This window comes from Cupriavidus sp. 09_S30 (assembly GCF_056930435.1).
In genome coordinates this window covers 3061295-3116653 of record NZ_JBXOWI010000002.1, presented here as the reverse complement: position 1 = coordinate 3116653, position 55359 = coordinate 3061295, and the positions used below count along the sequence as shown (strand labels likewise).

Genomic DNA, 55359 nt, shown 5'->3' with positions numbered 1-55359 from the left:
CCACGCACAATCCAGCCTGACCCTCTACGGTTTCGTCGACGCCGGCATCTTCAAGACCGGCCCCGATAGCGCCACCCAGCTCGGCACCATCCAGCGCAGCTATATCGGCCTGCGCGGCGAAGAAGGGCTGGGCCGCGGCTGGGCGGCCACGTTCCACCTGATGTCACGCTTCGACATGGGCGACGGCAGACTGGAGGCGAGCGGCGCCACGCCGTTCTTCCAGGGCGAGTCCACGGTCGGGCTGAAGAGCCCCTATGGCGACCTGCGCCTGGGCCGCGCACTGACGCCGATGTGGCAGTACGACTGGAACTACGACAACTGGGCCAACTTCAACCGCGTGGCCTCGGTGGCGTGGTACGTCTACCACCCTTCCTATCGCACCGATCCCTATCACAACGGTCCCGCGGGCGAGTACTCGCGGCTGAATAACGGCATCTTCTATGACTCGCCGAACTGGGGCGGCGTGCACTTTCACGCCTCGCTCGGCGTGGACAAGTCGCGCACGCCCGATGCCCAGGGGCAGGTGGACCAGGCCAGGCCCGTGGCCGCCTCGCTGAACTACGATGCGGGCCCGTGGTCGGCGATGATCACTGCGGAGCGCAACGCCGCCACCGACAACACTTGGTTCGCCGGCCTCGCTTACGCGCGTGGCGCGCTCAAGCTGATGGCCTCATATAGCCAGACCCGCCTGAGCCAGGCCAGCCAGCGCTTCCTGGGCGATGCCAGCGCGCGCCGCACGGCGGCCACGCTGGGCGCGGATTGGCGCATCGGCGCCACCACGCTGAAGCTGTCGGGGGCGCGCGATTTCCAGGGCTACGGCCAAGCGGGCACCACCGACTACATCTCGGCGGGCCTGGACCATGCACTGTCCAAGCGCACCACCGTGTACGGCGCCGTGATGTACCGCCACAGCCGGCACGCCGCCAGCGCCACCTTCTATGGCGCCGGCATGAGCCACAGCTTCTGAGGCCGCGCGCTGCCCGCTGCCCGCCTCAGTCCTCCGTCGAGAACAGCGTGCAGGCGCCTTCCTCCGCGCTGCTGACCTGGCGGCGGAAGGTGGCGAACAGGTCGCGGCCCACGCCGTGGCGGTTGACGTCCAGATCGGGGCGCAGGGTCTCGCGCGCGGCCCACTCGGCCGCGGGCACCTTCACCGTCAGCGTGCCGGCGGGCGCATCCACGCGCACCATGTCGCCATCGCGCACCTTGCCGATGGCGCCCCCGGCCAGCGCTTCCGGACAGACGTGGATGGCTGCCGGCACCTTGCCCGAGGCACCCGACATGCGGCCGTCCGTCACCATGGCCACGCGGAAGCCGCGCTCCTGCAGGATGGTCAGCGTGGGCGTGAGCTTGTGCAGCTCGGGCATGCCGCAGGCCGCCGGGCCCTGCCACGGCAGCACGGCGACGAAGTCGCGCTCCAGCTCGCCGCGCTTGAATGCCGCCAGCAGATCGTCCTGGCGCGCGAACACGATGGCCGGCGCCTCCACCACCTGGTGCTCGGGTTTGACCGCCGAGGTCTTGATGACGGCGCGGCCCAGCTCGCCCACCAGTACCTTGATGCCGCCGTCCGGCGCAAAGGGCTGGTCGGCGCCGCGCACGATGCTGTCGTCCAGCGGCGCTGCGGGCCCGTCGATCCAGCTCAGCGCGCCATCGCGCAGCACCGGCTCGCGCGTGTAGTCGGCTAGGCCCTGACCCACCACGGTGGTGACGTCGTCGTGCAGCAGCCCGAGCGAGAGCAGGGCGCGGATCACCACCGGCAGGCCGCCAGCGGCCTGGAACTGGTTTACGTCGGCCTTGCCGTTGGGATAGATGCGCGCCAGCAGCGGCACGGCTGCCGACAGCTCGTGGAAGTCATCCCAGCTCAGCAGGATGCCGGCCACGCGCGCCATCGCCAACAGGTGCATCGTGTGGTTGGTCGAGCCGCCGGTGGCCAGCAGTCCGACCATGCCGTTGACGAAAGCGCGCTCGTCGAGCACCTCGGCGATGGGCGTGTAGCGCGGGCCGCCGTGCACCAGGCGCAGCGCCTGGCGCGCGGATTCGCGCGTCAGCGCCTCGCGCAGCGGCGTGCCGGGGTTGATGAAGGCGGTGCCCGGCAGATGCAGGCCCATCATCTCCATCAACATCTGGTTGGAATTGGCCGTGCCATAGAAGGTGCAGGTACCTGGCCCGTGGTAGGAGTGCATCTCGGCCTCGAGCAGCTCCGCGCGGCCGATCTTGCCCTCGGCGTAGCGCTGGCGCGTCTGCGCTTTCTCGTCATTGCTCATGCCGGTGGTCATCGGTCCGCCGGGCACGAACACGGTGGGCAGGTGGCCGAAGGAGAGCGCGCCCATCACCAGCCCGGGCACGATCTTGTCGCACACGCCCAGGCACAGCACGCCGTCGAACATCTGGTGCGACAGTGACACCGCGGTGGCCAGCGCGATCACATCGCGCGAGAACAGCGACAGGTCCATGCCCTCCTGGCCCTGCGTTACGCCATCGCACATGGCAGGCGTGCCGCCGGCGAACTGCGCGGTGCCGCCGGCCTCCAGCGCGGCTTCCTTGATCCATTGCGGAAAGGCCGCCAGTGGCTGGTGCGCCGACAGCATGTCGTTGTAGGCCGAGACGATGGCCAGGTTGGGCCGCTCCTCCGCCTTGAGGCGGAATTTGGCGGCATCCGGCATGGCCGCCATGGCATGGGCGAGATTGGTGCACGAAAGGTGCGAGCGCTCCACCTTGTGGCCCGCCATGGCGCGCGTGCGCGCGAGATAGGCCTGGCGGGTGGCGGCGCTGCGGGCCACGATGCGTGACGTGACCCGATCGAGGACGGGGTGGCGCGGCATGGGCTTCTCCTGCGGGGAAGGTTTCAGACTAGCGCAGTTTGGTGCGGGTTGCAGCCCTGGCGGCCCGGTGCGTCATTGGGGTGCGTCATTGCCGCGCTGTGCGCGGGTATTTGAATTCCGCGAATCCCTGATTCGAATCTTTCGGATGGCCGGCGGCGGGAGGCTAAAAATATACTCGACATGGCCCCGGGCCCTGGCCTCTCCGCCGGCAGGCTCGGCCAGCACCGACACGGCGATGGCGGACAACAACGACCTATCCGGAGACACCATGCACACCATCCCAGCCCGCCTGCGCACGCTCGTCTTGTGCGGCGCGGCCATGGCCGCGCTCTGCGCCGCCGCGCCGGCCCGATCCCAGCCCGAGGGCTATCCGTCCCGCCCTGTCACCATCGTCGTGGCCTTTGCGCCGGGTGGCATGACCGACATCGTGGGCCGATTGCTCGCTGCGGAACTGTCGCAAGCCTTCAAGCAGAGCTTCGTGGTGGAGAACCGCCCGGGTGCAGCCGGCCAGGTCGGCACCGAGTACGTGGCACGCAAGCCGGCTGACGGTTATACGCTGTTGCTGAGCGCGACCGGGCACGTGATCGCGCCGGCGGTCCAGAAGCAGGTGCGCTACCAGCCGGTCAAGGACTTCGAGCCGATCTCACTGATCGCGCGAGCGCCCAACCTGCTGGTGGTCAATCCCACTGTGCCGGCCCGCACCGTGCCCGAGTTCGTCAAATGGGCCCGCAGCCAGCCGAGCGTGCCGTACGGATCGGCTGGCGTGGGCGGCTCTACGCACTTGGCCGGAGAGCTGTTCCGTCAGGTCGCCGAGGTGCCGCTTGTCCACGTGCCGTACAAGGGGGCGTCGCCCTCCACCAACGATGTAGTGGCCGGCCAGATCTCCGTCGCGTTCCAGGACTCGATGAGCGTGTCCGCCTTTATCGCCGCAGGCAAGCTGCGGCCGCTCGCCGTCACCAGCGCGCAGCGCAGCAAGCTGTTCCCCGAGCTGCCCACCATTGCCGAGGCCGGTTACCAGCACTATGACCTCTATACCTGGCTGGGCCTGTATGCGCCGGCCGGCACGCCGCCCGCCATCGTGGCCGCGTTGAACCGCGAGGCCAACCGCATCATGCGTTCACCGGAAATGGTGGAGAAGCTGCGCAAGCAGAGTGCCGAGGCCGAGGGCGGCCTCGATCCCGCCGCCTTCCGCAAGTATGTGGAGTCGGAAGTGGCCAAGTGGCAAGGTACCGTCGAGCTGACGGGGGTCAAGGTGTCGGAGTGACGGCAGGCTGGCATGTTTCCGGCCGAACGGCCGTACTGGATCGAACCGCACAGGAGGCATGATGAACCGACCAGACAGCGCGCAGCGCGGCACCATCGCCATTCTCGGCACCGGCCTGGCCGGCCTGGGCCATGCCGGCGGGCGGACCGAACAGGAGATCATCGCGCAGGCCGCCCATGCCGCAGTGCGCGCCAGCGGCCTGCGCATGGCCGACATCGACGGCATCATCACTTCCAGCCTGACCTCGCCGTGGTGGGTGATGCGCATGGCCGAGTACCTGGGCATCCGACCGCGCTTCTCGGACAGCACCATGTTCGGTGGCTCGTCCTTCATCGCCGACCTCAAGATCGCCGCGATGGCGATCAACGCGGGGGAATGCGACAACGTTCTCATCTGCTACGGCGCCACGCCGCGCAGCGCGCCCAGCAGTTCGCGCATCAACGCCATGCGCGCGGCGCTCGATCCCCAGCCCTACGAGCATCCGTACCAGCCGTTCAATCCTGCCAGCAGCTATGCGCTGGCCGCCGCGCGCCACATGCACCAGTACGGCACCACACGCACCCAGCTTGCCGAGGTGGCCGTGGCCGCGCGCCAGTGGGCCCAGCGCAATCCCGACGCCTTCGCGCGCGAGCCGCTGAGCATCGACGACGTGCTCAACGCGAAGATGGTTTCCGATCCCCTGACCGTGCGCGACTGTTGCCTGGTGACCGATGGCGCCGGCGCGTTCGTGGTCACCCGCGCCGAGCATGCACGCGGGCGGCATGCGCAGCCGGTCTATGTGCTCGGCTGCGGCCACGCGCACTGGCACCGCCAGATCTCCTGCATGGACGACCTGACGGTGACGCCAGCGGTGGATTCGGGCCGGCAGGCCTTCGCCGAGGCCGGCCTGAGGCCTGCCGACATCGACGTGGTGGAGCTGTACGATGCCTTCACCATCAACCCGATCCTGTTTCTCGAAGACCTGGGCTTCTGCGCCAAGGGCGAGGGCGGCGCCTTCGTCTCTGGCGGGCGCATCGCGCCGGGTGGCGATTTCCCGATGAATACCAACGGCGGCGGGCTGTCCTGCACGCATCCTGGCATGTACAGCATCTTCCTGGTGATCGAGGCCGTCACGCAGTTGCGCCGCGAGGGCGGCGCGCGCCAGGTCGACGGTGCCGAGGTGGCGCTCGTGCACGGCAACGGCGGCGTGCTGTCGAGCCAGGCCACGGCCATCCTTTCCATTTCACGCTGACAGGCGGCGCGCCCGCGCGCCGCTGCTGCTCAGGCTGCTGGCCGAGGGGCGCCGCGCGTTCGATGCCTGAGGCCCGGCGCCCCTGGCGTTCCGGCCCGGGTGTCAGGCCAGGCCGGCCTCCCGGCAGCGCTCGCGCACCGCCTTGCGGTTGAGCTTGCCCACCGCGGTCTTGGGGATCTCCGCGGCGAAGCGCACGCTGCGCGGCTTCTTGTAGGACGCGAGCTGCGCGGCCACATGCTCGACCAGCGCGGCCGCCAGCGCCTCGTCCTGTGCATGGCCGGCGTGCACCACGACCACGGCGGTGACCGCTTCCACCCACTTGTCGTCCGGCAGGCCGACGACCGCGCATTCGCGTACCGCAGGGTGGCTCAGCAGCGCGTTCTCGACCTCGCTCGGGTAGACGTTGTAGCCGCCGCTGACGATCATGTCGGAAGTGCGGTCCTTCAGATACAGGAAGCCGTCGGCGTCGAACACACCGACGTCGCGCGTGCGCACCCAGCCGTCGGGCAGGAAGGTCTGCGCGGTCAGTTCGGGCGCGTTGTGGTAGCCGGCGACGCTGGACGGCGCGCGCACTGCGATCTCGCCCGGTTCGCCCGGCGGCACCGCCTTGCCGGCCTCGTCCACGAGCCGCACCTCTACGTCCAGTGCGACCTGGCCGCAGGCGCCGAGCCGCTCGCCATGGTGATCCTCGGGCCGCAGCACGGCGAGGCACAGCGGCGCTTCGGTCTGGCCGTAGTACTGCCAGAAGCGGTGGCGGCCCCAGACGGCCATGGCGCGCTCGATCACGGCGCGTGGCATGGGCGAGGCACCATAGATCACGTAGCGCAAGGCATCCACCTGGGTGGTGGCCATTGCCGGGGATTCCAGCAGCATCTGCAGCATGGTCGGCACCAGGTTGATGGCGGTGGCGCGTTCGCGCTCCAGCGCCGCCAGGAAGGCGGCCGGTTCGAACCCCGGCAGCACCACGGTCTTGCCGCCGCGCAGCCAGAACGGCAGCACGAAGACGCCGCTGGCGTGGATCAGCGACGCGGCGTGCAGCATCACGTCGTCGGGCGTGGCCGGCAGCAGGTTGAGCAGCACGTTGCGGCAGATCGCGGCGTAGGAGCGCTGCGTGTGGCGGGCGGCCTTGAGCACGCCGGTGGTGCCCGACGTGAACAGCGTCAGGATGACGTCGTCCTCATGCACCTCGACCTCGGGGTCGGTGGCGGGTTGGCTGCGGGCACTGGCGGCGAGGTCGGCGCCGCCGGGCAGGCTGCTGTCCAGGCCGAGGCAGGCCAGGCCCGGGCGGGCCGTGCGCAGCGCATCGGCGCGCTCGGCCAGGTCCGCGCCGAACACCAGCATGCGGCAGCCGGTTTCCTCCAGCATGCGCAGGTGCTCTGCAAGCGACAAGCGCGCGTTCAGGGGCACGCGGTTAACGCCCGCCTTCACACAGGCGAAGTCCAGCGGCACGCTGTAAAGACCGTTGTTGACCAGCAGCGCCACCATCTCGCCCTTGGCAGCGCCGGCGGCGCGCAGGGCGTGCGCCAGACGGGCGCTCAGGGCGTCGACTTCGGCAAAGCTCAGGCGGTGCTCGCCATGGACGAGGGCGGTGCGCGCGCCGTGCTGGGCGGCGCCGCGGCGGATCAGTTCGAGGGTGGTGACGGACATGTGGGAGTCTCGCAGAAATGGGTACGCTTTGGTCCTGATGGCAAGCCCGGTGAGGCCTGTGCCGTGCGGCGGAGGCGCACGGCACCTTCCGCTGGGTCAGGGCTCAGTTAGCCGGGCCGGGGCTCAGTTGGCCTGCGCGGGGTGGTCCGGCCCGCCATGGCGGCCGGCGCCGTCGACAAAGCGCTGCGCGCCGCCGATGCCCTCGGCGAAGACGATGGGTGCGCCATGCGCGCCTTCGGCACGCAGTGCCGCGTCCAGCGGCAGGTCCCACTGTGCGTAGGCCGAGGCGCGGTCGGCCAGCATGCAGCGCTGCGGGAAGGCGGCGATCTCCCGCGCCAGCGCCTCGGCGGCGGAGCGGGCCTCGCCTGGCTCCACCAGCCGGTTGGCCAGGCCCATGGTCAGCGCCTCTTCGGCGGGCACCGGGCGTCCGGTCAGGATCATGTCGAGCGCGCGACCCATGCCGACGGCGCGCGGCAGCCGCACGGTGCCGCCGTCGATCAGCGGTACACCCCAGCGCCGGCAGAACACGCCGAAGACGGCGTCGCGCTCGGCCACGCGCAGGTCCGCCAGCAGCGCGAGTTCCAGTCCTCCCGCCACCGCGTAGCCGCTGACCGCGGCGATCAGCGGCTTGGACAGCGCCATGCGGGTGGGCCCCATCGGCCCGCTGCCGCCGCCTGCCGGATCCAGTTCGTGGCGCCGCGCGGGATCGCCCACGGCGGTCAGGTCGGCGCCCGCGCAGAAGTGGCCGCCTGCGCCCCACAGCACCGCCACGCGCAACGCGTGGTCGGCCTCGAAGGCTTCGAACGCCTCTCGCAGCGCGGCGGCCATGGCGCCGTCGACGGCATTCCGCTTGTCGGCGCGGTCGAGGATGATGGTGCAGACCGGACCGTCGGTCTCGGTCCTGACATAGTGATCGGGCATTGTCTCCGTCCTGGTGGGGCCGCATGCCGGCGCGCGGCGCTGCGGTGAATTTATTACATGAAATGATACATTCTGTCGTTTCGAGAAATATTCATCGTATACCCGGTCCCGCCGCAAGGGTCCCGCTTGGCGATGGGTCTTGCGCCGTACGTGTCACAATCTCGGCTGCAATATGACTCTCCGACCGATGCACCGACCGATTGACCGAGCGACCATGGCTGCCAAGGGTGGTATCGAAATCGAAGCGCCGTCCGCGACCGACCTGGTGCTCGACCTGCTGTTCGCGCACCCCCGCCAGGCGCTGACGGTGCAGGCGCTCGCACGCGCCGCCGAGTTGATGGACATCGCCACGCCGGCCGTGCGCGTGGCGCTGACACGCCTGCAGCGCCAGGGGCGCGTAGCCAAGGTCGGCCGCGGCAGCTACGCGGTAAGGGCCGAGGGCAATCCCGCGCACCACGAGGTGCAATACTGGTTCGACAAGGAGAGCCGGCTGCGCGACTGGAAGGGCGACTGGCTGGTCGTGCACGACGCCGCCGTGCCGCGCAGCGCCAAGGCCTTGTGGCGGCGCCACCAGCGCGCACTCGAGCTGTACGGCTTCCGCGCCCTGGATGCCGCGCTGTGGGTGCGGCCGGACAACCTCGACGGCGGCGCGCCGGCGATGGAGTCGGCGCTGCGCCGCCTCGGCCTGGCGCAGGGCGCGCTGGTGTTCAGCGGCCGGCAGTTCGATGCGGCCAGCGCGGTGCGCATGGTGCGGCTTTGGAACGTGTCCGCCATCCTGGCGGGTTACCGCCAGGCCCAGGCGCTGCTGGCGCGCAGTTCGGCCAAGCTCGCGCGCATGAGCGCGGAGGCGGCCGCGCGCGAGACGATGCTGGTCGGCCGCGCGGTGATCCGCGCCATCGTGCGCGATCCCCTGCTGCCCGAAGCCATCCTGCCTGGTGAGCAGCGGCGCGCGCTGATCGACGCCACGCGCGCCTACCAGGATCGGGCGCTGGCGATCTGGCAAGATTTGCTGCAGGCGTAGGCAGCAGGCGCCGCGTTTGCCGGCCGACTCGCCAAGCCGGGGCGAGTCACGTAAACTGGCTGGAACTTATGCGGCGCAAACGCGCACTCAGTTCTGTGCCCGCGTGTGTCGCCGGGCCAGCCAGTGCTAAACAAGGAGCCCAGGGTGAGCATGCCCGATTTCGACATGGTGCTGTTCGGCGGCACCGGTGACCTGGCGCGGCGCAAGCTGCTTCCGGCACTCTTCGACGCCCATCGCGCGGGCCTGCTGCACCCGGCCGCGCGCATTCTCGCCACGGGCAGCCGTGCTTCGACCACCGAGGAATACCTGGCCACGCTGGAGGAAGGCGTGCGGCCGGGGCTGGAGCACGCGCCCCCTGAGGCCTGGGCTTCGTTCCTCGCACGGTTCGCCTACGTCCAGGCCGATGCGCGCGATCCGTCCCATTTCGACGAACTGGCGCGCCAGGTGCAGTTGCGTGCGCCGGGCGTGGTGGTCTGCTACCTGGCCACCGCACCCCAGCTCTTCGTGCCGATCTGCGAGCAGCTCGGGCGCACCGGCCTCAACCACCCGGGCGTGCGCATCGTGCTGGAGAAGCCGCTGGGCCGCGACCTGGAGTCATCGGAGGCGATCAATACGGCGGTGGCGCGCTACTTCGCCGAGGACCAGATCTACCGCATCGACCATTACCTGGGCAAGGAGTCGGTGCAGAACCTGATGGCGATCCGCTTCGGCAACGCCCTGTTCGAGCCGCTGTGGCGGCGCGAATGGGTGCAGGACGTGCAGATCACCATTGCCGAGGAACTGGGCGTGGAGACGCGCGGTGACTTCTACGACCGCATCGGCGCGCTGCGCGACATGGTGCAGAACCACCTGCTCCAGTTGCTGTGCATGGTGGCCATGGAACCGCCCGCCAGCCTTTCCGAGGACGCCATCCGCGATGAGAAGATCAAGATCCTGAAGGCGCTCAGGCCCATCACCCCGCAGGAGGTGGCGGAGAAGACCGTGCGCGGGCAGTACCGCGCGGGCGCCGTGGGCGGCAAGCCGGTGCCGGGCTATCTGGAGGAGCGCGGCATCGCGGCCGACAGCCGCACCGAGACCTTCGTCGCCATCAAGGCCGAGATCGCCAACTGGCGCTGGGCCGGCGTGCCCTTCTACCTGCGTACCGGCAAGCGCATGCAGGCGCGCGTGGCGGAGATCGTGATCCATTTCCGCGATGTGCCGCATGCGATCTTTCCGCGGCCGCTCGGCCTGTCGCCGCAGAACCGGCTGGTGATCCGCCTGCAGCCCGAGGAGAGCATCCGGCTGTACTTCCTGGTCAAGCAGCCGGGCGACACGGTGGCGCTCACGCAGACCTCGCTCGACCTGGACCTGGCCAACTCCTTCAAGGCACGCCGCGCGGGGGCCTACGAGCGCCTGCTGCTCGACGTGATCCGTGGCCGCCTCGGCCTGTTCGTGCGGCGCGATGAGCAGGTGCAGGCCTGGCGCTGGGTCGAGCCGATCCTGGAGACCTGGTGTGACAGCCTGGTGCCGCCCAAGTCCTACACGGCCGGCACCTGGGGCCCGGCGGCCTCGTCGGCGCTGCTGTCGCGCGACGACGCACTGTGGCATGAAGAGGTCTAGCGCGGCGTGCCGGCCGCGCGGGGCGGATGGGAACGGGACTGAATGGGACGCAGCGGGATTGAGCGGGACGACTGAACGGGAATAAGGGGAGACAGACCATGCGGTATTTCGAACATGCGTCGTTGGGCGACCAGGCCGAATCGCTGGCCATCTCGGTGGGCCATGCGCTCGACCTGGCCATCGGCGTCAAGGGATGGGCGGTACTGGCCGTATCCGGCGGGCGCTCGCCGGTGGCCATGTTCGAGCGGCTGCGCCACCGCCCCGTGCGCTGGGAGGCGGTCACGGTCACGCTGGTCGACGAGCGCGCGGTGCCCCCCGAGCATGCCGATAGCAATGGTGCGCTGGTGCGCCAGCACCTGCTGCGCGAGGGCGCGGGGCGCGCCCACTTCGTGCCGCTGGTGGCCGACGCGGCCGATGCTGCCGATCCGGCACGGGCGGTGGCCCGCCTCAATGCCGCGTACCACCAGCCGGATGTCGTGGTGCTGGGCATGGGCGAGGACGGCCACACGGCTTCGCTGTTCGCCGACGCCCCGGAATTGCAGTCCGCATTGAGCGAGCCGTCGCCCGGCTATCTCGTGACACACCCTGCGCAGGCACCGCATGCGCGCATCACGCTGAACCTGGCCGCGCTGCTGGCCGCGGAGCGCGTCTTTCTTTCGCTGGCCGGCGAGGCCAAGGCCGACGTGCTGGCACGGGCGCGCCGGCAACCCACACCGGCCCTGCCCGTGAGCCTGGTGCTGGCCCAGCATCGTCACGGACTCGACGTCTTCCGTGCCTGAGCAGCGGAGCGACATGTCCTCGACCGCCACCTATCCGCGCCTGCTTGCCGACGTCGGCGGCACCAATGTGCGATTCGTGCTGGAAAGCGCGCCGCAGCGCTTCGGTTCCGTCACTTCGTTCAAGGTCGCGGAATTCCCCTCGCTCGAGGCCGCCATCCGCCGGTTCCTCGCCGGCTTCGGCGCGGCGCCGCGCCATGCCGCCGTGGGGCTGGCCAATCCGATCACCGGCGACCGCGTCAAGCTGACCAACCATAGCTGGTCCTTCTCCATCGAGGGCATGCGGCAGTCGCTGCGCCTGGATACGCTGCTGGCCATCAATGACTTCACCGCACTCGCGCTGGCGCTGCCGTACCTGCCGGCGCAAGGACTGGCCGAGGTGCGTGCGGGCGAGGCGCAGGCCGGCGCGCCGTGCGCGCTGATCGGTCCCGGCACCGGCCTGGGCGTGTCAGGACTGGTGCCCGGACTTGCGGGCGCGCCCCCGGTGGCGCTGGCCGGCGAGGGCGGTCATATCGGCCTGACACCCGAAACGGACGATGAGTGGGTGGCCTGGCGCGCAGCGCATCGCGCCCACGGCCATGTCTCCGCCGAACGGCTGCTGTCCGGCAGCGGGCTGTCGCTGATCCATGCCGCGCTGGCCGCAGAAACGGGTACGCTTTTGCTTGCGCCGCTGTCGGCCGAGCAGGTCACAAACGGGGCGCTGCAGCTTGGCGATCCGCTGTGCCAGCGCAGTTTCCGCGTGTTCTGCGGGCTGCTGGGTTCGGTGGCGGCCGACGTGGCCCTGGTGCTTGGTGCGCGCGGCGGCGTATACATCGGCGGCGGCATCGTGCCGCGCTTTGTCGAGGCGCTGCGGGCCTCAGCCTTTTGCGAGCGCTTCGACAGCAAGGGCCGCATGCACGACTATCTGGCTGCCATGCCCATCCACGTGATCACAGCCGAGTATCCGTCGCTGTGGGGCCTGTCCGCCGCACTGAGGCATGCCGTGCCCGCTGGCGGCTGAGCCGCGGCGAGCGTACCCATTTCTTCTTCGCGTTCAAGACCATGCGAGTACTGTTGGTGGAAGACGATGCCATGATCGGCGATAGCGTCAAGCTGGCGCTGCGCCAGGAAGGCTTCACGGTCGACTGGGTGCAGGACGGCGAGACCGGCCTGTCCGCCGCGGGAGGGCAGGGCGAGGATGCCTGCTATGACATCGTGCTGCTCGACCTTGGCCTGCCGCGTCGCTCGGGGCTGGATGTGCTGCGCACGCTGCGCGCCCGCGGCGTGCGTACGCCGGTGCTGATCCTGACCGCGCGCGACGCGGTGGCCGACCGCGTCGCCGGGCTCAACGCCGGTGCCGACGACTACCTGGTCAAGCCCTTCGATCTGCAGGAACTTGCCGCGCGCATGCACGCGCTGGCCCGCCGCGCCGAGGGCCGCGCCGAGCCCCTGCTGCGCCACGGCGACATCGTGCTGAACCCGGCTACGCGCGAAGTCACTTTGGCCGGCGATTCGGTCCACCTGTCCGCGCGCGAGTTCGCCTTGCTGTCCGCGCTGCTGGCGCGGCCCGGCAAGGTCTGGTCGGTGGCGCAACTGCAGGAACGCCTGTACGGCTGGGACGACGAGGTCGGCAGCAATACGGTGGAGGTCTACATCCATGCTCTGCGCAAGAAGCTGGGCGCGGCACTGATCCGCAATATCCGCGGCGTCGGCTACGTGGTGCCGCGGCCGGAGGACGCTGGCGGCGCGCAGGGCAAGGGGGAGGCAGCTTCCTGATGCGCTCGATCCAGCGGACCTTGCTGTGGTGGCTGGCCGCCGGCCTGCTTGCCGGCATCGCCATCGCCACCGTGCTGATCTACGGACAGGCGCGCCAGGAAGCCAACGCGCTGTTCGACTACCAGATGAAGCAGGTGGCGGCCGCGCTGCCCAGCCAGTTCAGCGATCCGGTCGCGCCGCCGCTGCCGGCCGGTCCGACAGTAGACTTGCTGCACGGCGACGAGGACGTGGTGATCCACATCTGGGATGGTTCGGGGCGCAGCCTTTACCTCTCGCATGCGCACCCCGCGCTGCCGCCGCAGGTCGAACTCGGCTTCTCCGACGTCAGGACCGACCAGGGCGAGTGGCGCATCTACAGCGTGCAGCTGGGGCCGGCCGTGGTACAGATCGCGCAGCCGATGAGCGCGCGCCGCACGCTGGCTGCGCGCATGGCCTTGCGCACCGTGGCGCCGCTGCTGTTGCTGCTGCCACTGCTGGGCTGGCTGGTCTGGCTGGCGGTGGGGCGCGGCCTGCAGCCCTTGCGCGAGATTGCCGACGAGGTGCGCGCGCGCGATGCCGCCACCCTGGCGCCGCTGGCCGCGCGCGCCATGCCTGACGAGGTGGCACCGTTGAGCGAGGCACTGAACCAGCTGCTGGCGCGGCTGGCGCACGCCATCGATACCCAGCGGGCCTTCGTGGCCGACGCGGCGCACGCCCTGCGTACGCCGCTGGCGGCGCTGCAGTTGCAGGCCCAGCTGGTGGAGCGAGCCGAGGGCGCCCAGGCACGGCAGGAGGCGGTCGCGCGGCTGCGCCAGGGGCTGGAGCGGCTGACCCACCTGGTGAACCAGTTGCTGACGCTGGCGCGCCAGGAGCCCGGCGCCACGCCGCCGCCGCACGAGCAGGTGGATCTGCGCGCGCTGGCGGAGTCGGTGGTGGCCGACATGACACAGGCCGCGCTGGACCGCGACATCGACCTGGGCCTGGACGCGGGCGCCGGCAGTATCGCCGTCAGCGGCGATGCCGACGCGCTGCGCATCCTGCTGACCAACCTGGTCGATAACGCCCTGCGCTACATCGCGGCGGGTGGCAGAGTCGACGTGCAGCTCCGCCAGGGCAGCGCGGGCGGCGTGGAGCTGGCCGTCACGGACAACGGCCCGGGCATCCCGGCTGACGAACGCGCGCGCGTGTTCGACCGTTTCTACCGCCTGGCGGAGGCCCCCAGCGGCGGCAGCGGCCTCGGCCTGGCCATCGTGGCCGAGATCGCCCAGTCGCACGACGCCCAGGTCATGCTGGAAGACGCGGCGCCCGGCCTGCGCGTACGGGTGGTGTTTCCGGCGCTCTGAGGGCGGGGAAGGCGGCGCATTCTATCCACGCTGCACGAAAGGCGCCGGTGCGGGCTCATGCCGTTCAGTTGGGATTGGATTTCCGCAGGACCCAGCTCGCGACCGCGGGCCTTCATCGGACCTCGCGCGCGCCATGCCGCGCGCCAACCGGAGCCATACCATGCAGATCGATCTCAGCGGCAAGACCGCACTCGTCACCGCGTCCACGGCCGGCATCGGCCTGGCCATCGCCAAAGGCCTGGCCGCCACCGGCGCCGAAGTCGTGCTCAACGGCCGCCGTGAAGACAGCCTGAATGCCGCCATCGACGCCGTGCGCGCGGCGGTGCCTGGCGCGCAGGTGCGCGGCGCCGCCGCCGACGTGGGCACCGCAGCCGGTTGCGCCGCACTGGTCGCAGCCGTGCCGTCGGTGGACATCCTGGTCAACAACGCCGGCATCTACGGCCCCAAGGACTTCTTCGCGCTCGATGATGCGGACTGGTCCCGCTACTTCGAGCTGAACGTCATGTCGGGCGTGCGGCTGGCGCGCGCCTACGTGCCTGGCATGCAGGCGCGCGACTGGGGACGGGTGGTGTTCATCTCGTCGGAGTCGGGGCTCAACATTCCTGAGGACATGATCCACTACGGCTTCAGCAAGACCGCGCAGCTGTCGATCTCGCGTGGCCTGGCCAAGCGCCTGCGCGGCACCGGCGTGACTGTCAATGCTGTGCTGCCCGGTCCGACCTTGTCCGAGGGCGTGGCGGAGATGATCAAGGAGGCCGCCGCCAAGGAGGGCGTGAGCGTGGAGGCGGCCGCAACGGCCTTCGTCAAGGCGAAGCGGCCCAGTTCCATCCTGCAGCGTGTGGCGACGGTGGAGGAGGTGGCGAACATGGTGGTCTACGTCTGTTCGCGCCAGGCCTCGGCGACTACCGGTGCCGCACTGCGGGTCGACGGCGGCGTGGTGGACACCATCGCCTGAGGCCTGCGGGCGAAGCCCGGCGCCAGCGCAGCCGGGTTTGCCGCACGCAGAAATGGGTACGCTTCGGGGCCGGGAGGCGAAGCGCCGCGCCCGCGAACGCCGCCGTCATGCCGGCGGCGGGCTCCCGCTCCCAAGCGCAGCAGCGGGCCTTGGGGTGAGGGAGGGCCTTCGCCGGGGCGACTGCGCACGCTTCGCGCAAGCGCTTGCCTATGCCTTTACCCCCGCTTTCCCTCCCTGAGCGGGAGCGCGGACCAAAGCGCCATTGCACACGTCAAGGGACGCGGAGAAGGCCGCGCGTCACCCTGGATCCGCGTCCGCATAAGGCTGCGCGGAGCACGCAGAAATGGGTACGCTTCGCCCTTGGGATGTTCGCGCGTGGTCCGCCTGCGCCACTATCGCGCCGCTATTCCCCGGCACCGTCCTCGCCGTCGGCTTCTGCGCGGCTCCCGGCATGCGCGACCAGCCGGTCCAGCATGCCGCCCAGCAGGGCTTGCTCCTGCGCGTCGAGGCAGCCGAAGATATCTTCATTGAGCTGCGCGATCACACCGATCGCCTTGCGGTAGAGCGGCCGGCCGCGCGCGGTGAGCGTCAGTACGACGCCGCGCCCGTCCTCGGCGCTGGTTTCCTTGCTGACCAGGCCGCGCTCGACCAGCGCCTGGGCGCTGCGGCTGGCCTGGCCCTTGGTGAGATTGGCACGCTGCGCCAGCATATTGACTGAGACCGGCTCGAAGGCGCCGATCGCCGCCAGGCAGCGGCCTTCACCCAGCGGCAGTCCACATTGCGCCAGGTAGGCTTCGGTACTGTCCCGCTCGCTCAGCTTGTTGACCTGGTGCAGGCGGTAGGTAAGGAACTGGTCGAGTAGGGGCAGCGGCTTCATGGTGTCGATTCCGGTACGGGCGCCAGCGACTTTACACGTCGCTGGCGCGCCGCGCATCCTCGATGGCGCGCCGCACCGGCTCCGCGTCGTTCTCGCGGCGGTTCAGTGCCAGGCGCGGGGCGGCCAGGCCTGTGAACGCCGTGACATGGGATGATCCATCGCTGGGTCAATCGGCTTTGTGCTCAACGATAGCCCAATAATAGTTGCGCACGAAACCAGTGTATACCCAGGCGCGGAAGCCCGGCGTGGCAGCCTGGGGCCGTAGCCGCAGTGCGCCCTGCGCCCTGTGCCAGGCGGCAGCGCACGGCCCAGGGCCAGGCTCAGCCAGGCATGCCCAGGCGGCGCGACAGCGCGGCCGCCACCGCCGCCAGCCGCGTGCCGATCTCGCGCACGGCTTCAGGCGTGGCCTCGTGGTCGAGCAGGCTGACCGCGATGCCGGCCACCGGCGCACCGGAGAAGTCGCGGATGGGCGCGCCGATGCAGTGCATGCCTTCGCGGATCTGGCCGTCGTCGATGGAGTAGCCGCGCTCGCGCGTGGCCTGCATCTCCGCCAGGAAGGCCGCCATGCCGGGCACGCTGTGCGCGGTCAGTCCCTGAGGCCAGGTCTTGCCGAAGCGCTGGCGCAGCGCTTCGTCGGGCAGCGCGCTGAGCAGGATCTTGCCGGTCGCGGTAAACGGCGCGGGCAGCCGCATGCCGATGCGGAAGGTGAAGCCAAGCGGCGCGGCGCTGTTGCGGCACGCCAGATAGACCACATCGCGCCCTTCCAGCACGCTGAGCGTGACGGTGTGGCTGCTCAGCTCCGCATGCTCGGCGAAATAGCGCTGGAACTCGCCGACCAGGTCGAACTGCGCCAGGAAGCCATTGGCCCAGTGCATGGGGTGGGCGCCGACCCGGAAGGTGCCATCCGCCGCCCGCGCCAGCAGGCCGAGTTCGGCCATGGTTGCCAGCAGCCCGTGCGCACTGCTCTTGGGCAGGCCCAGCGCGCGCGCCAGGTCGGCCGCCGTGGGCGGCGCAGCGGCCGTGCTGACGAAATCCAGGATCCTCACGGCACGGCGCAGGGCGGGCACGGATTCGCCCTGGGGCGACATGTCTTCCTGTCCGCCGTCGTGCGCGCGGTTCGCATCCATCCTTGACAAAGCCCCTCCCGGCAAACTAAAAATCCAGTCTATGCGTTCAATATAGCGATCTTAGTTCAACCTATTGAACCAATCAAGCCATATTGAGCCAGTCACCCGACCGGCACGGTCACCAACCGGAGTGGAAAACTTGCTGACGCTGCAATCTCCCGCGCTTCTGCGCGATCAATGCCTTCTCGACGGACGCTGGCAGGAAGCCGCGGACGGTGCCGTGATCGAGGTGCGCAATCCCGCCGACGGCACGCTGGTCGGAAGCGTGCCCGCACTGGGTGCGCTGGCCATAGAGCAGGCCGTGGCCGCCGCCGACAAGGCATTCAAGGGCTGGTCGCGGCTGGCGCCGCAGGAACGCTCGGCGGTGCTGATGCGCTGGTTCCAGCTCATCCTGGCCAATGCCGACGACATCGCCGCGCTGATGACCGCCGAGCAGGGCAAGCCGCTCGCGGAAGCCAAGGGCGAGGTGCGCTACGCCGCATCCTTTATCGAATGGTTCGCCGAGGAGGCCAAGCGCACCTACGGCGACGTGATTCCCGCCCCGCAGACCGATAAGCGGCTCATGGTGATCAAGCAGCCGGTCGGCGTTTGCGCCGCGATCACGCCGTGGAACTTCCCTGCCGCGATGATCACGCGCAAGGTGGCGCCGGCGCTGGCCGCCGGCTGCACCATCATCGTCAAGCCGGCCGAACAGACGCCGCTGACCGCGCTGGCGCTGGGCGAACTGGCGGTGCAGGCCGGCGTGCCGGCGGGCGTGCTGCAGATCGTCACCGGCGATGCGCGCGTGGTCGGTGGCGTGCTGACGGCCAGCGACAAGGTGCGCAAGCTCTCCTTCACCGGCTCGACCGAGGTCGGCCGCATCCTGATGGCGCAGTGCGCGCCGACCATCAAACGGCTCTCGCTGGAACTGGGCGGCAATGCGCCCTTCATCGTGTTCGACGACGCGGACCTGGACGCCGCCGTCGAGGGCGCGCTGGCATCCAAATACCGTAACGCCGGCCAGACCTGCGTCTGCGCCAACCGCCTCTATGTGCAGTCCGGCATCTACGACGCCTTCGCCGAGCGCCTGACGCAGCGCGTGCAGGCGCTCGCGGTGGGTGCCGGCACGCTGCCTGGCGTGCTGATCGGGCCGTTGATCGATGACGCGGCCGTCGACAAGGTGGAGAGCCACGTGGCCGACGCGGTCGCCAAGGGCGCGAAGGTGGTGACGGGCGGCAAGCGCCACGCGCTGGGGGGCCTGTTCTACGAACCTACCGTGCTGACCGGCGTCACGCAGCAGATGCGCGTGGCGCGCGAGGAGACCTTCGGCCCGGTGGCGCCGCTGTTCCGCTTCGACACCGAGGAGGAAGTCATCGCCATGGCCAACGACACCGAGTTCGGCCTGGCCGCCTACTTCTTCACTGAGAACGCGGGCCGCGCCTGGCGCGTCGGTGAGGCGCTCGAGTATGGCATGGTGGGACACAACACGGGCCTGATCTCCAACGAGGTCGCGCCGTTCGGCGGCGTCAAGCAATCCGGCCTCGGCCGCGAGGGCTCGAAGTACGGCATCGACGAGTACATGGAGATGAAGTATCTGTGCTCGGCGATCCGCTGAACGCCGCCACGCGCTCGGGCCAGGCGCCCGGGCGCCATTGGGAGTTGGACTGAAGCGCTGAACGAGGTACCGGCCGGACGCATCGGCCGGATGCAAGGAATGGCCGTGGCCAGGCCGCGGCCCATAGCGAGGAGACTAGCGTGGCAATGCAGGCTTTCGAGTTCCGGACGGTACCGTCCATCCAAGTGGAGTGGGGCGGCGCGGCCCGGCTGGGCGAGCTGCTCGCGGCCCGCCATGCGCAGCGCCGCGCGCTGCTGGTCACCGACGCCGGGCTGGTCAAGTGCGGGCTGACCGCACCGATCGAGACCAGCCTGCGGGCCGCCGGCTTTGACGTCACCGTCTTCGACGACGTCGTCGCCGATCCGCCCGAGGCGACCTTGCTGGCCTGCGTGGCGCAAGGCAGGGAGGCCGGCGCCGACATCGTGGTCGGCCTGGGCGGGGGTTCGCCGCTCGACGTGGCCAAGCTCGCCGCTGTGTTGCTGGAGTCGCAGCAGCCGCTGTCCGCGCTGTACGGCATCGGCAATGTACGCGGCGGGCGGCTGCCGCTGGCGCTGGTGCCCACCACCGCGGGCACGGGCTCGGAGGTGACCAACATTTCCATCCTGACCACGGGCGAGACCAGCAAGATGGGCGTGGTCGCGCCGCAGCTCTATGCCGACGCCGTGCTGCTCGACGCGCAGCTCACGCTGGGCCTGCCGCGCCTGGCGACCGCGGCCACCGGCATCGACGCGATGGTCCACGCGATCGAGGCCTACACCGGGCGCCACAAGAAGAACCCGCTGTCCGACGCGCTGGCGCGCGAGGCGCTGCGCCTGCTGGGCGGCAACCTGCTGGCTGCTTGCAGGGACGGCAGCAACCGCGCCGCGCGCGAAGCCATGCTGCTGGGTGCGACGTTGGCCGGACAGGCCTTCGCCAACTCACCGGTGGCGGCCGTGCACGCACTCGCCTATCCGCTGGGCGGCCACTATCACGTGCCGCACGGCCTGTCGAACGCGCTGATGCTCGGTCCTGTGCTGCGCTTCAATGCCCGCGCCGCCGCGCCGCTGTACGCGGAGCTGGCCGACGTACTGGGCGTGCCGGCCGTGGGCGGAGGGGACGTGCAGGCGCGTTCGGCCGCCTTCGTCAGCGCGATCGAGCATCTGATGGATGAGAGCGGCGCGCCGCGCCGGCTGCGCGACGCGGGCGTCAGCGAAGACAGCCTGACGATGCTCGCGGCCGATGCCATGAAGCAGACGCGCCTGCTGGTCAACAACCCTGTGGACGTGACCGAGGCAGACGCGCTGGCGCTCTACCGCGAAGCGTTCTGATGCCGCAGGCCGCCGGGCCGCGTGGCCCGGCCGCGCCGGCTGCGCTGGCCCACTGCCGGAACGCTAGAAAGCCCAGCAGGAACAGCCCAGCGCGCCCCAGAACTCGCGCTGCTGGCCGTCGCCTACCGCGCCCATATAGGCGCGGTCATGGGCGTGGCCATGCACGCCGCAGCTGCGCGCACAGCCGCACATCGATGCATAGGCCCGCCGCTGCGGCGCGCCGGCCTGGTGGTAGCCGCCGAAGGTGCGCACCGGCGACCAGTCGGGCATCGCCGCCGGCAGCGCCGGCGCGTGGCTCGCATAGTCGCCGCTGCCGTGCACGATCTTGCCGCCCAGCACCGTCAGCACCGATTCGATGCCGGCGATGTCGTCCTCGGGCACGGTCATGTAGTCGGCAGTGAGCACCGCCAGGTCGGCGTACTGCCCGGCCTGGATCTGCCCCTTGACGCCCTGCTCGTTCGAGAACCAGGTGTTGTCGACCGTCCATAGCCGCAGCGCCTTTTCCCGATCGAGCAGGTTGCTCTGCGGATAGAGCCGCATGCCGCCCACGGTCTTGCCGGTCACCAGCCATGCCAGCGACACCCAGGGGTTGTAAGAGGCCACGCGCGTGGCATCAGTGCCGCCGCCCACCGGCAGGCCGGCCGCCAGCATGCGGCCGATCGGCGGCGATTGCTCGGCCGCCTGCGCGCCATAGCGCTCGACGAAGTACTCGCCCTGGTAGGCCATGCGGTGCTGTACCGCAATGCCGCCACCGAGCGCGGCGATGCGGTCGATGTTCTTCGGCGTGATGGTCTCGGCATGGTCGAAGAACCAGTGCAGGCCATTGAAGGGGATGTCGCGGTTGACCTTCTCGAACACGTTGAGCGCGCGCTCGATCGTTTCGTTGTAGGTGGCATGCAGCCGCCAGGGCCAGCGGTTCTGCGCCAGCACGCGCACCACGGCCTCGAGCTGGTCTTCCATCTGCGGCGGCATGTCGGGCCGCTCCACGCGGAAGTCCTCGAAGTCAGCGGCCGTGTAGACCAGCATTTCGCCGGCGCCATTCTGGCGGTAGTAGCCGTCGCCATCGCCCGGCTTGACCTGCTTGACCCAGCCGCTGAAGTCGGCCAGCTCGGCGCCGTTGTGCTGGGTGAAGAGGTTATAGGCGATACGCAGCGTCAGCTCGCCGTCCTTCGCCAGCTTCTCGACGATCTGGTAGTCCTCGGGATAGTTCTGGAAGCCGCCGCCGGCATCGATCACGCCGGTCAGGCCCAGCCGGTTCAACTCGCGCATGAAATGACGCGTGGAGTTGAGCTGGTACTCCGGCGGCAGCTTGGGTCCCTTGGCCAGCGTCGCATAGAGGATGGTTGCGTTCGGCTTGGCCAGCAGCAGGCCGGTGGGGTTGCCCTGCGCATCGCGCTGGATCTCGCCGCCCGGGAACTCGGGCGTGTCCTTGGTGTAGCCTGCCGCGCGCAGCGCGGCGCGGTTCAGCAGCGCACGGTCATACAGGTGTAGCAGGAAGACCGGCGTGTCCGGCGCCACCGCATTCAATTCGTCCAGCGTGGGCAGGCGCTTCTCGGCGAACTGGTGCTCGGTGAAGCCGCCGACCACGCGCACCCATTGCGGCGCCGGCGTCGCGTCCACCTGCCGCTTGAGCATGGCCATGGCATCGGCGAGCGAGCGCACGCCGTCCCAGCGCAACTCCATGTTGTAGTTCAGCCCGCCGCGGATCACATGCAGGTGGCTGTCGATCAGGCCGGGAATCACGCGGCGTCCCTTCAGGTCGATCACCACAGTGCGGTCGTCGGCGTGGGCCAGCACCGACGCGTTGTCGCCGACGGCGGTGAATTTGCCGCCGGACATGGCGACGGCCTCGGGGGCGGGGTTGGACGGGTCGAGCGAGGTGATGCGCCCGTTGTGCAGGATGAGGTCCGCTGGCATGGCGAGGGTTCCTTGTCGTCCGTGGTGGCGTTTGGTGGCCGATGGAGGCCTTTTGGGGGCAGTGGGGTCAGGCCTTGTCCCGCTTATCGGGCGCCGCGCCCGGGGCGGCCTGCGGATCGCGGTGCTCTGCGCCGGGCTGCTGCGCAATGCCAGTGATTTTCGGGACACACTCAGAGGAGAACCAGGACAGCGTCACCGGCGTGCCGGACAGCAGGCGCTTGACGGTCGGCACCGCCTGCTCGCCGATCAGCATGCCCAGCAGGCCGAGCAGCGCCACGGCCGGAGGCGCCGGCGAACGCACGCCGAGCAGTGCATAAATGATGCCGACAAGGATGCCGGTGGCCAGGGAGATCACATAGAGCTTCATGTCGCCGTCCTTTCACTGTCCCGTGAAGGGTGACCTGGCGCGAAGGCCGTGCCGGGCCATCCCAGCAGTGCAGTCTAGTTTTCGGGACCGTGAAAGAGAAATTGGATTTTTCGACGAAGCCGCTCGAAAGATTTGTTCGCGCGATTGCGCGCGCCCGCCTACCATGAACGGGCGCCGCGTATGGGGCCAGCGCGCTCTATGCGGCGCTTCATTGAACTGACATCCCGCCAGCGCCGCCCGTATCACGCGCAGCCCACCCGACCGATGAACAGCATGCCGGCCGGCCCGGCGGAAACCGCCCGCGCCCACACAGGGCGATGTTGTTGACCGCAACCCTCGACAGGTGGAACCGACCATGAGCAATCCCAAGCTTGAAGTCCTCACGCCCCAGAATTGCCAGCTGATCTTCATCGATCACCAGCCGCAGATGGCGTTCGGCGTCCAGTCCATCGACCGCCAGGTCTTGAAGAACAATGTCGTCGCCCTTGCCAAGGGCGCAAAGATCTTCGGCATCCCGACCACCATCACCACGGTCGAGTCGGAAAGCTTTTCCGGATACACCTATCCCGAGCTGCTCGACGTATTCCCGCAGCAGAAGCTGTTGGAACGCACGTCGATGAATTCCTGGGACGACCAGAAGGTGCGCGACGCGCTCAAGGCCAACGGGCGCAAGAAGGTGGTCGTGGCCGGGCTGTGGACCGAGGTGTGCAACAACACCTTTGCGCTGTGCGCCATGGACGAGGGCGGCTACGAGATCTACATGGTCGCCGATGCCTCGGGCGGCACCAGCAAGGAGGCGCACGACTACGCGATGCAGCGCATGATCCAGGCCGGCGTGGTGCCGGTGACCTGGCAGCAGGTGGTGCTGGAGTGGCAGCGCGACTGGGCGCGCAAGGACACCTACGACTCGGTGATGAAGCTGGTGAAGGAGCACTCGGGCGCCTACGGCATGGGCGTGGACTACGCCTACACCATGGTGCACAAGGCGCCGCAACGCGCCGAGGGCAGCCACGAGGTGCTGGCGCCGGTAGCGGCCAAGATCAAGGCCTGAGCGGGGGCATTCCCTGTACGCGTCGGCGGTGCGGGACCGGCCGCGGCGGTGCGGCCCGCCGCGCCGCCCGCGCGCTCAGACTTCGCGCGTCATGCCCTTCAGGTCGATCCACTGTTCGAACTGCGCTTCGCTGACGTGGCCGGAGGCGATCGCCGCCTCGCGCAGGGAAAGATTGCGCTTGACGGCCAGCTTGGCGATCTCTGCGGCCTTGTCGTAGCCGATATGCGGATTGAGCGCGGTCACCGGCATCAGCGAGCGCGCCAGCAGCTCGGCGATGCGTTCCTCGTCCGCCTGCACGCCTTCGACCATATGCTCGGCAAAGCTGGCGGTTGCATCGGCCAGCAGGGTGATGCTCTGCATCAGGCTGTAGATCAGCACCGGCTTGTAGGCGTTCAGTTCCAGCGTGCCGAGGCTGTTCGCCAGGGTGACGGTGGTGTGGTTGCCGATCACGCGGCAGCACACCATGGCCAGCGCTTCGGCCTGGGTCGGGTTGACCTTGCCCGGCATGATGGAAGAGCCGGGTTCGTTGGCCGGCAGCTGCAGTTCGGCGAAGCCGGCGCGCGGGCCCGAGCCCAGCAGCATGAAGTCGCGTGCGATCTTCAGGAAGGACGAGGCCGTCGTATTCAGCGCGGCCGACAGGTCGGCCAGCGCGTCATGGGCGGCCTGCAGCGCATAGCGGTTGGGCGCGGGCTCGAACGGCAGGCCCGTGTAGTCGGCCAGCGCGGTGGCGAAGGCCGAGGCAAAGCCGTGCGGCGCATTCAGTCCGGTGCCGACGGCCGTGCCGCCCTGCGGCACCGGCATCGCGCGCAGCATGGCCTGCTGCAGCCGCGATTGCGCATGGGCTGTCTGTGCCATATAGCCGGAGAACTCCTGGCCCAGCGTCAGCGGCACGGCATCCTGCAGGTGGGTACGCCCGACCTTGACGATGTCGGCGAAGGCCTCGACCTTGCGGCCGAAGGCCTGCTGCAGCCTTTCCAGCGCCGGCAGCAACTGGCGCTGGACGGCCCGCGCGGCGGCGATGTGCATGGCCGTCGGGAAGCTGTCGTTGGATGACTGGCTGGCGTTGACGTGGTCGTTCGGGTGCACCGGCCGCTTGCTGCCCACCTGGCCGCCGAGCAGCTGGATGGCGCGATTGGCGATGACCTCGTTGAGGTTCATATTGGTCTGCGTGCCCGATCCCGTCTGCCAGACCGAGAGCGGAAACTCTTGCGGCCAGCGGCCCGCGATGACTTCTTCCGCCGCGCGCTCGATGGCATGGGCCAGCTCGGGCGCCAGCACGCCGAGCTCGCGGTTGGCGCGTGCCGCGCACAGCTTGAGGATGGCGAAGGACTCGATCAGCGCGGGCGGCATCTTCTCGGTGCCAATGCGGAAGTTCTGGCGTGAGCGCTCGGTCTGCGCGCCCCACAGGTGCTCGGCCGGCACCGGCACTTCGCCGAGGCTGTCCTGTTCGATGCGGAAGGCGGCTTGAGGCTGCTGGTCGGACATGGAATGCTCCTTGGAAGATGATCTGGACTGCCGGAAGGCGGTCATCGGCAAGCACTACACTGACATAAGGATACGTCGCCGGGGTGACGGCAGGGTGCCGCCGCATCCACGCCCGGCGTGCCGTTTGCGCCATCCCCCGCCGCCTCCGCAGGACAGCCCGCGTCGCATGCCAGGCGTCCTGGTCTACAATGCCGGCGTCTACGGCGCGCCGTTGCGCCGGCAGTGAGCCAAGGAATCGAGATGGGTGAAGCGAAACGAAGGGGCACGCCGCAAGAGCGCGCCGAGCAGGCGCGGGCACGTGTGGATTCGCTGCGGCCGGCGCAGCTGGTCTGCGGTGCATGCAAGACCGCATTCACGACATTCGATGCCATTCCCGCGCCGGACCTGCACGGCATCGACGCCGTCTTCGGCGGGCAATGCCCGTCCTGCGGCAATGATGTGCTGGTGTTCAAGGGCGAGCCGCAGGCCGTGGCCGATGCGATGCTCGCCTGGGAGAAGATGATGGGGGCCGACGCCAAGCTTGGCTACCAGTCGGGAGACGGGCGCCACATCGCCTTCGACGACAAGGGCGAGGAACTGCACTAGCCGGTTCCCACCCAGGGCGCCGGCATGGATGCCTTGCCGGCGCGCCAAGAGGCCGCGCCGGCGCATCACTAGCGCATCACCAGCGCATCACCAGCGCATCATAGGTCGGACAGACCCTCCGGCCCGATCTCATAGCGACCGCGCCCGGCTGCCTTTGCGCGGTAGAGCAGCACGTCCGCCTCGCGCAACAGTTCATGGTCCGCCATCGGCGCGCCGCGGTAGAGCGCCACGCCGATGCTGACGTCGACATCGGCGACGATCCCGTTGATGTGGAATTGCCGTCCCACCGAGTCGAGGATCGACTGGGCGACGCGCCTGGCGGCGCCCGCGTCACCGAGGCCTTCCAGGATCACCGCGAATTCGTCGCCACCCAGCCGCGCCACCGCGTCGTTCTCGCGCACGCAGCGCTGCACGCGGCGCGCAAAGGCTTGCAGCAGCAGGTCGCCGGTGCCGTGGCCGTGGAAATCGTTGACGGCCTTGAAGCGGTCCATGTCCAGGTAGAACAGCGCCATCAGCCGCAGTTTCTCGCGGCTGCGCGCCATGGCCTCGCCCAGGCGCTTCTCGAATCCACTGCGGTTCAGCAGCTGCGTCAGGTGGTCCAGGCGCGAGATGCGCGATAGGCGCAGCGTTTCGAGCTTGCGCTGGGTCACGTCCAGCACATGGATGTGCACGCCCACCACGTGCGCGCCGACGGCATCCCACTCCGGCCGCAGGTTCACCTCCAGGCAGCGGTATGCCGGCTCGCTCTCCTCGAACTCGAACGTTGCCGGGGTGCCGCCCAGTGTCTGCTGCAGGTGGGGCTGGAGTACGCCGTAACGCTGCTCCCCGATCACCTCGCGCATGCTCATGCCCCGCAGCTTCGCCAGCGGAATGCCATAGGCGTGTTCATAGGCGACGTTGTTGAAGAGATAGCGCTCGTCGGTGCCGACGAAGGCCAGCAGCGAGGGCAGGGTGTCGGTCACGGCGCGCAGGCGCCGCTCGCTGGCGTCGAGCAGCTCGCGGCGGCGCTCGAGCTCGCGCATCAGCTGCGCGAACGCCCGGCCCAGGTCGCTGATCTCGTCGCCGCCATGGTGTGGCAGGCGCGCGTAGGCGGCGGGATCGTGCTCGCTGTCGCGCACGACCTGGTGCAGGCGGGTCAGTGGCGCGAGCATGCGGCGCACCGCCAGCCAGATCAGCAGGGCACCGATGGCGACGGCGGCCAGCAGCAGGTACAGCACCCGCAACTCCATCGCCCGCAGCGGCGCGAAGGCCTCGCGCGCCGGCAGCACCGCCACCAGTTCCCAGCCGGTGCTCGCCATCAGGTAGCGGGCAATCACCGGCCGTTGCGGCTGCAGGAACTCGAAGAATCCGGTATGGCCCGAGGTACCGCAGGTATCTCCCAGTGCAGAGGCCGGCTGCAGCACCTGCGCCATGTCCGGGTGCTGGACATAGACCGGCTTGCCACCGCCGGAGACCAGGCAATAGAAGCCGGTAGTACCGAGACGGCTGTGCGACAGTTCGACCAGGAAGTTGGAGTGGGACAGGTCCAGCCAGCCGCCCACCAGTCCACGGAACTCGCCACGCGGCGACAGGATGGGTACGCTCACCAGCACGCCATCGGTGCCGGTCACGCGCGCCCGCAGCGGGGTCGAGACGACCGGTTGCAGGGTGCGCGCCACTTCCAGGAAGTAGTCGCGGTCGGCGACACCGACCACGTCGCCGCTGCGGGTCAGGATCTTGCCCTGTGCGTCGGCCACCATCACGCCGTCGAAGCTCTCCGGCACCGGCACGTTGCGCTGGGCGCGCTCGCGCAGGCGCATCGGTCCTTCGTCGAGGTGGCCGGCGAGTTGCCCGGCAACGTGCTCCAGCAGCGTGATGCGATCGTTCATCGCGGTGTCGAGCTGCTTGACGGTGAGCTCGACGATGGAGTCCTGCTGCTCCTGCAAGGCGTGGCGCACGTCGCGCTGGGCGAAGTACACCGAGGCCAGTGCGATCCCCGCACCGAATACGGTGGCGATTGCCACTGTGCTCAGGGCGATGCGCGTTTTCAGCGAAAGCGAGAGGAGGGTCATGCAGGCCAGCGTCGACGGGGCGGCGGCACCGTCACAGACGATGCCGGGCAAGCGGGAAGCATGCAGCGGTTGCCGCGGCGACTACCCTAGCACATCCGTGCAGAGTGGAGCGTAAGGCAGGCCGCCAGACGCCACGAAGGGACGCGGAAAGGGACGCAGAAGCAGACGCAGAAACGGGTACGCCATGGTGCCCGCTGTCCGACCAGGTGAGGCGTGCAGGGCCGGGCGGCTCGCACGCCTCGCCGGTCGGCTGATCAGCCCTGTGCGATCTCGGAGGACTCGCCGCGCGAGTGAAGCCGGCGATACAGCTGGTCGAGCTGGGTGCGGCTATTGCGCAATTCTTCGCGGCCGCGTTCTGTGATGAGATAGACGCGCCCGATGCCGTCGCGCAGCACGCTCTCGATATAACCATCCATCTGCAGCGTGCGCAGGAGCGGCCGGACGGAGCCGATGTCAACCTGGAAGCCATAGTCCATCAGCATGTCGGCGAGCATGGCCACGGTGGCGGGCACCTCGAACGCGAACTGGAGGACGTAGACTCGGGCGAGCAAGCCAAGGAACTGTCGTTTCATGAGCCTGCAAACGCGGCATATATGCGAACGGTTGACTTTGCATTATAGTTGTGCACCGAGCGCCGCAAAAAAAGAAGCCGCCAGGTGAGTGGCGGCTTGTCGGGAATGCGTCGGAGGGGTCAATTAACTCTGGCGCAGATCAGATTTTAAAATAATCTAATCCGCGTTGTCATCATCCCGTAGCACGGTCCCCCCTTCGGTAGGGTGTCGAGCTTGAGTTTGGTGATGAAAGTGATCCTTGCGGCGTGTTTTCGGTGCGCTGCCGTGTGGATCGTCGCGATCCGCGCCCTTGTGCGCGCCATACAAGGTTGGCCGCGTGCAGCGGGACCGACCCTCCGGCCGGCGGATCCTTACGCCCAGCCGGTCCTCCATGCAGGTGTCCGAAATCGGCGAGCAGAATGCCTGCGGCGGCGCTGTAATGGAAATACCGGCGCTGTTCCGCGCCACCCCTCTCGCCTTTCGCGCTTCCCGCCATGAGCTTCGCCGACCTTGCTCGCCTGCTGCTGCTTTCCGCCATCTGGGGCGCCAGCTTCCTCTTCATGCGCATCTGCGCACCCGTGCTGGGACCGCTCACCGCGGCCTTCCTGCGCGTGCTGATCGGCGCCATCACGCTCGCCGTCTGCCTGGCGCTGCTGCGGGTGCGCTGGGACATGCGCGGCAAATGGCCCGCCGTGATGGCGCTCGGCGTCATCAATTCCGGCATCCCCTTCGTCATGTACGGCATCGCCGCCTTGTGGCTGCCGGCTGGCTATTCGGCGGTATTCAATGCCATGACGCCGCTGATGGGCGTGCTGATCGGCGCCTTGTTCTTCGACGAACGGCTGACGCGCGCCAAGGCGCTGGGCGTGGTGCTCGGCGTGGCGGGCGTGGGCGTGCTCACGCGCAGCGGGCCGGTGGCATTCACGGCACAGGTGCTGATGGGGGCCGCCGCCTGTCTGGTGGCCACGGCGTGCTATGGCCTGGCGGGCTTCCTGGCGCGCCGATGGATCACCGCGCGCGGCGGGCTCGACAGCCGGCTGGTGGCCGCGGGCAGCCTCGTGGGGGCGTCCCTGTTCCTGCTGCCATTCAGCGCCGCGGCGCTGTGGCACCAAGACACGTTGCCGGCCGCCGGGTCCTCGGTCTGGGGGGCGATGATCGCGGTAGGCATGCTCTGCACCGCGATCGCCTACATCCTCTATTACCGCTTGATCGCCGATCTCGGCCCCGTACGCTCGCTCACGGTCACCTTCCTGATTCCGCCGTTCGGCGTGGTCTGGGGGGCGATCTTCCTGGGGGAGCAGCTGTCCTTGGCCCACCTCGCGGGCGGTGCGCTGATCGGGCTCGCGGTATGGCTGGTACTGCGTCCGGCCGCTCCGGTGGCAGCGCCGGCCACGGTGCGTGGGTGAGGGAACGGCGCGGGCCGCGCTAGCGGAAGCGGTAGGTCACCGCGCCCATCGCCGTCCATTGCTGGCGCCGCTCGGTGATGGGGCTGGCGCCCGCAGCGCCGCGCAGCTGGGCGAAGGTGACCGAACCCAGCGCCGCCCAGCGGCGCGAGATCTCATAGCTGATGAACGCATTGGCGTGCCATTCGCGCAGTCCGGAGCCGATGCTGTACACGGGCAGGCCCGAGTTCTGGCTCTGCTGGGCGTCCACGCCGAAGAACGTGCGCATGTATTGCCCATTGCCCCAGGTCACGCCGGGCCCCAGGGTGAACAGCCACTTGCCGGCCGGCAGGCTGAACAGCACGTCGCCGTTGGCGATCAAGCCCTGCTTCTGCCCGCCAATGTCCTGTGCGAGGTCTGCCGACAGCGTGACGAAGGAAATCTGCGCCTGGGCGAAGGCGCGGGCGCGTACCGTCATCTGCACGTCGCCCAGGCCCTTGAGGCGGGCATCGTCGCTTGCGTGGCGCCAGGTGGGATCGAGCTGGAAGTCCGCGCCCACCTGCCAGACGTCGTCATTGAGCAGGTAGGCGCCCAGGAAATCAAAGCCGCGAGAAAAAAAGCGGCCGTCGTAGTCGATGTCCTGATAGACGATGGGGTAGACCAGAGAGTGGCGCGCACCCGGGTAGGCTGGTGCCACATAGACACCGGGGCCGGCCGAGATCTTCCAGCGGCTGGCCGGCGCCTCATCCTGCTGCGGCTGGGTTTGCGCCGTGGCCAGGCCGGACAGGCAAAGGCCGGACAACAGCAGGCCGGCGGCAAGCGCGCGGGGGCGCGGTGCGGAAGCTGGGAACATGCAAGGGCTGGAAGGTCATGCCGCCACGGCGGCGCGGGGGCGCCCATTCTACCCGCGCGATCGCCTGCGCGGTTCAGCGCGCGGCGGCAGCCGCAACGTTGTAGCGTTCGCGCATCAGCACGATCACGCGGCGGGCCTGCGGCAGGTCGCGGACCGCTTCGTCCTCGGCGCGCGCAGGGAAGTCGACCTCGGCGCTCCAGTTGCAGCCGGTATGGTCGGGCCGGTGCACGCACACGGCGCGCAATTCGCAGTCGCCACAGCCAGGTTCCTCGCGCAGGCAGCGCGCCAGCATCTGCTTGAGTTCGGGAAGCGGTTTGCTGCGGCGGTCCATGGCATGGCCTCGGGCAGGTTGCGGTGGTTTCAGTCGAGCGCCGCGCGTGCGCGGCAGTCCGGACACGTGCCGTAGAGCACCAGCATGTGCTCGCGCAGGGCGAAATCCTTGGCCAATGCCACTTCGCGCTGGCGCCGCTCGATGCCCTCGTCGGTGAATTCCTCGACCCGGCCGCAGCTCACACAGATCAGGTGGTCATGGTGGCCACCCTCATTCAGCTCGAATACCGCGCGGTCGGACTCGAAGGTCCGGCGCACCAGGATATTGGCCTGCACGAGCTGGTTGAGCACGCGGTAGATGGTCGACAGGCCCGCATCCAGATCCTGTGTCAGCAGCGCCCGGTAGACGTCTTCCGCGCTCAGGTGGCGCTGCTCGGTGGTGCGGAACAGCTCCAGCACGCGCATGCGCGGCGAGGTGGCCTTCAGGCCGGCGCGCTTCAGGTCGATGGGATCGGAGCAATCGGGTGGCATAAGCATGCGGCACAAGCCCGGCAAGGGCGGATGGCCGGGGCGGCGCACGGAGGCCTGGCTGGCCACCGGGCCGATGCGCAGCGCCCCGTGCGGGCGCACCGTGACAGGCACGGCGCGCAGGAATAAAAAGGTGGCCTGGCTTGCCGCCCGAGGTGCGACCGGATTGGCGGGTCTCGTTGCCGCACCGGTCCTCAGACGACTGGCTACTGCCAAACGCTCCGCGTGACGGAGCGGTCCCCACAAAAGACGGTTGGGTGTGCCGCGCGGCGGCACTACCGGAATCCTGCGCGTTCGCCGCGGCCTGGCTGGCTCGGGGACGTTCCATTTCCCGCTTCGCCTCGCCCTGTTTGCTGCGTCGAACGATGGAATGGATTGTAAATGCGAATTAGTCTCATTACAAGGGATTTTTGGGAAGCGTTCGCTCACGGCCCAGTAGCGCGCTGTCGAGTGACAAGTAGCGCAGCACAATGCAGGCGCCGGGCAGGGGCGGCCACCCCGAGCGTCCTGCTTGGATGGCAGTCGGCGCGCAGCGCCTTCTGATCGTGTTCAAGGCTTGGCCCCGCACATCGGAGATGAACCTCTTTTATGTGCTTCCTTCCTGCTCAGCCTCTCGCAGAATTTCGACGGCTTCCTTGACGACGTATGAGCCGATCGCGAAGCCTGCCAGCAAGTCAAACACCCATAGCCCCGTTAGCCAAACCAGCACGCCTGCTGAAAACACTCCCAGATTGGCGAGCACATCCACGCGCGTGAAAATCCAGGTGGCGCGTAGGTGAATTTCACCATGCCGGAACTTGGCGAGCATTCGCAGAACCGTGCTGTTGACGGCGAGAGAGGCGATCGAGTACGCCATCATGGCCAGCCCTTTCGGCTCGCTGCCAATCAACCCACGCCGCAACACGTCCAGCAGGATGCCAGCGCCCAAGACGGCGAGTAGTGTCCCGCTCCAACGTGCCGCATTGCGCTTGAATGCCGGGCCGCGCGTCGCCGCCATCAGCGCGATAGCGTAAGCCGATGCATCGGCCAGCATATCCAGCGCATCTGCCATTAGTCCGGTGGATTGAGCCCACAGCCCGGCCGTCATGCCGACAACGAACATCGTGGCATTGAGAACAAGGGCAACACGAAGCGTCGCACGCTCCTTCGCTTGCGCAGGATTGGACGGGCGGGTACTTTCGCAGGCCATTGGCTGTCAGTCCATGCTCGCGGTCGTGTCAGCCTAGCATGAAGTGAAAGGTGTCGAGTGGCGCGCGCAGTTGTTGAGGTCCTAGCATCAAGCAGCGTCTGATTCAGGCGGGTGGCCTACAACCTGTCCGAATGGGTCGAGTGGTGCCGTGGCGTCGGCGCCAGACTCAATGACGCGACCATTTCCACTGTCTTACTGCTGGCTCAACAGCTAAGGGACACGCCCATTCCGCCTTTGCGCGAGGCGAAAAATATGGGGCAATGAAGCTCGGGCGTGTCCCGTATGGTTCAGACTGCGGATTCGGCCAGCGTGGGGTAGTCGGTCAGGCCGCGCGCGTCGCCGCCGAACAGCGTGTCGCGGTCGTGCTGGTTCAGCGGCACGCCGAGGCGCAGACGCTCAGGCAGATCGGGGTTGGCGACGAAGGGGCGGCCAAAGGCGATCAGGTCGGCCCAGCCCTCGTTCAGTGCTTGGCGAGCGCGTTCGGCAGTGTACTTGCCGGCGTAGATCAGCGCACCGGGGAAGGCCTCGCGCAGGCGCTGCTTGAAATCGACCGGCATGTACGGGGCATCTTCCCAGTCCGCCTCGGCGATATGGATGTAGCCCACACCGATCTTGCCCAGCAGCTTCGCCGCGGCCAGGTAGGTGGACTCCGGGTCGGCGTCGGAGCAGCCGTTAAGCGTGGTCAGCGGCGCCAGGCGGATGCCGACCCGGGTCTTGTCGCCCGTGCCCTCGACCAGGGCCTGCGCCACCTCGCCGAGAAAGCGCAGGCGGTTCTCCAGCGAACCGCTGTACTCGTCCGTCCGGTCGTTGGCGTTGGAGTCGATGAACTGGTTGACGAGATACCCGTTGGCTGCGTGCAGCTCCACGCCGTCGAAGCCCGCTGCCATCGCGTTGCGCGCGGCCTGGCGGAAATCGTCGACGATGGCGTGGATCTCCTCGATCTCGAGTGCGCGTGGCTTGGATGCCTGCACGAAGCCGGGCTTACCGTCGCTCTCGGCGACGAACACGTTGACGCCCGCGGCTTGGATGGCCGACGAGGACACCGGCACCTGCCCGTCGAGCAGACTGATGTGGCTCAGTCGGCCGACGTGCCAGAGCTGCGCGAAGATCCGTCCGCCGGCCGCATGCACCGCCCCGGTGACCTTGCGCCAGCCGGCGACCTGCGCCGGGGTGTGGATGCCCGGCGTCCACGCATAGCCCTTGCCGAGCGACGAGATCCAGGTGCCCTCGCTGATGATCAGTCCGGCGCTGGCGCGCTGTGCGTAGTACTCGGCCATCAGATCATTGGGCACGTCGCCGGGCTGGCTGGCGCGCGAGCGCGTCATCGGCGGCATCACCAGGCGGTTGGGCAGTTCGAGTCTGCCCAGGGAATACGGCTGGAACAGAGAGTCTTGGGTATCAGGCATCAGAGGTCTCCGCGACCGGCGCAAGCGCGCTGGCCGATTGGGCATGGAAATTGGGCAGCACGGACTCGGCGATCTCGTGGAGGGCCTCGTCGAGTGGCCGCCGCTTGCGTCGGAACTGCACGCCAGCCAGAGGAGCAGCCATGGCGAGGTCTCCGTCAGTCCCACACCGGGGCCAGGCCCTCGGGGTTGACCTGCCGGCCGTTGCGCTCCAGCGTAGCGATCCTGGCCATGTCGTCGGCATCGAGCTCCAGGTCGCGGGCGAGCAGATTGCTGGCCAGGTTCTCGCGCTTGGTCGAGGACGGAATCACGGCGTAGCCGAGTTGCAGCGCCCAAGCCAGCGCGACCTGGGCGACGGTGGCCTGGTGCTTGTCCGCGATCTGGGCCAGCACCGGGTCCTTCAACACCTTGCCGTAGGCCAGGGTCATGTACGAGGTCACGGCAATGCCCTGCTCCTTCAGGAACGCGGTCAGCTTGTGGTTCTGCAGGTAGGGGCTGAGCTCGATCTGGTTGGCGGCGATCTCGCCCCTGCCGACCGCGGCGATAGCCTGCCTGGTCAGCTCGATATTGAAGTTGGAGATGCCGATCTGGCGCGTCAGCCCCAGCGCCTTGGCTTCGGCCAGCGCGGCCATGTACTCCGGCAGCGCGACGCCGTTGCCCGGCGCGGGCCAGTGGATCAGGGTCAGGTCGACATAGTCGGTGCGCAGCTTCTTCAGGCTCTCGCGCAGGCTGGGCACCAGCTCGGTCCTGGCATGGTTATCGATCCAGATCTTGGTGGTGATGAACAGGTCGGCACGCTGCACGCCGCTCTCGGCGATAGCCTGGCCGACTTCGGCTTCGTTGCCGTAGATCTGCGCGGTATCGACGGCACGGTAGCCCAGCTCCAGCGCGTTGCGTACTGAGTCGATGACGGCCGGTCCGGTCAGGCGGAACGTGCCGAGGCCGAAGGAAGGAATGCTCATGGCAAGACTCCTGAGTCAGGTTGAGGCAGGGAACAAAGAACGGGACATCACGCCTGCGCGGTCTGGGCCGATGCGGCGCGGCGATCGATCCGCCCGCTCAGCGCCGTCAGGCCCAGCGCGCCCAGCGTCACGAGCGCGGCGATCCACGGCGTATGCGCTAGCCCCAGATGACCGACAACTTGCGCACCGGCCCAGGAGCCGCCGGCAACTCCGAGGTTGAACGCGGAGATGTTGAGCCCGGAGGCGACGTCGGTTGCATCGGGGGCAAGCTGTTCGGCCTGGCGCACCACGTAGACCTGCAGGCCTGGCACATTGCCGAAGGCCACCGCACCCCACGCCAGCACGGTCAGCACGACCAGCGGCTTGCTCGGCGCGGTAAAGGTCAGCACCAGCAACACGGCGGCCAGCAGTCCGAAGATGACTTTCAGCGCGGTGACCGGTCCCTTGCGGTCGGCCAGGCGGCCGCCCCAGACGTTGCCGAGTGCGACCGAGATGCCGTAGGCCAGCAGCACCAAGCCCACCATGTTCGGATCGAAGCCGGCAATGTCTTCCAGGATCGGGGCGAGGAAGGTGAAGGCGATCAGCGAGCCGCCGTAGCCCACCGCGGTCATCGCGTAGACCAGCAGCAAGCGCGGTTGCATCAGGACGCGCGCCTGGCGGCGCAGTGGCGCCGGCACGGCGTGCGGGACCTTGCGCGGCACCAGCGCCAGGGCACCGATCAGCGCGACGAGGCCGAACGCGGCGACAGCAAGGAAGGTGGTGCGCCAGCCGAAGTGCTGGCCGATGAAGGTACCCAGCGGGATGCCAGTGACGAAAGCGACGGTCATGCCGCTGAACATCGTCGCAATGGCGCTGGCCGCCTTCTCGCGCGGCACCAGGCTGGTGGCAATGATCGAGCCGACCGAAAAGAACACGCCGTGTGCCAGGCCGGTCAGCAGGCGCGCCACGATCAGCGTGGCATAGCCCGGCGCCAGCCACGCCACCAGATTGCCGACGGTGAACAGCACCATCAGCCCCACCAGCAGCGGCTTGCGTGGCACGCGCGCGGTCAGCGCAGTGAGGATCGGCGCACCTACCGCCACGCCCAGCGCGTACAGGCTGACCAGCAGCCCTGCCGAGGGCAGGGAGACACCGAGATCGCCGGCAATGGTCGGGATCAGGCCAACGATGACAAATTCGGTAGTGCCGATGGCGAAGGCCGCCAGGGTCAGGGCAAGCAGTGCAAGAGGCATGGCTGCGATCCGGGGAAGGTCTCGAATGGGTCGCAGTTTGCAACGTTTACTTTTGTTGATTAAGCCGTGTATAAGTCAAAATCATTTGATTTCAGATCAAGAATGAAAACGACCCTCGACGAACTACAGGCCTTCGCGGCAGTGGTGGACATGGGCTCGATCACCGCAGCCTCCGAACAGCTCGGATTGACCATCTCGGCCACCAGCCGCACGCTTGGCCGGCTGGAGGAGAAGCTGCAGACCACGCTGCTGCGCCGAACCACGCGGCGCCTGGAATTGACTGAGGAAGGCGCGGCCTTCCTGCAACATGCCCGCGCCATCCTGGCTTCGGTCGATGAAGCGGAAGAACAGATGGCGGCACGGCGGCTGCGCCCGGTCGGGCGCCTGCGGGTCGACGCGGCAACCCCCTTCATGCTGCACGTCATCGTGCCCTTGCTCGAGGGGTTCCATGCTCGCTACCCGGAAGTGGAGCTGGAACTGAACTCGAATGAAGGCATCATCGACCTGATCGAGAAACGCACCGATGTGGCGTTCCGCATCGGTGCGCTGAAGGACTCGACCTTGCATGCGCGTCCGATCGGCACTAGCCGTGTGCGGGTGCTAGCCAGCCCTGCCTACCTGGAGCGTCATGGCACGCCGACCAGACCAGCCCAGCTCGGGCAGCACGCTCTGCTGGGCTTCAACCAGCCCGATACGCTGAACGACTGGCCGCTGCGTAACGCCGACGGAAGTACTGTGCACATCAAGCCGACGATCGCCTCGTCCAGTGGTGAAACGCTCAGGCAGATAGCCCTTGCCGGCCTGGGCATCGTGTGCCTGTCGGACTTCATGACTTGGGAAGATCGCCACAGCGGCCGGCTGGTCCAGTTGTTCCCGAAGCAGACACTCGACGTGCGTCAGTCGATCAATGCGGTCTACTACCGCAACACGGCGATTGCATCCCGGATCACCTGCTTTGTCGAACATGTGATCGGCGTGCTGGGCAAGCGACCATTCGAGTGACCGCCCAACGAATGGCTTCGATCGGGTCACGCGGGAGAGTGCCATTGCGTACCAGCGGGCCGTCTTGCGACTCAACGACGAAGCAACTTTGTCGGCAACGCCGATGCGCTGCTGGAATTGACAGATGGTGTCGCGGTCGGGCACATTGGTCGAATTTTTCAGCAGGCAGAAACGCTGGCGGCTCGTGCGATCAAGCAGTCGGTTTCGATCTGCTCGTCCGAGAGCTTATACAGGCGTTTGAGCACCAGGAATCGCACCATGACCTCGGTTGGGTAAGGCGAGCGCCCACCCTTGCGGCCATCGCCCCTGGGGTACAAGTCATCAATCAAGCCTGCCAGAGCGGCCAAGTCGATGTGTCGGGCTACCACGCGCAGCGGATCGCCGAATTGCTCGATCTTGCCTGTGCGGCTGGCATCGGCAAACAGGTCAGGCTTGAGGGCGCTGCTGGCACAGATCATTCACATGGACACACCGAAGAGAGCCCAACCCCGAAGCGAGGCTTCCGACCGCAAGACGGCGACGCAGTCCAAGCAGGGCACAAGAATGCGATCAGGTCAAAAAACGCGGGATGTCGCGCTGCCGGATGACCGCAAGGGGCAATTGCTGGAAGAGGCAGCGCGCCTGTTCGGCGCGCATGGCTATGACAAAACCTCTATGCGAGACATCGCGGCGGCATTCGGCATATTACCGGGCTCTCTTTACCATCACTTTGGGTCAAAAGATGAGCTCTTTGCAGCGGTGTACGCAGAGGGCGTAGATCAATTTATCGCGGCTGTAGAAAATGCTGTTAGCCCTTTCAGTGACCCTTGGGAACGCCTTGAGGCGGGCTGTGTTGCCCATCTAGAGTCTCTTGTATCTCGGGATAGTTCAACCGCTGCGGTGTTCAGGGATTGGTCAAGCTCGCATTCAGAGCAACTGCGGGCAGCACTTGTGAAAGAGCGTGATCGGTACGAGTCTGTCTTCTCTAAACTGACCGCTGCGGTGCCCCTACCGAATGGGGTCGCTCGACAGTATTTTCGGTTGGCTTTACTTGGCGCATTTAATTGGGCACTAACCTGGTACAAGCCAGGCGGGGACTCTCCAGCGACTGTGGCACGCCAATTGCTCGCCGTTTTCCGCGCTTCCCGGTAGGGCTTGTTTCAACCGCGGCGTCAGCTGCGAGCAGCCCTTCGCGCTCGCGCAATGCCGCCTCGGATGCGCTGGCGCACAAAGACGACCCGCCGCTTCTTGCGCCAGCCGTGCAGCCTCAACTGCACCGGAGCCACCCGGCAGTCTTGGCTGTCCGCTCGGCTCCCGTTACTGCGCCCGAACCGTCGCGCCGCCATGCGCTGAACATTCCTGCTCTGCCTCAGCCGCAGCAGGTATGGCTGGCCGCGCTCTTCCAGCTGCACGAAGATGCCTTCGTTGTCGTAGTCGGGGTCCCCGCGCCGGGCGTCATGCCTCCCAACTCGTCCGGCAACTCTCCCAGCCTCGCATGAGCGTGGCCGCTGCTTAACTGCAGATCCAGCACCAGCCGCAGGTTGGCGACCCGGACGGTGTGCAGCGCATGTCCATTGCGGGACAAGCTACGAGTCATTCCTGGGCGCCAGCCTGCTGTCCCGCGACTACCTCGCATTGAGACCCTGCTGGCAGGGTAAACGCCTAAGAATTCATTTGACCAAACGATTGTTTGGTAGATGCGCTGATGCTAACCTTTGAGCAGACGGAAGCACAGGTGTCCCCGGCATCTGGTGAAGTGATCAGTAGCGATTTCAGATGCCCGTTTCACGGCGCTGAGGGGCATCAAAATTCTGCAAAGGAATGGGAATGCAATCCAATTTCAAGGTTGTCGTGCTTGATCGCAAACCAAGCGCGCAGCGAATTGTGACTTTGACGCTGGCCAACGCAGATGGGTCTAAATTGCCCTCGTGGAGCGCAGGGGCACACATTGATGTGCAAGTGTTTGATAAATCGGGGCTACCCTCGACGAGGCAGTACTCGCTATGCGGCAAGCGTGAAGATCGCACCTGGACCATTGCAATACTGGATGAAGAAAACGGGCGAGGCGGTTCGCGATGGTTACACCAGGCCGCCAACGTAGGCTCGCAACTGACCGTGAGCATGCCTCGCAACAACTTTCGTCTACACGACGGGAGCGCTCCAACCGTACTTGTTGCCGGCGGCATTGGCATCACACCCATCTTGGCAATGGCGCGAGAACTGCAAGCACGAGGAGAGCAGTTTTCATTGCACTACTTCGCGCGAACCAGGGAAAGCGCCGCCTTTCTGGATGAAATCCAGACCGGCGAAATCGCTCCTTACTCAAGCGTCTTCCTGGACGATGAAATGGGCAACACGCGGCCGACGTTCGCAAGCGGTCTCCCCACCACGCTATCAGAGAGCCATCTCTATGTGTGCGGGCCAGAGGGCTTCATGAATGCAGTCTGCGAGGAGCTCACATCAAAGGGGTTGTCCCCCGGCCGTGTTCATCGGGAACTGTTCGCGAGTGCCCAACGCGGAGTTTCTCACTGCAAGGCGAGACCCTTTGAGATCCAGCTGCGATCCGACGGCCGCGTCATTGAGGTTGCCGAAACTACCACAGCTGTCCAGGCGCTGGCCGCCGCTGGCATCGATGTGGTCGTGTCGTGCGAGCAAGGTCTGTGCGGCTCATGCCTGACACACGTAATCGAAGGCATTCCGGACCATCGAGATCAGTTTTTGCTACCAGAAGAGCGAGAACGTAACGACTGTTTCACACCGTGCTGCTCCCGTGCAGTTTCCGCTCGCCTGGTGCTGGACCTCTGAAGAAGGGCAAGAAATGACGACACCATTCGAGAGCTACGACCCATCCGATAAGCAAGTTCGCGAGAATCCGTTTCCCGTATACGCGTACCTGCAAGACAATGATCCCGCGCATTGGAGCAAACCGCTCAAGAGCTGGGTTATCACGCGTTATGACGATGTACGCCAAGCCACCATGGCTCCCTCGATGTCATCAGATCGGCTACGGCCCTTCTATGAAGCACTCAAGGACGAGCGACGCGACATACTCTCGGGGGTAATGCGTTACCTGAACCTGTGGCTTGTATTCCGAGCGCCGCCGGAGCATACCCGCGTACGCAAGCTGTTGAACTCAGTCTTTACCCCTGCATTGGTTGCTTCAATGCAGGAGGACATCGCCGCTACCGTTGAATACCTTTTCGACCAACTTCAAACTGATCAACCCGTAGATTTTATGCGCGAGGTTGCGGTACTGCTGCCCGCCTATGTCATTCTAGACATGCTGTCAGTACCCCGAGACGACTTCGGGAAGATCAAGAAATGGTCTGACGACTTGCGACTATTCATTGGCTCAGCGCAAGCCGAGCCGGACAAATACACACGCGCTCGCGAAGGCGCAGACCGGATGTCCGAGTACTTCCGCGAACTGATCAGGCAACGTCGTGAAAGGCTCGGGCATGACGTAGTCAGCAAAATGATTGAAGCCAGCGTGGATGGTGACGGTCTCAGCGAAGACGAACTGATTGCTACCTGCATGTTGGTTCTGTTTGGTGGTCACGAAACGACGACCAGCTTGCTAGGGAATGCGGTGAAGGCATTGCTCGATCATCCGTTCGAACTTCAGAGATTGCGCGAGGAACCGCAGCTCATTGAAAGCGCTGTCGAGGAGTTTCTCCGCTATGACGGACCCGTAAACTCCATTGCGCGTGTCGTGGCCAATGACCATGAGGTTGGCGGTCGGGTTCTCAAGAAGGGGGACCGCGTTTTCATCATGATCAATGCAGCAAACCGAGACCCGCGTCGCTTTGACAGGCCGCACGAATTGGACCTGGCACGCAGTCCCAATCGACATCTCACCTTTGGTCAAGGATTGCACTTCTGCCTCGGTGCCCCGCTAGCGCGGCTCGAAGCCAGAATCTGTCTTTCGTTGCTCGTGCAAAGGTACCCGGCCATGCGCCTGGCGCCCGGCTCGATCCGATGGATGGACGCGCTCGTCATGCGCGGCCTGACATCACTTCCCTTGTATCTTCAGTGAGACGGAGGAGCATCGATGGACGAGGTATTCATCATCGGTACAGCCTGTACTCCTTTTGGTAAGCACGCAGAGTTCAGTTTCAAAGAACTCACCCGAATGGCCTACCTTGAAGTTCTTGCTGATGCTGGCATGGCGGACGGCGGCGCCATAGAACAGGCGTGGTTCGGAAATTGTGGTATGGGTGTGGTGGGGCAATCCAGTATCAGAGGGCAAGTGTGTCTCACTCCGCTAGTTCGAGAAGGGCTATTCCCGGAACGGGTGCCTGTCATCAACGTGGAAGGAGGATGCGCAACCGCCTCTATGGCGTTTCACGGCGCGTGGAAAGACATTCTGTCCGGGCAATCGAGCCTTTCTCTCGCCATCGGCGTGGAAAAGACGTGGTTCCCTGAGGACGCGGGCCGTACGAAGCAAATATTCGACGGCGGAATCGACCGGTTTGACCCACACGAATGGCTTGAATACTACAAGACGGCTGGTGATAGAGCAGGCAAGCCGTTTGACCCTCAGGCGAGCCGCGGCACCGTCTTCATGGACACCTATGCCATGCAAGCCGCGTACCACATGAAGGTATGGGGTACTACGCGCGAGCAGATCGCTATGGCCGCCTCGAAGAACCATGCGATGGGGGCGCTAAATCCGAAGGCGCAGTATCGCTTTGAACTAACCCCCGACCAAGTACTGTCGGACCGAGAGGTAAGTTGGCCGCTGACCCGCGCAATGTGCGCACCGATTGGTGATGGTGCTGCTGCGGCGCTGCTCTGTTCTGCTGAATTCCTGCGCAAGCAACCTTCTGCTGTACGGGAACGGGCCATACGAGTCCGCGCCAGCGTACTAACGGGGGGAAAGTATCGAGATTTGGACGAAGCCGGTCTTTCCGCCATCGCCGCAGCGCGCGCTTATCAGCAAGCCGGCATCAATCCAAGTGCCGTTGATGTCGCTGAAGTACACGATGCGACATCTTTCTGCGAAATATTTCAAGCCGAAATGCTTGGCTTCTGTGAGCGAGGTAAGGGCGGGCCTTTCATTGCATCAGGCGCCACTTCTCTTGGGGGAAGTATTCCGATAAATCTTTCGGGAGGTCTCGTATCTAAAGGACACCCAATCGGTGCGACGGGGTTATCGATGATCTACGAGCTTGTAGCGCAACTGCGAGACGAAGCAGGTGCCCGCCAGTGCCCAGGTGCGGAAATCGGATTGGCAGAGAACGGGGGTGGCGTCATGGGCTTCGATGAAGCCGCTTGTTCGGTCATCGTTTTGCAGCGTTAGTTGTCAGAGCCACATTATCTATAAAACGGGAGACAAGCATGAGTACATGGAATGTGACCGGGCCGAGCAACGGCACCTGCAAATCGTGGAGAGATTTATCGCCTGAGTTAAGGGATGAGGTTGAGCGGGTTCGCGCACCTCTCGGTCGAGGTATTGCCTGGGAAGGCACGGAGATCTGGGCCTACAAAGACCGTCCGAGCAACGTGATTGAAGTGTTTGACAGCAACGTAGCGCGCTATGCAGATAATGAAGCGTATGTTTTTTACCCAACGGGGGACAGATACACTTGGGGTGAAGTTGGCGCAAAGGTAAACAATGCCGCGGCCGCACTTCGAGAAAAGTACGGCTTCAAAAAAGGAGACAGGTTCTGTCTTCTATCGCCTGGCTGCATTGAATACGTTGTCGGGTACCTTGCGGCACTAAAGCTGGGAGGCATCGCCGTGCCGGTAAACCTGGGCCTGAGTGCCGAAGGTATCGCCACACAGGTAAAAGCGGTGGAAGCAAAAGGGTGCGTGGTATCTCCTGAAATCTGGAATGACAAGCTCAAAGCGATACGCTCGCAATTGGGAAGCATTGAGGTGATCTTCGTCACTGGCCAAGAAGCGGAGACCGGGGACTACGATGTTCTCAACCGTTTCGGAGGCTGCATCTCACCACTTTGTGCGTGCAGATGTCGATGAATGGGACCTCTGCGCCATCTCATTTACCTCAGGCACCACCGGTGCTCCCAAAGGCACCATGGCCATGCACATCAACGCGCTAGGTTGTGCCAAAAATGTTTCTGCAGTCGTTAAGGGGCTTGCGCCGACAGATGTGAACATCTGCATGCCTCCCCTTTACCACAATACAGCGGTCTACTGTGATTTTCTGCCGGCGCTGGTGACGGCAGGGAAATGCGTCGTGATGCGCTCATTCAATCCACTTGATGCAATCAAAATAATTGAAAAGGAGCGGGCTACCTGGTGTGTTGCTGCGCCAATCATGCTGTGGATGATAATGAATCATCCGGACTTTAAGAAGCACGACTGCGCTTCATTGAGGAAGATCGTTTTTGGTGGGCATGCAGCATCTGAGGCATTTATTAATCAGCTGGCAAAAGAGTTCTCGCCGCTTGCTATGGTAAATGCTGGTTCAGTTTCAGAGAGCACCGCGGTTGGCTTTTCCTTGCCTACTGAAGATGCCATCCGAAAGATTACTAGTTGCGGTCTCGCCACCCCGAACACAGAAATCACGATCTTTGACGAGCAGGGAAATGAGTTGACAGAACCCGGCTCCATTGGAGAGGTGGCCTACAAAGGGCAGCAAACTAACGCAGGCTATTGGCGACAGCCAGAAAAAACACGCGAAGTATTTCGAAGGGATGGATACGTACTATCCGGAGATTGGGCAAAGATTGACGAAGAGGGCTATCTTTGGCTTCTTGATAGAAAAAAGGACATGATCGTCCGAGGAGGTCAGAACGTTTATTGCATTGAGGTGGAGAACAAGCTCTATATGCATGAAAAGGTTCTGTCCGCGGCGGTTGTCGGCGTGCCTGATCACGTATTTTCAGAGCGAATAAAGGCTGTGGTTGTTCCAAAGCCAGGTCAGAGCCTTTCAGTGATGGAAATCAAGGAGCATTGCCGGAAACAGCTTGCGCGCTATGAGGTGCCAGAATATGTGGTGATAGCGAAGTCCATCCCAACGAATCCTGCTGGGAAAACCCTGAAGCCTCAATTGATCGATTTGTGGGGTCACTCCGACGAATCGGACGACCCAAGCTTTGACCAGTTTGAAGCGTTCTTCAACAGCATTGCGGAAGAAATCAAAGACAAGGCCCATCTGAGCGTGGCAGGGACGCTGCACACTCCCAATGACATACTGGAGAACATGCGAGAGAAGTCTGAGCTGGGGATGGTCGTCAGACAGCTAATTGAGGACAAGGGGATTGTGGACATGCTGAAGCCTTCTGAAGCCCGCTTTCAAAAGCCTTAGGCAACTCGCGTAGATTTGGTTGCCGGCTCTGGGCAATTCGTTTTGCGGTCGTTGGATTTCGCACCGGCGACTGGCGAGACCAATGTGACAGCACAAGGCAGCCACAGTACAAGGGCGTAAAAGAGCCGCAGCCTTCTCAGGATCAAGCGCAGGCTGCGGCGAGCGCCACATGGCACCACGCGCGTGCATCGCCAAGCGCTCCTTTGCGCCAGTGGCGATCCACCTTGCCAACCACCTTCTTGTGGCCAATGACCCACTCGATGGCCCTGCGCCGACATATCATCGCGGGCAAGCGGCCCGTGATGCCTTTGCGTTAGCCCGCGGTGATCGGCACAAAGAAATTCTCCTTGTATTTATCTGACAGATCAATTATTGTCCAGTCAGCAAGAAGGGAACCGCAGCCATGGACCACTACACCAAGGAAGACTTCCAGGAAGACTTCAAACTCACTAAGAGCGTTGGATTCTTCCTCAATCGCGCCCGCAACACATTGCTGATGGAGATGGATGCGGCGTTGAAGGACCTGGACATCACCGGCCAGCAGATGGGGATCGTGCTTTCGCTGACGCACGGCGCGGCCGCCACGCCTTTCGAACTGAGCAAGCTGCTCGGCATCGACACCGGCCTGATGACCCGCATGCTGGACAAGCTGGAAGCCAAGGGCCTGCTGTCGCGCAACCGCAGCCTCGACGATCGCCGCGTGGTCAACCTGACCCTGAGCAAGAAGGGGCAGGAGGTTGCCGAGCGCATTCCGGAAGTGGCCCCGACAGTACTCAATCAGCGACTCAAGGACTTCAGCAAGGAGGAGTTCGTTGAGTTCCGCCGGCTGCTCGCCAAGTTTGCGGACGCCTGAGCGCGTCTTTTTTTGGTGATTTAACTGACAGGTCAGATGATGCTGAATCAGAAATTTCGCCGGGCACGCCGCTTCTCCGGACCCGCTCTCTCCGTCCTGATGGCCGCAGTGCTGGCCGGCTGCGTCAACTATGCCGGCATCAAGAGTGACAAGCACATCGTCGAGGCCACCAGCTACGCCACATCGCAGAGCATTCCGGCCGAGCAGGGCCGCTGGCCTTCGGCGGACTGGGCCGACCAGTTTGGCGATGCCCAACTCAAGGCGCTGATCGACGAAGCGATGCGGGGCAGCCCTTCGCTGGAAAAGGCCCGGGCCCGCGTGGCCGCCGCCACGGCGCTCAGCGAAGGTGCCAACGCCAACACGCTGCCGCAGGTGGGTGCCGGCTACTCGTGGACGCGCCAGCGCTTTACCGAAAGCACGCTGATACCGCCGCCCTTCGCCGGTTCCTGGCAGTCGGAAAACAAGGCCTTCATCGGCGCCTCGTATGAGCTGGACCTGTGGGGCAAGAACCGCGAGGCGCTCAAGTCCGCCGTGTCCTCCGTGCACGCCAGCGAGGCCGAGGCGGAACAGGTCAGGCTGACACTCAGCAGCGCGATTGCCCGCGCCTATAACGAGCTGGCCCGCCTCTACGCGCTGCGCGACATCGCCCAGGATGAAGTGACGCAGCGCCGCGAGGTGCTTCGCGTGACCAACGGGCGCGTCACCATGGGCCTGGACACCGAGGTCGAGAAGCGCACCGCGGAAGCCAACCTGGCAGCCAGCGAGGTCGCACTGTCTGCGTTCGATGGCAGCATCCTGCGCACGCGCTACCAGCTCGGCGCACTGCTCGGGCAAGGCCCGGACCGCGGCCTGGCGCTTGCCCGTCCCGATCTCGGCGCCGGCGACGAGGTTCGCCTGCCGGACAACCTCCCTGCCGACCTGGTCTCGCGCCGCCCGGATATCGTGGCCGCGCGCTGGCGTGTGGACGCGACCCTGCATGACATCAAGGTCGCCAAGGCCGAGTTCTACCCGGACATCAACCTCAGCGCCATGATCGGCCTCGATGCCTTTGGCTGGGGTCGCTTCCTGCACGCCGCCAGCCGCACTGCCTCGGCTGGCGCGGCGATCCACCTGCCGATCTTCGACGGCGGCGCGCTGCGCGCCCAGCTCAAGGGTCGCTACGCCGATTTCGACTTCGCCGTGGCGAACTACAACGAGACGCTGGTCAATGCCCTGACCGACGTCGCCACGCAGCTGGCGGACATCCGCTCCATCGACGCGCAGATCGTCAACGCGGTGCGCACCGACACCGCCGCGCAGCGCGCACTGACCCTGGCGCTGGCGCAGTACAAGGCAGGCCTGACCACGCAGCTGACCGTGCTGAATGCGCAGACGACCGCGCTCGCCAGCAGCCAAGTGGTGGCCAACCTGCGCATGACCCGCCGCGACCGGCAGATCGCCCTGGCCGCCGCGCTGGGCGGTGGCTATACGGATACCTCCGACTCGGTCAAGCAAGCGGCTCTCGTCCGCTGATTCCGCTGAATCCGCTTTCCACGAACCTGAAACAGGTGACGCCATGAACGAAACGACCAAGGCCGACGCCGCTGCTGAACAGACCAGCGCGCAGCAAGCCGACGACGCCCAGGCCGGCAAGAAGAACACGCGCAAGCGCCTGCTTGCCCTGCTGGGCCTGACCACCGCCCTGGCAGCGGCCGGCTATGGCGCGTACTACTACACGGTGGGGCGCTTCCACGAAGAAACCGATGACGCCTACGTCAACGGCAACCTCGTCCAGCTCACCCCGCAAGTGACCGGCACCGTGGTCGCGGTCAATGCCGACGACACGCAGATTGTCAAGGCCGGCGAACCCGTGGTGACGCTCGACCCTGCCGACGCCAGGATTGCGCTTGCCCATGCCGAGGCCGCCCTCGGCCAGACGGTACGGCAAGTCAGTGCGCTTTATGTCAACAACAATGTACTCGCATCCACCGTGCAGCAGCGGCAATCCGACCTCACCCGCGCCCGGGACGACCTGCGCCGCCGCACCGAGGTGGCCGAGACCGGCGCGGTGGCCGCGGAAGACGTGGACCACGCCCGCGATGCCGTCAAGAGCGCGGAAGCCGCGCTCGAGACCGCGCGCCAGCAGCTTGCCTCCAACCACACGCTGACCGACCAGGCCACCGTGGCCGACCATCCCAGCGTGCTCGCCGCCGCGGCCAAGGTGCGCGAGGCCTACCTTGCCAATGCCCGCAATACGCTGCCCGCCCCGGTCACCGGCTATGTCGCGCGGCGCTCCGTGCAGGTTGGCCAGCGCGTGGCCCCCGGCAATCCGCTGATGGCCATCGTGCCGCTCGATGGCGTCTGGGTCGATGCCAACTTCAAGGAAGTCCAGCTCAAGCACATCCGCATCGGCCAGCCGGTCGAACTGCATGCTGACCTGTATGGCGGCAAGGTGACCTACCACGGCAAGGTGGTCGGCTTCTCGGCTGGCACCGGCAGCGCCTTTTCGGCCCTGCCCGCGCAGAACGCCACCGGCAACTGGATCAAGGTCGTGCAGCGCCTGCCGGTGCGCATCGCGCTCGATCCGGCGGAGCTGCGCGCCCATCCGCTGCAGATCGGGCTGTCGATGATGGTCGACGTGCAGACGCGCAGGGAAGGCGGCTCCAGCGTCGCTGGCAGCGGTGGAGCGATCTACCGCACGGCCTATCGCACCGATGTGTTCCAGCGCTATGGCGAAGAAGCCGATCGCGAAATCGCGCGGATCATCGCGCAGAACCGCAATGGCTCGGGCAGCTCGGGCGGTTCGGAAGCGGCGGTCGAGCATACGGCGCAGCAAGGGGAGAAGTCCCGGCAACAGCCCGAGGGGCGGCGCGAGGCCCAGATGGCGGGTAATGCGTCAGCGCATCGCGCTGCGCAGCCGGCCCGCGAGACTGCCGGGACCTGAGGACACCGCACTGCCGTCCCGCCTCGCCCATTTAGCTGACAGATCAGATATCAGATTTTAGCTGGAGCGCATCATGCCATCCCAAGCCCAGACCTCGCCCGCGCCAGCACCAGCCTCGCTCACCGGCAGCAAGCTGGTGATGGGAAGCTTTGCCGTGGCCCTGGCCACCTTCATGAACGTGCTGGACTCATCGATCGCCAACGTTGCGATCCCGACGATTTCCGGCAACCTCGGCGTGTCGGTGGATGAGGGCACCTGGGTCATCACGTTGTTTGCCGCCGCCAATGCCGTGGCGATCCCGCTGACTGGCTGGCTGACCCAGCGCGTGGGCCAGATCCGCTTGTTCGTCGGCGCCATCCTGATGTTTGTGCTGTCATCGTGGCTGTGCGGCATGGCGCCCAACCTGACCGTGCTGCTGGCCGCGCGCATCCTGCAGGGCGCGGTGGCGGGCCCGCTGATTCCGCTGTCGCAATCGATCCTGCTGTCTTCCTACCCCAAGGAAAAAAGCGGCGCCGCCCTGGCCCTGTGGTCCATGACCGCCACCGTCGGCCCGATCGCCGGCCCGGCCCTGGGCGGCTGGATGACCGACAGCTACTCGTGGTCATGGATCTTCTACATCAATGTGCCGGTCGGCCTGTTCGCCGCGGCCGTCACGTGGGCGATCTATCGAGACCGCGAAACGCCGACGCACAAGTTGCCCATCGACCTGGTCGGCCTGGCTTCACTGATCACCTGGGTGGCATCGCTGCAGATCATGCTCGACAAGGGCAAGGACCTGGACTGGTTCAGCTCGCCGGTCATCATCGGCCTCGCCATTACCGCCCTGCTCAGTTTCCTCTTCTTCGTGATCTGGGAGTTGACGGAACCGAATCCGATCATCGACCTGCGCCTGTTCAATGGCCGCAACTTCCTGGCCGGCACCGTGGCCATCTCGGTGGCCTACGCCGTGTTCTTCGCCAACCTGGTGGTGCTGCCGCAGTGGATGCAGCAGTACCTGGCCTACCCCGCCGTCAATGCCGGGCTCGTGACCGCGCCGCTGGGCATCTTTGCCGTTCTATTGGCGCCGGTGCTGGGCAAGATCCTGCCCAAGTCGGAACTGCGCGTGCTGGCCACACTGTCCTTCCTCGGCTTTGCCGGCGTGTTCTTCATGCGCTCGGAATACACCACCGGCGTGGACACTTACACACTGGTACTCCCCACCTTGCTGCAAGGCATTCCGACCGCGCTGTTCTTCGTCCCGCTGACCGCGATCATCCTTTCAGGCCAGGCGCCCGAGAAGATTCCGGCCGCCGCCGGCTTGTCGAACTTCGCCCGGGTATTCTGCGGTGCCGTGGGCACGTCCCTGGCCACCACCGGTTGGAACAACCGCGCCGTGCTGCACCATGCCCGGTTGGTGGATCAAGCCGGCCCGGACAACCCGCTGTATGGCGCCGCCCTTCATTCGATCCAGTCGACCCTGGGCTTCACCCCCGAGCAGGCTGTCGCCTACTTTGAGCGCAGCCTGAACACGCAGGCGATCATGCTCGGCCTGAACGATATCTTCTGGATCTCGGGCGTGATCTTTGTCGCCATCGTGCCGCTGATCTGGCTCACCAGACCTGTCAGGGGGGCGGCATCCGACGCCGCAGCGGCGGCGCACTGAGGGGCTGCATCAAGTGCGCGCGCGAATCGTGCTAATCGTGCTGGCGCCCGGCACGGACGAGTCGGCACGCAGGCCATCCTATCGCCTTCCGGAGCCGCCGATGTCGCAGAGCACCTTCTTCTTCACAGCCAGGACGAGAATCTGCCGTGCCTCGTACCGGCTTGCCGGCGCGAGCTGGCAGGGCGCGTCGTTCCTCTCGGACGTCGCGCTTCAGACGATGACGGCATCCCTGGTGGGCGGCATGCTGCTGATGGCAGCGGCATGCTCGATGTATGCCATTGCCATGGCGCTGTTTCACATGGACGGCATCCCGCGTTAGTTGGTACGGGATGCCGTCATGCAACCGGCGCCCCCACCGCGGACGGCGGCATCTCCGGCGCGGCATTGGGCCGCGCGCAGCCGAACGCAGGCCGGCCCGGAACAACGGCATGCTGGCCGGAGTCTAGACTTGAATCAGTCGACGGCCTCTGCCAGGCAGCTGTCGCTCGGCTCGGCTCGGCGCATGGGCATGCGCTGTGCAGGCATGGTGCGATCCGGAATGGTTCCCGGATGGCCGTCATGCCACCGTCTGGAGCCTGGTCTGCTGTTGTCTTGTTAAACCATGAAAACGGATCCACGCAGCGAAGCCGCCAGGGGCATCGGTCCGTTGCGGATGCTCGAGGAGCTTGCGCTCGCCCTGCTCGTGCTGGCTAGCGTCGGCGTGGCATGGCTGGTGCTCAGTCCCGCCGGCCGGGACTGGCTGGCAGGACTCACGCCGCTCGAGAAGCGCTACCTTGGGGCGTTCTTCATGGTCGCCGGCATCCTCGGCGCATGGGTTTGCACGCGCCGGTTGCGGCGGATCGGCTGATCATCCGGCTCCCCCGGGACTGAGGCAGCCAGCCTGGGTTCGGGCAGGCGTGCAGGCTGGTCGGACGCCGAAGTACGTGGGGGCGCACTTTTCGCCGTGGCGGGCGGTGCCGTCGGCCGAAGGAGTTCCCAAGTCGGGAAAAGTCTCCTAACGTTGATCAATCGCCTGGACCGTCACCGCCTCAAATCGCCAACGGAATGCCGCGCGGCTCGAGAGCCTATCCCTCTGGCACTGCCTGCCGTACCGCCCTGGTGCTGTTGCTGGCGTGCGCTGCTGCGGTCGCCGCCTGGAAGCGGCCGGGGCGGAGCCGCCCGCGCGCCCTCCCTGCCGATGGCGCGGACGCCCGCGCCGATGTGCAGGTCTACGGGGCCGTCGAAAGCGAAGCGCGTCTTGCCGGCATCATCCGTTCGTCGATGGAGGCCATCATCACCGTGGACGAGCAGCAGCGCGTCGTACTCTTCAATCCGATGGCGGAGACCCTGTTCGGCTGGAAGGCGGGAGATGCGCTGGGCCGCCCGCTTGGCGACTTCATCCCGCAGCGCTACCGTGCCGCGCATGAGCGGCACGTGCGCCGCTTCGGCGTGACCGGCGTTTCCGAGCGCCAGATGGGGCAGCAACGCACGCTCTATGCCTTGCGGCGCGACGGCGTCGAGTTCCCGATCGAGGCCTCGATCTCGCAGACCCCGGATGGTGGCGGAAAGCTCTATACGGTGATGCTGCGCGACACTACCGAACGCGTGCTGGCCGAGCAGGCGCTGCGCCGATCGCGTGAAGAGCTGCAGCAGCTCTCCGACAGCATCCTCGCGGCGCGCGAGGAGGAGAAGCGCCGCATCGCGCGGGAACTGCACGACGATCTCGGCCAGCGCTTGAGCGCGCTCAAGATGGATCTCGCGATGCTGGCCGGCGACCTGCGCGAGGCCGGCGCCATAGACTCCGCCGCCGGGCCGATCGAAGCGATGCACGCTGTCATCGACGAGACGGTCAGCTCGGTGCGGCGCATTGCCGCTGACCTGCGCCCCGCGCTGCTCGATGAACTGGGCCTGGTGCCGGCCATCGAGTGGCTGGCGAAGGACTTTTCGACGCGCTATGGGATCCAGGTCGAGCCCCACACGATCGGCGATGAGATCGAGGTGCCGGAACGGACCGGCACCGCGGTCTTCCGCATCGTGCAGGAAGCACTCAATAATGTGGCCCGTCACGCCGGCGCGTCGGCCGTCGACATATCGCTGGAGCGCGCCGGGGAGTGGTATCAGCTGACTGTCTGCGACAACGGCCGCGGCTGGGACGGGACGATGCCGGAGCGCCCGAAACGCGTGTCCTTCGGGCTCCTGGGAATCCGCGAACGCGCCAGGCTGATCGGCGGCAGTGTTGCCATCCCGCCGTCGCCAGGGCAGGGTTTCTGCCTGATGGTGCGCTTTCCCGCCACGACGCCTGGCGCGGAGGAGGGCCATTGATGATCCGGGTCATGATTGCCGACGACCACGCCGTGGTTCGCGATGGCCTGCGCCACATCCTGGAGCGGGCCGGAGGATTCGAGATCGTCGCCGAAGCGGCGGACGGCACCGAGGTGCCGAAGCTGGCGCGTGAGTGCTGCGCCCAGCTCATCCTGCTGGATCTCTCCATGCCCGGGCGCAACGGGCTCGAACTGATCCGGCAATTGCGGGCGGAGCAACCCGCGCTGCGCATCCTGGTGCTGACGATGCACGCGGAGGAGCAATACGTGATGCGCGCATTCCGTGCCGGCGCGTCGGGCTACCTGACCAAGGAGAGCGCCGCGACCGAACTGGTCAACGCCATCGCCAAGGTTGCCGGCGGTGGCACCTATGTGAGCCAGGCGATGGCGGAGAAGCTCGCCGCCGGCCTGCAGGAAGGGAACGAGGCGCCGCACCTGCGGCTGTCGGACCGCGAGATGGAGGTGTACCGGCATCTGGTCGCCGGCGAGGCGCTCACCGAGATCGCGGCGTCCCTGTGCGTGAGCGCCAAGACGGTCAGCACCTACAAGATGCGGATCATGGAAAAGCTGGAACTGGGAAACGATGCCGCCCTGGTACGCTACGCGATCCGCCATCGCCTGTTCGACGAGGCGGACGATCTCTGACATGCGCGCCGTGCTGCGGCGCAGCGCTGCACAATCCGCGATAGGCGAACCGGGCCGCCGCTATTCGATGGGAATCAAAGGCCGCGATTGCGCGCGGCCTTGCGCTGGGTCAACCCGCTCGCAAGGCTGGCGGCTACAGTGAAACGGCGCGTGCCGGCAGCGATGCCGGATCCCGGCGCATCCATCGGCCGCCGCCTGCCCTTGGCGCACCCGACCCACTGTCCATCCTGGAGCCTGACCATGCGCTATTCGTCCGTCATGGCGCTGCTCGACAGCAGCCGCAGGGCGTATCACCGCCTGGAGATCGCCACGCGGCTCGCCGCGGCGCAGAAGGCGACCCTGATCGGCCTGCCCTTGCTGCCGCAGCCGGATCCGGCCTTGGCCTTGCGGCGCCAGCAGGACCGGGAATTCATGGAAGCGCTGGCGCAACGGCGCGCGGAGGCCGTCAGCCAGATGCGCCATGCCTTCGAAGGAGCGGCGGACGAGTCGCCGGTCGAGGTCGAGTGGCGCGCCCAGCAGGGCGCTCCGCTCGACGTGGTGCAGCGCGAGGCATGCATGGCGGACCTGATTGTCGCGGGCCAGTACGACCCCGGCGACGGCGATTCCTGGGTCACCGAGAAGTTCGTCGAATCCCTGCTGCTGAGTTGCGGCCGTCCGGTCCTCGTGGTGCCTTACACAGGGCGGTTCGCCAGCACCGGCGCTACGGTGATGCTGGCCTGGGGCGGCACGCGCGAATCGACGCGCGCCATGCACGACGCGGTGCCGATCCTGGCGCAAGCGCGAGCCGTGCACGTTGTCTGCGCGCCGCATGCCAGCGGCACCGGCCACGAGCGCGAAGCGCCCGGCGAGCATGCCGTGGACTACCTGCGCCGCCAGGGCATCGAGGCGACGCTCGAGACGCTGCCCGGCGTGACCGACCAGGCGCTCGGCGAGCTGCTGCTGTCACGCAGCGCGGACCTCAGCGTTGACCTGATCGTGATGGGTGCATACGGACATGCCCGGATGCGGGAGGTGGTGCTGGGCGGCGTCACGCAGACCATGCTTGCCGCGATGACGGTGCCGGTGCTGTTCTCGCACTGACGCGCAACGCGCGGTCTCCCACGCCGCAGCGCCGGCCCCGCGGTGCCGCCGTGCTGGCGGGCTGGATGCAGCATACCGCGCCGGCCTGGAGCAGTGGGCCCATAGACTAGAGGCGGAACATCGCACTCATGCCGTCGCTGCCATCTCCTTCGCGCTCGCGCTGCAGCACATTGGTCAGCATGCCGATGTCCGCGCCAAGGGAGCGCACCGCGTCGTCCAGTGAAAGGATGCCGACCACGGTGGAATCGCCTTCCTTGACGGCGAGCCGGCGCACGCCATGCGCCAGCATTCTGCGCAAGGCATCGCTGACAGCCGCATAGCCTTCGGTGGCAATCACGCCCCTGGTCATGACGGCGGAGACGGGCGCATTGCCGCAGGCAGGCTGGTCCGCGAGCCCGTGCACGACCAGGTCGCGGTCGGTGACCACGCCGAGGATGCGCTGGTAGGGGCCGTCCTTCTCGGTAACGAACAGCATCTTGGCATGACGATCGCGCATCAGCCGTGCGGCCTCGTGCAAGGTACAGGACAAGGGCACGTGATGCACCATGCGGGAACACACTTCGTCGACTCTCATTGGCGGCTCCTGTCATGCAGGCCTGCAAGCCAGTTCACTATATGAGCGCCGGACCGCCCTGCCTTGATCGAGCGCAAGGGCTGGGCACATGCCGCATGCATCAATGTGCCGCGTGCGTCCGTCGTGGCCGGCCCGTGTGCCGGACCGCGCTCCGGCCTGCCACCGAGGCCGCTCTCAGACCGGGAAACGGAAATGACCGCTGTGCAGGACGATGCGGTGCGCGTCGGTGATCTCGAACAGCGCCCGGGCGACGCGCTGGATCTCCTCCTTGTTGTCCTGGAAGGCGACGATCAAGTCCTCGGCCCGGCAGGATCGCGCGCCGAAGTGATCTTCCAGCGCTTCGGCCGTGATCGAGTAGCTGGCGGGCTGGCCATCGACGTCCGCCGCGCAGTCCAGGGTGGGCCCCGCCGCACAGTAGGCCGGCGGCCGGTGGGAGAAGGCGATCCGCTTCACGATGGCGTACCTGGGGCCGCCGGGACGTCTGTGGCTGGCTGGCTCTCGCGCACGAGCAGCACCGGCACATCGCATTCGCGCGCCAGGCTTTCGGCCACGCTGCCCAGCAGCAGGCGACGCAGGCCGTGCCGCCCATGCGTGCCGATCACGATCATCTGCGCGCCACCGTCTTTGGCCGCCTGGCGGATGGCGGAGGGGATGTCGCCCTGCGACAGCATGTCGTTGACGAGCCGGGTGTCGGTCGCCACCCCAGCCGCGCGCGCGGCGGCGGCCGCGTTCTTCAAGAGTTCTTCGCCGGCGGCGACACGCCGCGCGCCCAGTTCGTCGGTGTCGACGTATCCGAGATCGCGCTTCAGGTAGCTGTTGTCGATGACATGGACGATTTCCAGCCTTGCCTTGGAAGACGAAGCCAGCGCGATCGCCTCCTGCAGTGCCCGGCTGGCACAGCTGCTCTCGTCGAGGGCCACCAGGATGGTTTGGGGCATGATATGGGCCTCCTTCGCTTGCACGCCGCTAGTATTCTGCGCCTGTATCGATGGCATGCCGAGGGGCTGCGCCATCGCCCAGGGGGGCGGGCACGCCACACCGCTC

The 55359-nt window shown here is 66.6% G+C and carries 52 protein-coding genes and 2 pseudogenes (1 of these 54 running past the window's edge); 31 read left to right on the top strand and 23 right to left on the bottom strand.

Annotated elements, in window-relative coordinates:
* Positions 1–967 carry the 3' portion of a porin gene (locus tag AC1Z3O_RS34135; RefSeq protein WP_483521601.1) on the top strand. 65 nt of this gene lie to the left of the window's left edge, so only the last 967 of its 1032 coding nucleotides appear in the window; the start codon falls outside the window, past its left edge; its stop codon occupies positions 965–967.
* Between the two features lie 25 nt (positions 968–992).
* Here the strand turns inward: AC1Z3O_RS34135 and edd are convergent, their stop codons facing one another.
* Positions 993–2819 carry a phosphogluconate dehydratase gene (gene edd / locus AC1Z3O_RS34130; protein ID WP_483521599.1) on the bottom strand — a complete coding sequence of 609 codons (1827 nt, stop codon included), beginning with the start codon at positions 2817–2819 and terminating at the stop codon, positions 993–995.
* A 268-nt stretch (positions 2820–3087) separates the two neighbouring features.
* Between edd and AC1Z3O_RS34125 the strand changes: the two genes are divergently transcribed.
* Together AC1Z3O_RS34125 and AC1Z3O_RS34120 are read left to right on the top strand one after the other, a co-directional pair.
* Positions 3088–4083, top strand: coding sequence for a tripartite tricarboxylate transporter substrate binding protein (locus AC1Z3O_RS34125; protein WP_483521598.1), 996 nt, complete (start codon positions 3088–3090; stop codon positions 4081–4083).
* 61 nt (positions 4084–4144) lie between these two features.
* On the top strand, positions 4145–5314 hold the full coding sequence (locus AC1Z3O_RS34120; RefSeq protein WP_483521596.1) for a thiolase: 1170 nt from the start codon (positions 4145–4147) through the stop codon (positions 5312–5314).
* A 102-nt stretch (positions 5315–5416) separates the two neighbouring features.
* Here AC1Z3O_RS34120 and AC1Z3O_RS34115 read toward each other — a convergent pair whose 3' ends face one another.
* Both AC1Z3O_RS34115 and AC1Z3O_RS34110 read right to left on the bottom strand, forming a co-directional pair.
* Positions 5417–6961, bottom strand: coding sequence for a class I adenylate-forming enzyme family protein (locus tag AC1Z3O_RS34115; RefSeq protein ID WP_483521594.1), 1545 nt, complete (start codon positions 6959–6961; stop codon positions 5417–5419).
* 123 nt (positions 6962–7084) lie between these two features.
* Positions 7085–7882 carry a crotonase/enoyl-CoA hydratase family protein gene (locus AC1Z3O_RS34110; RefSeq protein WP_483521593.1) on the bottom strand — a complete coding sequence of 266 codons (798 nt, stop codon included), beginning with the start codon at positions 7880–7882 and terminating at the stop codon, positions 7085–7087.
* Between the two features lie 214 nt (positions 7883–8096).
* On the opposite strand from AC1Z3O_RS34110, the gene AC1Z3O_RS34105 reads away from it, so the two are divergent.
* The 7 genes from AC1Z3O_RS34105 to AC1Z3O_RS34075 all read left to right on the top strand — a co-directional run bounded on the left by AC1Z3O_RS34105 (position 8097) and on the right by AC1Z3O_RS34075 (position 15310).
* A complete protein-coding gene (locus AC1Z3O_RS34105; protein WP_483521592.1) occupies positions 8097–8903 on the top strand; it encodes a PaaX family transcriptional regulator in 807 nt (268 codons plus the stop codon).
* Between the two features lie 150 nt (positions 8904–9053).
* The gene (gene zwf / locus AC1Z3O_RS34100; protein WP_483522139.1) at positions 9054–10502 is read left to right on the top strand and encodes a glucose-6-phosphate dehydrogenase; all 1449 of its coding nucleotides are present in this window, start codon (positions 9054–9056) and stop codon (positions 10500–10502) included.
* Between the two features lie 98 nt (positions 10503–10600).
* A complete protein-coding gene (pgl, locus tag AC1Z3O_RS34095) occupies positions 10601–11281 on the top strand; it encodes a 6-phosphogluconolactonase (RefSeq protein ID WP_483521590.1) in 681 nt (226 codons plus the stop codon).
* A 13-nt stretch (positions 11282–11294) separates the two neighbouring features.
* Positions 11295–12278 (top strand): glucokinase, encoded by a 984-nt coding sequence (glk, locus tag AC1Z3O_RS34090; protein ID WP_483521588.1) that lies wholly within the window; start codon positions 11295–11297, stop codon positions 12276–12278.
* A gap of 41 nt (positions 12279–12319) precedes the next feature.
* Complete coding sequence (locus AC1Z3O_RS34085; protein ID WP_483521587.1) at positions 12320–13033, top strand: response regulator transcription factor; 714 nt, start codon at positions 12320–12322, stop codon at positions 13031–13033.
* Complete coding sequence (locus tag AC1Z3O_RS34080) at positions 13033–14355, top strand: sensor histidine kinase (RefSeq protein WP_483521585.1); 1323 nt, start codon at positions 13033–13035, stop codon at positions 14353–14355. Before AC1Z3O_RS34085 ends, AC1Z3O_RS34080 begins: the two co-directional genes overlap by 1 nt.
* A 160-nt stretch (positions 14356–14515) precedes the next feature.
* On the top strand, positions 14516–15310 hold the full coding sequence (locus tag AC1Z3O_RS34075) for an SDR family NAD(P)-dependent oxidoreductase (RefSeq protein ID WP_483521583.1): 795 nt from the start codon (positions 14516–14518) through the stop codon (positions 15308–15310).
* Positions 15311–15713: 403 nt separating this feature from the next.
* Here AC1Z3O_RS34075 and AC1Z3O_RS34070 read toward each other — a convergent pair whose 3' ends face one another.
* On the bottom strand, positions 15714–16187 hold the full coding sequence (locus AC1Z3O_RS34070) for a MarR family winged helix-turn-helix transcriptional regulator (RefSeq protein ID WP_483521582.1): 474 nt from the start codon (positions 16185–16187) through the stop codon (positions 15714–15716).
* Between the two features lie 320 nt (positions 16188–16507).
* Entirely contained in the window at positions 16508–17314 is an 807-nt protein-coding gene (locus AC1Z3O_RS34065) for an IclR family transcriptional regulator (RefSeq protein ID WP_483521580.1), read from the bottom strand.
* 130 nt (positions 17315–17444) lie between these two features.
* On the opposite strand from AC1Z3O_RS34065, the gene AC1Z3O_RS34060 reads away from it, so the two are divergent.
* On the top strand, positions 17445–18908 hold the full coding sequence (locus AC1Z3O_RS34060) for an NAD-dependent succinate-semialdehyde dehydrogenase (RefSeq protein ID WP_483521579.1): 1464 nt from the start codon (positions 17445–17447) through the stop codon (positions 18906–18908).
* Between the two features lie 146 nt (positions 18909–19054).
* A complete protein-coding gene (locus AC1Z3O_RS34055) occupies positions 19055–20215 on the top strand; it encodes an iron-containing alcohol dehydrogenase (protein ID WP_483522138.1) in 1161 nt (386 codons plus the stop codon).
* A gap of 63 nt (positions 20216–20278) precedes the next feature.
* On the opposite strand, the gene AC1Z3O_RS34050 is transcribed toward AC1Z3O_RS34055, so the two are convergent.
* Both AC1Z3O_RS34050 and AC1Z3O_RS34045 read right to left on the bottom strand, forming a co-directional pair.
* The gene (locus AC1Z3O_RS34050; RefSeq protein WP_483521577.1) at positions 20279–22132 is read right to left on the bottom strand and encodes an amidohydrolase; all 1854 of its coding nucleotides are present in this window, start codon (positions 22130–22132) and stop codon (positions 20279–20281) included.
* Positions 22133–22199: 67 nt separating this feature from the next.
* Entirely contained in the window at positions 22200–22499 is a 300-nt protein-coding gene (locus AC1Z3O_RS34045; RefSeq protein ID WP_483521575.1) for a DUF1427 family protein, read from the bottom strand.
* Positions 22500–22854: 355 nt separating this feature from the next.
* Here AC1Z3O_RS34045 and AC1Z3O_RS34040 point away from each other — a divergent pair, with 355 nt between their 5' ends.
* Entirely contained in the window at positions 22855–23550 is a 696-nt protein-coding gene (locus tag AC1Z3O_RS34040) for a hydrolase (RefSeq protein WP_483521573.1), read from the top strand.
* A 75-nt stretch (positions 23551–23625) separates the two neighbouring features.
* Here AC1Z3O_RS34040 and fumC read toward each other — a convergent pair whose 3' ends face one another.
* On the bottom strand, positions 23626–25035 hold the full coding sequence (fumC, locus tag AC1Z3O_RS34035; RefSeq protein ID WP_483521571.1) for a class II fumarate hydratase: 1410 nt from the start codon (positions 25033–25035) through the stop codon (positions 23626–23628).
* Between the two features lie 240 nt (positions 25036–25275).
* Here fumC and AC1Z3O_RS34030 point away from each other — a divergent pair, with 240 nt between their 5' ends.
* The gene (locus AC1Z3O_RS34030; protein WP_483521569.1) at positions 25276–25620 is read left to right on the top strand and encodes a hypothetical protein; all 345 of its coding nucleotides are present in this window, start codon (positions 25276–25278) and stop codon (positions 25618–25620) included.
* A 98-nt stretch (positions 25621–25718) separates the two neighbouring features.
* Here AC1Z3O_RS34030 and AC1Z3O_RS34025 read toward each other — a convergent pair whose 3' ends face one another.
* Both AC1Z3O_RS34025 and AC1Z3O_RS34020 read right to left on the bottom strand, forming a co-directional pair.
* A complete protein-coding gene (locus AC1Z3O_RS34025) occupies positions 25719–27671 on the bottom strand; it encodes a diguanylate cyclase domain-containing protein (RefSeq protein ID WP_483521567.1) in 1953 nt (650 codons plus the stop codon).
* 254 nt (positions 27672–27925) lie between these two features.
* On the bottom strand, positions 27926–28243 hold the full coding sequence (locus tag AC1Z3O_RS34020; protein ID WP_483521565.1) for a PadR family transcriptional regulator: 318 nt from the start codon (positions 28241–28243) through the stop codon (positions 27926–27928).
* A gap of 473 nt (positions 28244–28716) precedes the next feature.
* Here AC1Z3O_RS34020 and AC1Z3O_RS34015 point away from each other — a divergent pair, with 473 nt between their 5' ends.
* A complete protein-coding gene (locus AC1Z3O_RS34015) occupies positions 28717–29628 on the top strand; it encodes a DMT family transporter (protein ID WP_483521563.1) in 912 nt (303 codons plus the stop codon).
* A 19-nt stretch (positions 29629–29647) separates the two neighbouring features.
* On the opposite strand, the gene AC1Z3O_RS34010 is transcribed toward AC1Z3O_RS34015, so the two are convergent.
* The 8 genes from AC1Z3O_RS34010 to AC1Z3O_RS33975 form a co-directional block, all read right to left on the bottom strand.
* On the bottom strand, positions 29648–30457 hold the full coding sequence (locus AC1Z3O_RS34010) for a MipA/OmpV family protein (protein WP_483521561.1): 810 nt from the start codon (positions 30455–30457) through the stop codon (positions 29648–29650).
* A gap of 73 nt (positions 30458–30530) precedes the next feature.
* Positions 30531–30788 carry a hypothetical protein gene (locus tag AC1Z3O_RS34005; protein WP_483521559.1) on the bottom strand — a complete coding sequence of 86 codons (258 nt, stop codon included), beginning with the start codon at positions 30786–30788 and terminating at the stop codon, positions 30531–30533.
* Positions 30789–30817: 29 nt separating this feature from the next.
* Positions 30818–31264, bottom strand: a complete 447-nt coding sequence (gene fur / locus AC1Z3O_RS34000; protein WP_483521557.1) for a ferric iron uptake transcriptional regulator — start codon at positions 31262–31264, stop codon at positions 30818–30820.
* A gap of 577 nt (positions 31265–31841) precedes the next feature.
* A complete protein-coding gene (locus AC1Z3O_RS33995; RefSeq protein WP_483521555.1) occupies positions 31842–32444 on the bottom strand; it encodes a cation efflux transmembrane domain-containing protein in 603 nt (200 codons plus the stop codon).
* 287 nt (positions 32445–32731) lie between these two features.
* The gene (locus tag AC1Z3O_RS33990; protein WP_483521553.1) at positions 32732–33850 is read right to left on the bottom strand and encodes an alkene reductase; all 1119 of its coding nucleotides are present in this window, start codon (positions 33848–33850) and stop codon (positions 32732–32734) included.
* Positions 33843–33992, bottom strand: a complete 150-nt coding sequence (locus tag AC1Z3O_RS33985) for a hypothetical protein (protein WP_483521552.1) — start codon at positions 33990–33992, stop codon at positions 33843–33845. The genes AC1Z3O_RS33990 and AC1Z3O_RS33985 overlap by 8 nt, the downstream gene beginning before the upstream one ends.
* Positions 33993–34005: 13 nt before the next feature.
* Complete coding sequence (gene dkgB / locus AC1Z3O_RS33980; protein ID WP_483521550.1) at positions 34006–34809, bottom strand: 2,5-didehydrogluconate reductase DkgB; 804 nt, start codon at positions 34807–34809, stop codon at positions 34006–34008.
* 47 nt (positions 34810–34856) lie between these two features.
* Positions 34857–36041 (bottom strand): MFS transporter, encoded by a 1185-nt coding sequence (locus tag AC1Z3O_RS33975; protein WP_483521548.1) that lies wholly within the window; start codon positions 36039–36041, stop codon positions 34857–34859.
* Between the two features lie 102 nt (positions 36042–36143).
* On the opposite strand from AC1Z3O_RS33975, the gene AC1Z3O_RS33970 reads away from it, so the two are divergent.
* On the top strand, positions 36144–37043 hold the full coding sequence (locus AC1Z3O_RS33970; RefSeq protein WP_483521546.1) for a LysR substrate-binding domain-containing protein: 900 nt from the start codon (positions 36144–36146) through the stop codon (positions 37041–37043).
* Positions 37044–37071: 28 nt separating this feature from the next.
* Here the strand turns inward: AC1Z3O_RS33970 and AC1Z3O_RS33965 are convergent.
* Positions 37072–37501 (bottom strand): annotated as a pseudogene (locus AC1Z3O_RS33965) (transposase); the annotation flags it as partial.
* A gap of 4 nt (positions 37502–37505) precedes the next feature.
* On the opposite strand from AC1Z3O_RS33965, the gene AC1Z3O_RS33960 reads away from it, so the two are divergent.
* The 6 genes from AC1Z3O_RS33960 to AC1Z3O_RS33935 all read left to right on the top strand — a co-directional run bounded on the left by AC1Z3O_RS33960 (position 37506) and on the right by AC1Z3O_RS33935 (position 44298).
* Positions 37506–38174 (top strand): TetR/AcrR family transcriptional regulator, encoded by a 669-nt coding sequence (locus AC1Z3O_RS33960; protein ID WP_483521544.1) that lies wholly within the window; start codon positions 37506–37508, stop codon positions 38172–38174.
* Between the two features lie 675 nt (positions 38175–38849).
* Positions 38850–39827 (top strand): PDR/VanB family oxidoreductase, encoded by a 978-nt coding sequence (locus AC1Z3O_RS33955; protein ID WP_483521542.1) that lies wholly within the window; start codon positions 38850–38852, stop codon positions 39825–39827.
* Between the two features lie 13 nt (positions 39828–39840).
* Positions 39841–41058 carry a cytochrome P450 gene (locus AC1Z3O_RS33950; RefSeq protein ID WP_483521541.1) on the top strand — a complete coding sequence of 406 codons (1218 nt, stop codon included), beginning with the start codon at positions 39841–39843 and terminating at the stop codon, positions 41056–41058.
* 15 nt (positions 41059–41073) lie between these two features.
* Positions 41074–42324: a thiolase family protein gene (locus AC1Z3O_RS33945; protein WP_483521539.1), complete on the top strand. Its 1251-nt coding sequence runs from the start codon at positions 41074–41076 to the stop codon at positions 42322–42324.
* A gap of 38 nt (positions 42325–42362) precedes the next feature.
* Entirely contained in the window at positions 42363–43004 is a 642-nt protein-coding gene (locus tag AC1Z3O_RS33940; protein WP_483521537.1) for an AMP-binding protein, read from the top strand.
* Positions 42946–44298, top strand: coding sequence for a class I adenylate-forming enzyme family protein (locus tag AC1Z3O_RS33935; RefSeq protein ID WP_483521535.1), 1353 nt, complete (start codon positions 42946–42948; stop codon positions 44296–44298). Before AC1Z3O_RS33940 ends, AC1Z3O_RS33935 begins: the two co-directional genes overlap by 59 nt.
* 104 nt (positions 44299–44402) lie before the next feature.
* Here the strand turns inward: AC1Z3O_RS33935 and AC1Z3O_RS33930 are convergent.
* Positions 44403–44611, bottom strand: a pseudogene (locus AC1Z3O_RS33930) (IS5/IS1182 family transposase); the annotation flags it as partial.
* Between the two features lie 90 nt (positions 44612–44701).
* On the opposite strand from AC1Z3O_RS33930, the gene AC1Z3O_RS33925 reads away from it, so the two are divergent.
* The 9 genes from AC1Z3O_RS33925 to AC1Z3O_RS33885 all read left to right on the top strand — a co-directional run bounded on the left by AC1Z3O_RS33925 (position 44702) and on the right by AC1Z3O_RS33885 (position 53741).
* A complete protein-coding gene (locus AC1Z3O_RS33925) occupies positions 44702–45151 on the top strand; it encodes a MarR family winged helix-turn-helix transcriptional regulator (protein WP_483521533.1) in 450 nt (149 codons plus the stop codon).
* 39 nt (positions 45152–45190) lie between these two features.
* Entirely contained in the window at positions 45191–46663 is a 1473-nt protein-coding gene (locus tag AC1Z3O_RS33920) for an efflux transporter outer membrane subunit (RefSeq protein WP_483522136.1), read from the top strand.
* A 43-nt stretch (positions 46664–46706) separates the two neighbouring features.
* Positions 46707–48074, top strand: a complete 1368-nt coding sequence (locus AC1Z3O_RS33915) for an EmrA/EmrK family multidrug efflux transporter periplasmic adaptor subunit (protein ID WP_483521531.1) — start codon at positions 46707–46709, stop codon at positions 48072–48074.
* Positions 48075–48147: 73 nt separating this feature from the next.
* Positions 48148–49716 (top strand): DHA2 family efflux MFS transporter permease subunit, encoded by a 1569-nt coding sequence (locus AC1Z3O_RS33910; RefSeq protein ID WP_483521530.1) that lies wholly within the window; start codon positions 48148–48150, stop codon positions 49714–49716.
* Positions 49717–49816: 100 nt separating this feature from the next.
* Positions 49817–50035 (top strand): hypothetical protein, encoded by a 219-nt coding sequence (locus AC1Z3O_RS33905; protein ID WP_483521528.1) that lies wholly within the window; start codon positions 49817–49819, stop codon positions 50033–50035.
* A gap of 282 nt (positions 50036–50317) precedes the next feature.
* On the top strand, positions 50318–50563 hold the full coding sequence (locus tag AC1Z3O_RS33900; RefSeq protein WP_483521526.1) for a hypothetical protein: 246 nt from the start codon (positions 50318–50320) through the stop codon (positions 50561–50563).
* Between the two features lie 197 nt (positions 50564–50760).
* Positions 50761–52017, top strand: coding sequence for a PAS domain-containing sensor histidine kinase (locus AC1Z3O_RS33895; RefSeq protein WP_483521524.1), 1257 nt, complete (start codon positions 50761–50763; stop codon positions 52015–52017).
* Entirely contained in the window at positions 52017–52661 is a 645-nt protein-coding gene (locus AC1Z3O_RS33890; protein ID WP_483521522.1) for a response regulator, read from the top strand. The genes AC1Z3O_RS33895 and AC1Z3O_RS33890 overlap by 1 nt, the downstream gene beginning before the upstream one ends.
* Positions 52662–52901: 240 nt before the next feature.
* On the top strand, positions 52902–53741 hold the full coding sequence (locus tag AC1Z3O_RS33885) for a universal stress protein (protein ID WP_483521520.1): 840 nt from the start codon (positions 52902–52904) through the stop codon (positions 53739–53741).
* A gap of 106 nt (positions 53742–53847) precedes the next feature.
* On the opposite strand, the gene AC1Z3O_RS33880 is transcribed toward AC1Z3O_RS33885, so the two are convergent.
* From AC1Z3O_RS33880 to AC1Z3O_RS33870, 3 genes are all read right to left on the bottom strand, one after another.
* The gene (locus AC1Z3O_RS33880; protein WP_483521518.1) at positions 53848–54315 is read right to left on the bottom strand and encodes a CBS domain-containing protein; all 468 of its coding nucleotides are present in this window, start codon (positions 54313–54315) and stop codon (positions 53848–53850) included.
* 174 nt (positions 54316–54489) lie between these two features.
* Positions 54490–54768 carry a DUF1488 family protein gene (locus tag AC1Z3O_RS33875; RefSeq protein ID WP_483521516.1) on the bottom strand — a complete coding sequence of 93 codons (279 nt, stop codon included), beginning with the start codon at positions 54766–54768 and terminating at the stop codon, positions 54490–54492.
* On the bottom strand, positions 54765–55253 hold the full coding sequence (locus AC1Z3O_RS33870) for a universal stress protein (RefSeq protein WP_483521514.1): 489 nt from the start codon (positions 55251–55253) through the stop codon (positions 54765–54767). The genes AC1Z3O_RS33875 and AC1Z3O_RS33870 overlap by 4 nt, the downstream gene beginning before the upstream one ends.
* Between the last annotated feature and the right edge of the window lie 106 nt (positions 55254–55359).

What these genes read in the sequence shown, in the direction of transcription:
- AC1Z3O_RS34110 (WP_483521593.1), bottom strand. Translation starts at nt 7,882, where the DNA reads ATGCCCGATCACTATGTCAGGACCGAGACCGACGGTCCGGTCTGCACC.
- fumC (WP_483521571.1), bottom strand. Translation starts at nt 25,035, where the DNA reads ATGTCCGACCAGCAGCCTCAAGCCGCCTTCCGCATCGAACAGGACAGC.
- edd (WP_483521599.1), bottom strand. Translation starts at nt 2,819, where the DNA reads ATGCCGCGCCACCCCGTCCTCGATCGGGTCACGTCACGCATCGTGGCC.
- AC1Z3O_RS33885 (WP_483521520.1), top strand. Translation starts at nt 52,902, where the DNA reads ATGCGCTATTCGTCCGTCATGGCGCTGCTCGACAGCAGCCGCAGGGCG.
- AC1Z3O_RS34120 (WP_483521596.1), top strand. Translation starts at nt 4,145, where the DNA reads ATGAACCGACCAGACAGCGCGCAGCGCGGCACCATCGCCATTCTCGGC.
- AC1Z3O_RS34080 (WP_483521585.1), top strand. Translation starts at nt 13,033, where the DNA reads ATGCGCTCGATCCAGCGGACCTTGCTGTGGTGGCTGGCCGCCGGCCTG.
- AC1Z3O_RS33995 (WP_483521555.1), bottom strand. Translation starts at nt 32,444, where the DNA reads ATGGCCTGCGAAAGTACCCGCCCGTCCAATCCTGCGCAAGCGAAGGAG.
- AC1Z3O_RS33915 (WP_483521531.1), top strand. Translation starts at nt 46,707, where the DNA reads ATGAACGAAACGACCAAGGCCGACGCCGCTGCTGAACAGACCAGCGCG.
- AC1Z3O_RS34010 (WP_483521561.1), bottom strand. Translation starts at nt 30,457, where the DNA reads ATGTTCCCAGCTTCCGCACCGCGCCCCCGCGCGCTTGCCGCCGGCCTG.
- dkgB (WP_483521550.1), bottom strand. Translation starts at nt 34,809, where the DNA reads ATGAGCATTCCTTCCTTCGGCCTCGGCACGTTCCGCCTGACCGGACCG.
- AC1Z3O_RS34020 (WP_483521565.1), bottom strand. Translation starts at nt 28,243, where the DNA reads ATGAAACGACAGTTCCTTGGCTTGCTCGCCCGAGTCTACGTCCTCCAG.
- AC1Z3O_RS34045 (WP_483521575.1), bottom strand. Translation starts at nt 22,499, where the DNA reads ATGAAGCTCTATGTGATCTCCCTGGCCACCGGCATCCTTGTCGGCATC.
- AC1Z3O_RS33900 (WP_483521526.1), top strand. Translation starts at nt 50,318, where the DNA reads ATGAAAACGGATCCACGCAGCGAAGCCGCCAGGGGCATCGGTCCGTTG.
- AC1Z3O_RS33945 (WP_483521539.1), top strand. Translation starts at nt 41,074, where the DNA reads ATGGACGAGGTATTCATCATCGGTACAGCCTGTACTCCTTTTGGTAAG.
- glk (WP_483521588.1), top strand. Translation starts at nt 11,295, where the DNA reads ATGTCCTCGACCGCCACCTATCCGCGCCTGCTTGCCGACGTCGGCGGC.
- AC1Z3O_RS34015 (WP_483521563.1), top strand. Translation starts at nt 28,717, where the DNA reads ATGAGCTTCGCCGACCTTGCTCGCCTGCTGCTGCTTTCCGCCATCTGG.
- AC1Z3O_RS33990 (WP_483521553.1), bottom strand. Translation starts at nt 33,850, where the DNA reads ATGCCTGATACCCAAGACTCTCTGTTCCAGCCGTATTCCCTGGGCAGA.
- pgl (WP_483521590.1), top strand. Translation starts at nt 10,601, where the DNA reads ATGCGGTATTTCGAACATGCGTCGTTGGGCGACCAGGCCGAATCGCTG.
- AC1Z3O_RS34055 (WP_483522138.1), top strand. Translation starts at nt 19,055, where the DNA reads ATGCAGGCTTTCGAGTTCCGGACGGTACCGTCCATCCAAGTGGAGTGG.
- AC1Z3O_RS34115 (WP_483521594.1), bottom strand. Translation starts at nt 6,961, where the DNA reads ATGTCCGTCACCACCCTCGAACTGATCCGCCGCGGCGCCGCCCAGCAC.
- AC1Z3O_RS33935 (WP_483521535.1), top strand. Translation starts at nt 42,946, where the DNA reads ATGTTCTCAACCGTTTCGGAGGCTGCATCTCACCACTTTGTGCGTGCA.
- AC1Z3O_RS34105 (WP_483521592.1), top strand. Translation starts at nt 8,097, where the DNA reads ATGGCTGCCAAGGGTGGTATCGAAATCGAAGCGCCGTCCGCGACCGAC.
- AC1Z3O_RS34070 (WP_483521582.1), bottom strand. Translation starts at nt 16,187, where the DNA reads ATGAAGCCGCTGCCCCTACTCGACCAGTTCCTTACCTACCGCCTGCAC.
- AC1Z3O_RS34075 (WP_483521583.1), top strand. Translation starts at nt 14,516, where the DNA reads ATGCAGATCGATCTCAGCGGCAAGACCGCACTCGTCACCGCGTCCACG.
- AC1Z3O_RS34030 (WP_483521569.1), top strand. Translation starts at nt 25,276, where the DNA reads ATGGGTGAAGCGAAACGAAGGGGCACGCCGCAAGAGCGCGCCGAGCAG.
- AC1Z3O_RS34005 (WP_483521559.1), bottom strand. Translation starts at nt 30,788, where the DNA reads ATGGACCGCCGCAGCAAACCGCTTCCCGAACTCAAGCAGATGCTGGCG.
- AC1Z3O_RS33895 (WP_483521524.1), top strand. Translation starts at nt 50,761, where the DNA reads ATGCCGCGCGGCTCGAGAGCCTATCCCTCTGGCACTGCCTGCCGTACC.
- AC1Z3O_RS33890 (WP_483521522.1), top strand. Translation starts at nt 52,017, where the DNA reads ATGATCCGGGTCATGATTGCCGACGACCACGCCGTGGTTCGCGATGGC.
- AC1Z3O_RS33905 (WP_483521528.1), top strand. Translation starts at nt 49,817, where the DNA reads ATGTCGCAGAGCACCTTCTTCTTCACAGCCAGGACGAGAATCTGCCGT.
- AC1Z3O_RS34125 (WP_483521598.1), top strand. Translation starts at nt 3,088, where the DNA reads ATGCACACCATCCCAGCCCGCCTGCGCACGCTCGTCTTGTGCGGCGCG.
- AC1Z3O_RS33970 (WP_483521546.1), top strand. Translation starts at nt 36,144, where the DNA reads ATGAAAACGACCCTCGACGAACTACAGGCCTTCGCGGCAGTGGTGGAC.
- fur (WP_483521557.1), bottom strand. Translation starts at nt 31,264, where the DNA reads ATGCTTATGCCACCCGATTGCTCCGATCCCATCGACCTGAAGCGCGCC.
- AC1Z3O_RS33955 (WP_483521542.1), top strand. Translation starts at nt 38,850, where the DNA reads ATGCAATCCAATTTCAAGGTTGTCGTGCTTGATCGCAAACCAAGCGCG.
- AC1Z3O_RS33985 (WP_483521552.1), bottom strand. Translation starts at nt 33,992, where the DNA reads ATGGCTGCTCCTCTGGCTGGCGTGCAGTTCCGACGCAAGCGGCGGCCA.
- AC1Z3O_RS34050 (WP_483521577.1), bottom strand. Translation starts at nt 22,132, where the DNA reads ATGCCAGCGGACCTCATCCTGCACAACGGGCGCATCACCTCGCTCGAC.
- AC1Z3O_RS33975 (WP_483521548.1), bottom strand. Translation starts at nt 36,041, where the DNA reads ATGCCTCTTGCACTGCTTGCCCTGACCCTGGCGGCCTTCGCCATCGGC.
- AC1Z3O_RS33920 (WP_483522136.1), top strand. Translation starts at nt 45,191, where the DNA reads ATGCTGAATCAGAAATTTCGCCGGGCACGCCGCTTCTCCGGACCCGCT.
- AC1Z3O_RS33950 (WP_483521541.1), top strand. Translation starts at nt 39,841, where the DNA reads ATGACGACACCATTCGAGAGCTACGACCCATCCGATAAGCAAGTTCGC.
- AC1Z3O_RS33960 (WP_483521544.1), top strand. Translation starts at nt 37,506, where the DNA reads ATGGACACACCGAAGAGAGCCCAACCCCGAAGCGAGGCTTCCGACCGC.
- AC1Z3O_RS34040 (WP_483521573.1), top strand. Translation starts at nt 22,855, where the DNA reads ATGAGCAATCCCAAGCTTGAAGTCCTCACGCCCCAGAATTGCCAGCTG.
- AC1Z3O_RS34085 (WP_483521587.1), top strand. Translation starts at nt 12,320, where the DNA reads ATGCGAGTACTGTTGGTGGAAGACGATGCCATGATCGGCGATAGCGTC.
- AC1Z3O_RS34025 (WP_483521567.1), bottom strand. Translation starts at nt 27,671, where the DNA reads ATGACCCTCCTCTCGCTTTCGCTGAAAACGCGCATCGCCCTGAGCACA.
- AC1Z3O_RS33910 (WP_483521530.1), top strand. Translation starts at nt 48,148, where the DNA reads ATGCCATCCCAAGCCCAGACCTCGCCCGCGCCAGCACCAGCCTCGCTC.
- AC1Z3O_RS34065 (WP_483521580.1), bottom strand. Translation starts at nt 17,314, where the DNA reads ATGGATGCGAACCGCGCGCACGACGGCGGACAGGAAGACATGTCGCCC.
- zwf (WP_483522139.1), top strand. Translation starts at nt 9,054, where the DNA reads ATGCCCGATTTCGACATGGTGCTGTTCGGCGGCACCGGTGACCTGGCG.
- AC1Z3O_RS33880 (WP_483521518.1), bottom strand. Translation starts at nt 54,315, where the DNA reads ATGAGAGTCGACGAAGTGTGTTCCCGCATGGTGCATCACGTGCCCTTG.
- AC1Z3O_RS33870 (WP_483521514.1), bottom strand. Translation starts at nt 55,253, where the DNA reads ATGCCCCAAACCATCCTGGTGGCCCTCGACGAGAGCAGCTGTGCCAGC.
- AC1Z3O_RS33925 (WP_483521533.1), top strand. Translation starts at nt 44,702, where the DNA reads ATGGACCACTACACCAAGGAAGACTTCCAGGAAGACTTCAAACTCACT.
- AC1Z3O_RS33940 (WP_483521537.1), top strand. Translation starts at nt 42,363, where the DNA reads ATGAGTACATGGAATGTGACCGGGCCGAGCAACGGCACCTGCAAATCG.